A 51,967-nucleotide genomic window follows, 5' to 3' on the forward strand; every position below is an offset into this window, starting at 1 on the left:
GCGGACTTCGCCGCGCGCCCCTGCTGCACCGCGGCCGCCGCCTCCAGCTGGCGTGAAGCCCGCCTGACCGCGAGCACCGCCGGCTCCCGCTACGACGCTCGTGCCGCCAGCTTCGGATGCTGATCCACTCGCGCGCGCGCCACCGCCGCCGCCGCCGCCCCAGTAGCTATTCCCCCCTGCTACAGCCCCCCCGCCTGTGGAGCCGTTGTACCCGCCGCCCCCACCCCCGCCCTGGTAGCTGGCATTGCCAACAGTGCCAAAGTCGGATGCAACGGTAGCGCTGGTGTAGCCGCCACCTCGGGCGCCCGTGAAATCTTCCGTAGCCCCAACAACGCCGCCGCCGTTCCCTCCGACACGAACAAGGTTCGATGTACTGTCACTGCCGGTCCAACCGGCGGGGAAGACGAGCAGCGACCCAAACGACGAATTGGTCCCGTTGCTGTTCACAGCGCCGCCAGCACCAACGACGACGGATACGCTGCTGGGGATCTGCGAGGCTCGGAACATACGCGAGATGTAGCCACCTCCACCGCCACCGCCACCATTCGTGCCGGAGTTGCTGCGACCGCCTCCGCCACCGCCCCACCCCTCAACGAAGACCCAGGCATTGCCCGGCGTCCCAACTGGCTTGTTCCATGTGCCCGAGGCGGTGAAGGCTTGATAGTCGAGGGTGTTCGTGATGATCCGGGAATCGCCGATCGCGATGAATGCGCCATCGGAATAGGTCAGCAGCTGGCGCGAGCCGGCCGGGAAGCGGCCTGCCGTGAGTGCGGAGCCCAACAGGTCCACCACGTTCGCCGCGGCGCCACCGTTGATCGCGAGCGTCACGGCGCCGGTGTTCGAGACGCTGACCGGCAGGACGAACAGCATGCCATTCGCAAGGCCGGAGATCGGCGCCGGGTCCAGGGTGGCGGTGATGGCGTTTGCCGTCCCGCCAACCCCGGAGAGCTGGATGTTCATCCCCTGGCTGAGCCGCGCGACCTTCGCCTGGACAGCGTCCATGTAGGCATCACCAGTGACCACTCCAGGCGTGCTGGAGTTGGGCAGGATCCAATCGGCCATCGAAACCTCAGATGAAGAGCGCCGGGCAGCGCGACTTGGTCGCTCGGATGCCGGGCCATGAGCGCTGGGAATAGTTCCAGCTCGAAAGCGTTCCCGTCACCTCCATGACGTTCACGTCGACATTGGTCAGGTAGAGGTGCTTGGCGGAGTACTCGACGATGGCGGGGGCATCGATCTCGATCCGCGGCACCACCGTCTGGTCGAACTGCGAGGCCGCCACGACGTCGATCTGCACCCGGCACGGCTTCGTCACCGCCTGCAGGGCATGGCCGATCGTCTCATCGACGTTCTGGACCCTGATCTGCGCCTGGGGCGGGGCGTCGTCATCGCTCAGGAGCGAGGCGTCGAACCAGAAACCGATGTAGCGGTTGCCGTTCCAGACGTAGTCCACCGAGTCGGAGACCACCCGAATGATGTCATTCACGTCGGGATTGGTGATGGTCATGAAGACCAGCACCGCCTCGCCGCTCTCCTGGCTATCGAGCTCGCGGCGGAGGCCGGTTGAGACACTGCGCTGCTTCGCCATCAGGGGAACCGGAGAAGCTGGAACGACAGGTCATGGTACTCGGCGCCCGGGTGGGGCTGCAGCTTGTATGTATCTTTCGTGAACCGGAAAGAGGCTGCGGTTCCGCGAATTGGGTCAATCCAAGCGAACGGGAGAACGCCATCGTAGAGTGTGCTGCGGTACCAGTCCTCGAACGTCTCTCGCTCCGCATCCGTCAGACCGGTGAACTGAACGCTCAGCATCGTTCCGGCTGCCGTGCCCCGGCGGCGGTCAATCGTCGGGCCGATTTCTGGCTCAAACGAAATGCGGTTGGACTGCGGAGCCTCCGTATAAGAGGCCGCGTCGGGGCTCTTCCTGCTTGTCAGCGGCCATATCGCAACCATCAGGACCTCCTGGGCCGGCTGCCGAAGCGCGTCCGCTGCGGAGCGTCCATCCGGCCGCTGGCGATGTTCTTGGACTGCTCGTCACGAATGAAGAGCTTGAGCAGTTGCTCGCCGTTGGGGCCTGTGGAGCGCTCTTGCTCTACCTGGGGCGAGCCTGCGGACCTCTGGTCGACAACCTGCACGACCATGCTGTTGCCACCGCCGCCCGCACTTTCCACCCCCAGCCTGCCATTCGATAGGCGCCGGAGCGGCATCACCGCTTCAGGGCCCGCCTCACCCATGAGGCCGGCTCCCTTTGCCATCGGGAAGACTGTGGGGGTATTGACGACACCGCCCTTGGCAAAGGCAGTCACTCGTCCGTTGGAGAATGCGGCACCGTTGGCAAATAGCCCGCCGGTGCCGTTCACCTGCATGATGCCACCCCCGCCTCCCGAAATGACGCTAGACAGGTTGCTCCAAAGGCCGTTGAACAATTGATCGGTGGCCATATCGACCAGCTTCTGTGAGATCCGGTCGAGGGCATTCGTGGCGGCGTCGGCGAGCGAACCCCATAGGCCTTTACCGTCGGCGATACCGGATCGAATATCCTGAAAGAACCCTTGGAATGTGCCCTTGGCGAAGTCGTAGGCATCGCGAAGACGGCTTGTCTCCGCTTCCAGGGAGGCCATCGCAGCCGCCTTCTCCTTCAATGTCGAGATTTGATCCGGGTCTAGATCCAGCCCGGCCTTAGTGGCTCGATTGAGGAGCTCCTGTTCGTATCTCAGGCGAGATGCGGCCCACGCCGTCTGCCCCAGGCCAGCCTGCTCGGCGCGAAGCGATGCGATACGAGCGTCGGCGTCCCGGACGATGTCGTCGAACTTCTCGCCATCCGTCTTGCCGCCCCGGGCCTTCTTCTTGGTCTTCTCGTCGACTGCCGTCATGGCTGCCGCGAGTTCCCTTACCTTTTCGGCGCCGGCCGATGCAGTCTTGGCAATGACGGAATACCCAGCACCAACATAGTCGGTGTCGAGGGCTGCCTTGTTGAAGGTGGCCGAGGCCCCGCTCATGGCGGACTGTTCCGCCTTCGAAAGCTGGCTTTTCATCCCCGACAGATCGAAGCCAGGGATAATGGTCATGCCATTGACGGTCAGGGCCGGCTTCTCGAACTCCGATACGAGATTGTTCCACGCCATCTTGCCGAGCCCGGCAAAGAAGGTTGGGAGATTGCTCCAGGCCTCGACGACCGCATTGTACCCGCCGACGAAAGCCCCGATGACGAAGTTCGCGGCCTTCTTGGCGTCGCCAACAACATCTCGCCCGAAGATCTCGGCCAACTCATCGCGGAAGATATTGGCTGCGGCAACGGCCGCCACAATTCCAAGCACGAACGCTGCGCCGGGGTTGGCTGCAGCCATTGCAGCGGCGGCGGTAACAGCCGTCACGGCCAGGCGCCCCATCAGTGCGATCAGGTTGACTATGCCGCCGATCATGGCCGGCGAGTAGAGCAGCGCCAGCCCGGCAGCAGCGGCCACGGCATAGGGCGCGATCGGCTGGATGGCGCCAGCCAGCGCGCGAAGCACCGAGGAACCCGCCTTGGCCCAATCGACCATCTGAAGACCAGCAGCCGCGAGCGCCGTAAGGCTGATCACCAGCAGGCTGACCGGTGAGAACACCGATGCGAATGCGGCCGCCAGACCATGCAGCGGCCTCTCCATGGTGGAGATCACGGCGGCGAGCTGCGTGCCCTGTTGCAGACCGATCTGCATGGCGCCCATGCCCGCCTGAGCAGAGACGGCGATATCCTGGAACTGGGCGGCGATGTTGGCCGTGTTCAGGTTCGAGGCCGCTTTCACGTTGGAGTTGGCAGCGACGGCGTGGCCGCTCAGCGCCTTGGTGGCCTTTGCCGCCGCGGCCGCCTCACTGGTGATGGCTCTTTCCAGGACTTCGGCCGATCCGGCAGCGCTAACCGCAGCGGCCCCTTCCCTCGTGATCGCTGTTGCTGCCTGCGTCACGGCGGCATCAAGCTTTCCAAAGGTGACGGAGACGTTGGCGCCGGTCACAATCATCTGCTGGAGCTGACCGGTGGCTCTACCGGTCGTTGTACCGAGATTGACGACACGGCTCTCTGCCGTCGAGACGCCCTTCCCCATCCCGAGGACTGCGGTCTCAACACCGCGCACCGCGCGCTCAATGCTTGCCAGAGACGCCTCTAGGCGGCTGAAGGCGTTCTTAAGGACCCCGGACGCACTTTCGGCCTTCTTCGCCGAGTTCGTCAGTTGGTCGAGATCCCGGGCACCTTGCGCAGCCTGAGAGCTGTCGACGTCGAACCCGAGGGAGGCAATATTCGCCATGTCATTTCCTGTTCGGGGAACGCTCTGCCGCCTCGGCGCGCTCCCTAGCCACCGCGGCTAGGTAGGCGTCGTCCATCGATCGGATGATCCGGATCTCTTCACGCCTCAAAATGTCGCCGGTGAGCGCCATCCAATGCGCCATCTCCGTCATGGAGAGCGGCTCGGCGCCATTGAGCCCTGCAGAGAGACCTGCCCGCATGCTCCAGAACCATTCGAACAGGTAGGAGAAGTCCGGGTCCAGAGGATCCGGCTCCTCCACCGGCAGTCCGAAACGGGCCAGCCGCTGCCGGCGGGTCTCGCCGCTGTCATCGGCGAAGTTCAGCCGAACGTGCGCCTCGATGTGGGAGACGAGCAGCGGCCCTAATTCGCGAAAAAAGCGGCTTCGTCTCCGAGTGCCGTGTCGATCTGCTTCGCCACCCAGCCGACCTGCAGCAGCCTGACGACGTTCACCTTCGTGAGCGGCGGGTTCTTGAGGTCGCCGAGCGAGAGGCCGTCATCCCATTTCCAGCCGACGATCGCGGCAGCGAGAAGATCGACGGTGTTGTCCTCGATCTTCTCCGCCGTCATCGAGTTGCGACCGCCGCGAAGAGCCTTGTTCTTGATTGCCCGCTCCACTGCCTTGACGGCATCCGCCTCGAGGGAGGTGCACTCGACCTGAAGGCCGATCGGCTCCCCAGACGCCGGGTGCTTGATGTCGATCGTGATCGTGGTCGGCTGGATTGCCAGGATATCCATGCTCTTCTCCGGTGGAATGGCTTAGGTGACGTTGGCCGTGGCGGCGGAGGTCGCCGTGGCATTGCCGGCGGCATTCGTACCGGTGACCGCGACGGAGATTGCCTTAGCGGCGTCGCCTGCGACGAGCGTGTAGGTCGAGTTCGTGGCGCCCGCGATGTTCGTACCGTCCCGCTTCCACTGGTAGGTGAACGAGGGCTCTCCCGACCAACGACCAGGCACGGCTGTCAGCACCGAGCCCTGCGTGAGAACGCCGGCGATCGACGGGAGGAGCGAGCTGACAGGCGCGACAAGCGACTGCGGGTTCACCACGATCTCGCGCTGCACGAGGCCGAGCGTGAAAACCTCGAGAATGAAGTCCTCATTCCGACCATTCGGGCGGGTGGGGCCAGCGATCAGACCGCGGTTGTAGTAGACCGTGTTCGTGTGGTTCGCGTCGGGAGCGTCGAGATCCTCGAACTTGAACGCGTAGAAGAACTTCGTGACGGCCGCCGCGCGGAGTGCCACCTGCCCGGCATCCGTCGGGTTACGAGCGCACTCGATCGTGGGGTCGCCGGCGTTGGAGATGCCCTTCTGCTTCTGCGTCATGTCCGTCGCGAGCTCGTCATAGCTCACCACGTTCGTGTTGACGCCAGACTCGCCGACCGAGCCGACATTGCCAACCTCGATCCAGGTCAGCGCCTCGAACTGGCTCTGATCCAGATTGGCCGGCTGGGGCGTCGTGCAGAAATAGACCTTCCGGCCCTTATTGGTATTCGCCATGGCGGGATCTCCTTCGATCGTAGTGGCGGGTGGATGGGCCGGCTGGCCGGTGGCTATGCGAAGACTTCGTAGGAGACGGTGACCGGCACCTGCCAATGCGTGTCGTCGGCGAGCGCCGGCCCGACGTCTGGCGCCCTTGTGACGCGGGTCGTGATGCCGCCCGACCGCATCGGCATGTCAGGCTGGAAGTGCGCCGCCACTTTGCCGGCGATTTCCGTGGCCGCTGAGGCGCCCGCGTTGAGCGGGGTGAAGACATCCACCTGAAGCAGCCCGAGCCGCTGGTGGGGCTCCGCTGAGCCGAGGAAGAGCCGTCGGCTGGTGTTGGGAATGTGCGAGACCCGGAGATAGCTGGCTGGCTTGGGCTCCATCGAGACGTTGGGCCAAGCGATCGGCAGGGCCGGTGAATGCGCGAAGGCAGCGAGCCGCGCGAACAGCGCCTGCTCGATGTTGCCCTCTACCGTGGCCACAACCATGCTGATAGATTCCTCGTATGAAGCCGCTCAGCGACAATCAGGCCCATGATCTTCTGACCGAGGCGCGCCGCGCGCTGGGCAACGCCCCGGGCTCGACCGTTCGCGCCGACACGGCCCTGAAAGCCGCCCGCCAGGCCCTTTCCGGCCTCGCCCTCGCCTTGCTGGTCGCTTCCGAAAGCGGATCCGACCAGGTGCCGGGCGTCACAAGCCCAGACGGCTCTTAAGTTCGGCCGCCTTGCCGTCCACGATTTCAGGCCACTGCTGCGCTGCGGTTCTGACGAATGCGTCTGGCGTCTGCCCGCGCGCGCCATACTCGCGGTGCGCCGCATAGGCTGCCGTGTAGCCGAGATAGATTGTGCCGCCGAGTTCTGAGCCGGCGATGACCGCCTCGATCACCCCCGCGTCAAAAGCGTAGGTCTGCCCCTCCACCGGCCCCTTCTTCGGGTCGATGAGAGGCATGGCGGACGTCGAGGCCATCAGCGACGCGCGGAGAAAGCCGGTATCGACGCGCATGCGGCCGCCGGCATTCCGGGTCGTCTGCACCCGCGTCGCGAGTTCTTGCACGCTGGCCTTGAACACGGCCTCCTCGGCGCCCTTCACCTTCCTCACCCAATCGGCGACCTGGGTAGCAAAGGAGAGGTTTGCCATCAGGCGGCCTCGGCTTTGAACCGTTCCACGACCGAGGCGAAGTAGTCGATGTCGTAGCTCACGACGCACCTGCAGCCGCTGATCTCGGAGATCGGGGCGCGCGGGTCGCACGGAAACCGAAGCATCGCGCCCGAGGGAGATTGGAACGAACCGTCCATCGGAACCTTCTGCCCATCCAGCACCCGATGGGTATGACGCACTCGGTTATCGCCGGCCGATCGCCAGATCTTCGTGACGTCCTCGACCCGGATCTTGCCGGCCGCGATCTGCTGCCGGATAGCGTCGTCCCTGCCCTTGCTCAGGGCCATCATGGTTTCGGTGCGGGCGAGGAATTCGCCGCGCAGTTCGAGCAGACGGTCGCTGTAGCGTCCGATGATGCGGGTGATCGTCTCGGCGTCCAGCGGCTTGCCCGATTTGATCGCAGCCAGGATCGTCCGGTCGAAGCGCTTGTCGCGACGCTCGCGCCCGAGATAGGCCCGCAGCTGCGCCGCGTCGCCGGACATCAACTCCTGCCTGGCATAGGCAACATACCGCTCTTGCGCCGACGTGATGCCGATGATCCCGCCCTCGCGCCGCCCGGTCACGCGGTTGACGCGACCGACGACGTTCAGGGCGGTTGCGCGCGGGTTCTGCCCCTCGGCAAGCCCCTCGCTGAGCGCGAGCCGGATGGCCACACGCTGGTCGTCCAAGATGGCCGTCACCAAGGCCGAGGAATGCTCTCGCAGCCACGCTTCGGCCTCAGGGTTGCGGACCCCGAACCGGAAGACCACGCGGCCGCCTTGCGGGTCACGCACCTTCGGCATGCTCCCGACCGTGGCCATGCCGCCGGAGTTGTAGGCGTCGGCCAGCCGCAGCTCGAGCTTGGAGAACGCAGCGGCGTCCAGTTGGAGAGCCTGCAGTGCCCCCTCGATATCGCCGCGCTCCAGCCGCTCGACGACGATCTTGAGCACAACCGTGTTCACGGTGTCGGCGATGGCCTCCATGAAGGCGGCGCGAATGGCTTCCTCCTGCGTGGCCAGTAGCACGTCGATGAGATCGCGGTCCGATCGTCGAGACATGAAGCATCCGTTTCGGTAGCAAGTTGCTGCACGGCTCACGCGATGGTAGCGATTCTCATGCTCACCTGGGGAGGCAAGCTTGAGATACTACCCTTACGGACCGTTTGAATTGCCGAGGTCAGACGACAACCTGATCTTTCTAGAAGACGGCGAACGTTCGCTGTTCTGGGAGGGGGTCGAGACGGAGGAGTGCTGGCTGTCCAATGCTTGCGGGTGCTATGTCTTCGCCTTGAGATCCGGCGGGGGCATCCTGCCTTGGTATGTTGGCAAGGCGGAGCGACAGAGCTTCAAAAACGAAGCTCTCACCCCCGACAAGATCCGAAAGTACAATCAGACCCTGGCCTCCGGAATAAGGGGAACGCCAGTGCTGTACCTTTACGCGCGAGCCACGCCTGGGAAACTTCAGTTTTCACGGCCGTCAACGGCTAAGCACCGCGACATAGGCTTCCTCGAGCGGTCGCTCATCTCTTTCGCCCTAGATCGAAACCCAGACCTGCTGAACAAGCAGGAGACCGCGTTACTCCGCACCCTAGTGGTTCCAGGCTGGCTCAACACCCCTCAGGGTAAGCTATCGAAGGCAGCAACCGAGCTAAAATCAGTGATGGGCTATTAGCCCGCGCACCACGCCTTCCACGCGACCGGATCGCCGGCAGCAGGGATAGGAGTGAGGTTGGTGATGGAACGAACGGCGCCATCAATCACGAGCTTGTCCGACAACACCGGCGTGATCTCGGGAACGGCGAACATCACCATGTCCCCCGTCTCCTCGATGAGCACGCCATTCTCGTACCGCTGATGCTCTCGGGTGACGGTGGCCTTCAGATCATAGGTCGTCTCGGTCGGTGCCCCCGGCTCCCATGGCGTGGCTGGATCCGGAGCGCCCGGGGTGACGCGGACGAGTTGGACCAAGCCCTGCTGGAAACGGTCGAGCAGCCGGGTCGCGGTCTGCTGCATGCGCGCGTAGTCGAAGCGGGCCATCAGACCACCAGGATGCCCGGGATGGGCTGACACAGCAGCCCGGCCAGCATTTCATCGATCACGGTCACCACGGGCCGGACGGCCTCGGCGCCGAGCGATGCCGCGCTGGCATAGGCCACTTCGATGTCGCCGACCTTCTCCTTCGTCACCTGCTGCGCGGCGACATAGTCCGGGGACAGCGAGTTCGGCGATGCCAGTTCACGCAGCGCCGCCTCATAGGTCGCATTGCCGATCACGTCGGGGATGACGCTGGGCGGGATAGCGAACCCTTCACGCGTCACCGCACCCGTTCTCGGCCAGGCCTGAGCCTGCGCATAGCCGCCGGTGCGGACGCCGACGAAGCGGGAACCGTACCGACCATCGATATAGGCGGAAGCACGCACCAAGGCCGGCAGCACCGCACCGGCCGGGACAGTTGCCCCGATCGATGCCGCATATGCCGCGAGCCCGGCCTCGGTGCCGTAGTTGGGCATGGTCAGACCTTCGCCTGCAGAGCCATAACGATGGCTTCCTTGGTGTCCGGGGTTTCATCACCGAGGATCTTGCGGGCCTCGGCTTTGAACGTCTGGAAGTGGAGCCCGTCGGCCTTGGCGAGAAGATCCGCCGGGCTCATGGCCGTGTCGGCAGGCTTCAGCGCAGGGGGCTCGACCTCCTCGATCGTGAACCAGTTGGTCCCCTTCGCAACCTTCAGCTCGGCGGCGGAGAGTTCGACGTCCACCGTCTCGCCCGGCTCGACAAGAAACGGGCCGCTGACGGCATTGAGGCCGCGCGGGCCCTTCTGCGTGTTGGTGATCTTCATTTGGCTCTCCTCAGATGCCATCCAGGTAGCGCACGGCCTTCGGGCGCTTGATGTCGACGCCGCCGAGGCGGAACACGCCCGGCACGTCGAAGCGCATCGGGCCGGTCTGCCAGGCCGGGAAGAAGCGGAAGGGCATCGGGACGTGCATCTTCAGGACGTCCGGCGAGCGGCGGTAAGCGACCATGCGCTTGGTGGACGACGCGCCCGCCGTGTCCAGGTAACCGAACAGACCGCGGATGGTGAGCGCCTGACCCGTGGTCCGGGTGTAGATGTTGTTGCGCTCGATCCACTCGAGGATCGTCGTCTGGTTCACCGAGTCGATGCGGCGGGTGGAGAGATCCAGCAGCACCGAATACGGCAGGAGAAGCGTGTCGGCGATTTCGCCGCCCAGAGTGCCGGTGAACATGCCGGTCAGCTGGCCGTTGATGTCGCGCAGCACCTGATCGGGTGTCTTGCTGGCGAAGGTCGTCGCCGAGCCCGTGCCATCCGCTGGCGCCGTGGTGGCGGTCGGCGTGGTGGCACTGACCAGGCCGGTAAAGCCCTTGGTGGAATCGCCGCCGAAGGCCACTTGGTCGATCTTCTCTTCCGACACGCGACGGGCCAGCGAGGCCTTGTCGTTGGTCAGGTTCATGCCGAGCAGCTGGGCCTTGCCCAGTTCCTCGAGATCGTAGCCGTAGCCGATGCCGGCCATGTGGACGCCGGTCTCGAACTTCTCGCGGCTCAGGTCGACATTGGGCATGTCGTGGGCCTTGCCCGAGAACCACTGGGCCTGGCCGACGCCATCCATCGAGAAGTAGGTGACCGAGTTGATCCATTCGGGCGCCGACGTGTCGACCGGGATCAGGTTCGGATACTGAATCTCCTGATACCGCATCTGGTAGACAGTCGGCTCGATGATCGACTGCTGCGAGATGAGGAAGTTCATCGAACGCTGCTGAGCGTCCTGGGTCATGAAGTTCATGGGACGCTCCTTACGGGGTGTTCAGGCGCAGGGCAGCGAGGCCGGCACCGGAGGTGCTGGTGTCCCACTGTGCGCCTGCGATGAGGGTGTTGGACGTGGCCGTCTTGCTGAGGACGCCGCTCGCCGGGGTGTAGTAGACCGGGTCGCCAACGGCGACGGCTTCAGAAGCTTGGACGACGATGACGCCGCGCTTCATCACAGCGACATTGGCGTACTGGGCATAGATGTCGGCCGGCTGGCCCGGATCCGCGACCGCGATGCCGACGAACTTGGCCGTGGCCTCGGAGTCGACGACCTGATTGTCCGCCGTGCCCTGCACCGCGACCTTGCCGAAGCCGATGCCTTCAGCATCCTCGGCGACGCGGGTGACGATATCCGCCGGCTCCTGGTTGAGGACCATGCCCTCGTACCAACGAGCGTGCGTGGCGTTATAGGTGCTCTGGATCGTGGGCATGTTACGCCGCCTTTCCGTTCGGGTTCTGCCAGGCCGAGGTCAGGCCGTCGGTCATGGCCTGGTAGGCCTTGCCGCTGGCGTCCGCGTCGTTGGTCGAGGTCAGGCCCTGCTGCACCACGGTGCGGAAGGGATCGGTGCAGGCGCCCTTGGCGGCGTCCTCGGCGAGGATGTCGAAGCGGGCATCGATGTAGGCGGCCGGCTTGTCCTTGATGGCAGCATCGCCGATCTTGGCCGCGACCACCGCGTGGCGGATCTCGGCGTCCGACTTGCCATCGGTTGCGACCGTCGGGACGATGGCCTTGGCCTTGGCGATCAGGTCGCCGCGGGCCTTCACGGCGGCGTCGAGCGCAGCAGCATCCATGACCTTGCCCTTGAGGGCGTCGATCTCGGCGTCCTTCTTGGCGAGCTCGGTATCCTTGGCCGCGACGACCGAGGCATGGTCTGCGATCAGCTTGTCCTTGCCGGCCGAGGCATCAGCCAGGCGCTGCTGCAGCGTCGAGATGACGGTGGCACCCTGATCGGTCACTTCGATAGGGATTCCGTCGACGGTAACCGTCTTCAGGGTCATGGTGGGTTCCTTCTGAGGGGAGTGGTCGAGGACCGGGGCAGCGCCCCAATGCGCCGCATCACCGATGCGGACCTGCGAGCCGGCCCTACCGCGCTGCACGATGGCAACGTGGTTGATCCGGATGTTCTTCTGAATGGCGTCGTAGGCTTCGCCGGAAGGCGTCTGGCCGGGCGTGAAGTCGAGGTCGCAGGTGTAGCCCGCGCTCAGCTCCTGCTTGCCGCTCTCGATCGCCTTGATCGTCTCTTCGTCGCTGACCATGAGCGGCACGCGGATGAAGATGCCCTCACCCGCGATTTCATCCCCGGTCTGGCCGACAGCGTACTGCTTCCAGTTCGAGGAGTTGACCTGCTCCGGCGGGTGGTCATTCGTGACCGGCCGGTGCGCGGCGCTCTTCAGCGTGTCCTCGTGAAAGACCTCGGCGCCGGGCCGGTAGACGCTCACCCGCGCCAGGTCAGGCTTTCCGACCTCGGAGCCGAGGTAGACCTGAACGCCGGTCCGCGCGATGCGGGCGTCAGCGACCAGATAGCCGTCATCACGCCGACGCGTTCCCGCGACGGTTACAGCGTCGGTGAATTGCATTTCTAGGAACACCCAGCTCTTATTGGGTCGGAGGGCCCAAATGTTCAGATTCGACGAGATGCCGGAGGCCATGTCGACAGGCATAGCCATGATGGTATGCCCAGCGTGCCGCCACGCTGGTGCCTTCTACCCAATTGCCAACAACACGGACGTCGGAAGGACCACCAGACGAATCGGCGCTATCAGGGATGGACGCCCTGTCGTAGACGTGCTGCACGCGGGGATTCGCCGTTGCCCAAATGACAAATGCAACGCCCTAGTCTTCGTCGAAATGAAAAACGACAAAGTGTTGGTGTCCTACCCACCACAAGTCATCGACTTCGACGCGACAAATCTGCCACCACAAGTTCTATCTTGCTTGGAGGAGGCGGTTATGTGCCATGCGTCTGCCTGCTATCGCGCCTCGGCTCTGATGGTTCGCCGAAGCTTGGAGGAAATGTGCGTTGAGCGCGGGGCGAGAGGGGACAACTTGAAGGCCCGAATTGCTGAACTCAGATCAACGATCGTGATTTCGGCAGACCTTCTCGACGCCGCAGATGAACTCCGTTTGCTGGGAAACGACGCCGCGCATATCGAGGCCAAGACGTATGATGCCATCGAGGCCGAAGAGGTCGAGGTCGCCATCGAACTCACCAAAGAGCTTTTGAAAGCGGTCTACCAGCATACCTCTCTTGTCGCTCGATTGCGGGCTTTGAAGAAACCTAGCGCGGCACCATCGGGTTAGGGCCCGGCCACCGTCGCCGCGGCCTCGATGTCCTGCGGGTCGACTTCCTGCTCGGAGAGGCGGCCGTATTCCTCCATCGCAGCCTCGAGGCCGGGCAGCGAGCCGTCCTCGATGAAGGTGTTCACCAGAGCATCCGAAAGGGCGTCGATCGGCATCAGAGGCGGGCTGGTGCCCGTGCCAGCCAGTGCGCGCGCGCCATCGGCCTTGGTCTTGAAGACGTCAGCCTTTTCCTTCTCCGACATGCCCCAGAGCGGCGCCCAGGTGTAGTGGATGGCGCTGTCCCGCGCGCCGGTGGCGGAGCGAATAATGCACTCGTCCAGCCGGGACATGGCCGGCCCCATCTCAAGCTCCTGCATTGAGCTGAGGCGGTCGTAGTAGTTCCGCAGATCGGACTCGCCGGTGGCGCTCATGCCGGCCGGGGACTGGCCAAACAGCCGCGTCATTGGGATATCGGCCGCGCCCGAGGCGATCTGCATGAAGCGGTCGAGCACATCGGGCAGCGTGGCGAATGAGGCCGTCTTGGTCTCGTATTCCTCTTCCTTGTCGAGCATCAGCGTGCCGTTGATGCCCTTGGCCGTGGCCGCGAGGGTGTAGCGCTCGATCAGCTTGGCCCGATAATTGGCATCGGCCAGGTTGGCCATGAAGTTCGGCACCCGGATGACGTCGATCTTGGCCTCGAACACCAAGGAGGCGATGTTCGCCGCGGTCGCGTCGGCCTGCTTGATGGCGTCCAGCGTGGACTGCAGCACGCTGTCACCCCATCCGAGCTGGGCGTTGCCGAACTCCTCGTCGGGCTGCGCGGCACCATGGAAGATCACGAGGCGCGACGGGTGAATGTCGATCTGCGCCTGGTTGCCGGCTGTGAGGTGGTACACGCTCGGCCGGCCGTAGGTCTCGGATTGCGGGTCTCGGTCCGTCTCGCCTGCGGAGATCTGCCGGCGGGTGAGCACGGTCAGATACCGCAGCCCGGCCTTGCCTACTCGCTCCAGGTCCAGAGGCGCCGCGAGGTTAGCGTCGCCCGTGCCCAACATGATCGCGGCACCACCCCACAGGCGGGCCTTGGTACGGGCATCGAGCACCTTGCCCTTGACGTTCAGGCGCTTCTCTTCGGCCTCGATCGCCTCGATCTGGGGGGCCTTGGCCTGCCAGTCGCGCCATGCCCGCACGCTGTCGAATGCCGGGATGTCGACGATCTTCCGCGGTAGCCAGGCGGTGCGGTAGGCGGCGAGCAATTCACTATCGGGCAGAACCGTCAGCACGTAGCCCGACGACGCCGCCTTGTCCCGGCCGGTGCCGAGGTTCGCCACCAGGTTGGTGAGGCTGTCGCCGACGCTTCGGGCGAACTGAACGACGCTCATGTCCGCTCCTAGATGTTGGCCAATGTGAAGGTCGAGCCCAGCGCCAGTTCATTCAAAGCATCGGCGAAAGCATCGACCTGGTCGTCGTGTTGTGCGTTCGGGAACGAGCACACTTCGTCGAGGAAGGTGTCGTTCCATGGACCTCGCACCAGTTTCACGTTGCCGGCTTCAGCTTGGGCCGATGCGGGTTTGGCCCGAACCGACTTCTCACCGGTCGGTCGCACGGTCTGCACATCATAGCCGGCGAGGATCTTGACCTTCGTGGCCGCATCGGACTTGCCGGCGGCGCCTGGGTCTTCCGGCATCCGAATGCGGACCGATAGACCGTCCTGGCTCGCGGTGGCCTTCAGGTTCTTCTCCACATCTGCCGGCGACCACCGATCGCGGCGGACGTCCTGCACGTAGAAGATGCCCCCGACATGCTTCATCTTGAGCCCGACCGTCCAGTCGGGTTGCTTGCCCGGCTTGGGCTGCGTTGCCGCGAAATCCCAAGCTCTGCATTCCTGGCCGCCTGCGGGCACGGCGTCGACAACCTCGAAGTCGCCCCGCTGGAACATGCCGCCGGAGCGCGGGGCCGGGCGCTGCTGGAACTGGCCAGCGACGGCATAGGAGCCCATCGGCACCTTGTCGCGATCGACCACAGAGCGCGGGAACCGCTCGGGGAAGAGCAGTTCTCCCTCATAGGTGCGCGGATCCTCGAAACCGATGGAAGTCTTGCACCGGCGGTCCGGCTCGAACTCCATCGGCAGCATCAGGTGCTCATACCCGAGCCCCAGCTTTTGGATCTGGCCGGAGACGTCGTCCTCGTGCAAGCGCTGCATGATGACGATGATGGCCGAGGTCTTGGGGTCATTCAGACGGGTCGGCACGGACTCGCGGAAGATGCGGGTCGTGTTCAGCCGCTCGGCCTCGCTCTCGGCCGTCTCCGTCGAGTGCGGATCGTCGATGATCACGCGATCGCCGCGGCCACCGGTCAGCGATGCGAATGGCACGCCCTCGCGAAACCCGGTCTTCGTGTTGGCGAACGATGCTTCACCCGCCCGGACGAGCTCGACCTCGGGCCAGAGCGAGCGATACCACTCCGACTGCACCAGGTCGCGCATCCGACGGCTGTCGCGCTTGACGTATTTCTCCGTGTAGCTGCTGGTCAGATAGCGGAGCGACGGGCGACCCATCGGCCCCCATTCCCATGCCGGCCACAGAACCGAGGTCAGGAGCGATTTCATCGTGCCGGGCGGCACGTTGATCAGCAGGCGATTGATCCGGCCGTCGGTGACCGCCTGCAGGTGGGTGCAGATAGCATCCAGATGCCAGCCGTGGATGTATTCCGAGCTGGGCTCGACCACATGCCAGGCCTCGCGAATGAACCCCGCCAGCGACTGGCACCGGGCCCGGATGGCCTCGGCGTCCCGCTGGACCCGTTCCCGCTCCCTGACCGCCTCTCTACGTCTCCGCTCCGCCCGGATCTCCGCCAGCGTCGGCAAGCGGGCCGAGGATGGCCTCAAGGCGGTCGAGGTCTGCATCGGATACCTTGGTCAGATCGTAGGAGCCGATGGCGCCGGAGTGTTGGACGGACTGGCTGGGCTTGCCGTAGGCGCGATCGAGCAATGCGTTCGCGGCGGCGACGCGGGCGCTCTCGCTTTCCCCGTCCGTGGCTACCTTCACCAAGGCGCCCAGCGCCACAGAGGTATGGTTGCGGGCAAGTTCTTGAAGGGACGCCTTCTGTTCGCGCGTCGCCTTGTTCTGCTGGCCCTTTGGTCGGCCAGCGCCGGCTCGCTTGCCGCCTCTTCGGTTTTCCGCCATCGTTTGATTTCGGTTTGATTTCCAGGGGGAAGCAAATTGAAAGAAAACGTTAGGGCTGCGGTCGCCGCGATTGGGCTAGCTCATTCCACCGGGCGGGACTTGCTCTCGGTGTACGACCACGGAGCGGGCCAACACCGACGGATATCGGCTGGGGTCAATGGCAACTCAGTGAACGCCTACGACTACGACAATTCATGTCGCATCACCGGGAATTTGCCGGGTCTCTACCACTACGGTGTGGGCAAGCATCTCACCGTGACGGCGGAGGGCGGCGGAAAGTTCAGCGGCTACGACTATGACGAAGGCTGCCTCTTCAACATGACCGTGAGTGGCACGTCGGCTCTAATCTACGACTATGGTGACGGCAACTACTTCCGCTACTCTACCTAGGCCGTAAGCCCATTCGCCGTCGTCAGCTGGCCGGCCGCAATCTGCGCGCGGCGGCGGGCGCATTCCCGCTTGCCGTTCGCCGCATATCGGGCGCCGGACTTGGGCAGCCAGCGGCGGCGGGTGGGCGTAACCTGCGCGACCGACGGCAGACCTCTAACCATTTGCGGCGGCGTGACCACCGATGCGGCGGCACCGCCGGCGAACGCCAGCGCGAGCGCAGACAGGCCGAGACTCATGAATGAGCGGCGGAACATGCAGTTCACCAATTGGGGGGCTGGTTGGTTCGCGCGCTGGACATTCGCGCCACAATCGCCGATTGGTGCACGTCGACGGTGGCACTCACGCGGGGAATGGAATGGGTGATTGGTGGCGGGACAGACTATCGCCAGCGCAGCGCTGGATGGTTGTCGGCGCGGTAGTTGGAATAGTCGTTGGTATCTTGTTTGGCGGCATCGGCATTGCGGCGAGAGGCGGGGCCGTTGGCATTCCCGGCCCTCTCCTGTTCGGTCTAGTCGGCGCCTTCATTGGCTACCGGCTCCAGAAGCGAGGCATTGGGCGCGAGCCCAAAAACAGCTGACCGGCACTCTGAATAGTTGGCCGGGAGGCTGCCCTCACCGGCCGGCGCCCCAAGCGGGGGCTTGAACTGTCACGTCGCAGGCTGCTCGTATCGGGCGAGGATCTTGCGGCGCCGCTCTGCTTGCTGCTCGGCCCAGGCCATATCCCGGGCCTCGGGAACATCGATCGGCCTGGCGTCGTCTTCCATGAAGGATCGTGGCGACGCAGAAATCGACAGGCTATCGATTTGCCCCCCCTCTATGCCCTCATGTTGTGCCACCCGTCCATAGTCGGGGTATCGCAAGTTTATCTCAGCCTTACAGAGACTTAGCGCAACCCGCTCATGGATAAGGTCGGTCAGGCGATAGGCCGACCTGCGAGCGATGCGGTTTTTGCGGCACCAGCCGGCGAAGGAGCGCTTCCCCGCCTCGCAGGATGCCCGCGCCCAGACGATCTGGCGGCCCTTGTCATCGTCGACGAGGGCGGAGAGCCATGCCTGCGCTTCCTCGGCCCGCGAGATGGCTGCAGCGTTCGGGATGTAGCGCACCTGCACCTGGCCATAGCCATAGGCGTCGTTTCGATCCTGGGCGAACACCGGCCAGAGGCTCTTGATGCGGCCCGGCCCTACCCGATCGACAATCATGTGCGCCTGCGTGTCGGCCGCCTCGACCAGGCGTTCGCGGACGAGCAATGCGGTCCATGTCATAGCAGGCTCCCTTGTTGTTCCGGGGTCAGGGCGTCACGGAGAGCCATGACGAGGAGGATATAGATCCGACTACGCTTGGAGAACCGTCGGCCGGTCATGGCCTCACGGCGGATCTGGGCAAGCTCGATCGTGTCGAATGCGGCCATAAAGTCGCCGGCGCGCGCGTCCGCCCATTCGGGGAAGTCGAGGACGATGTCGGAGACCGCGAGGATCGTCTCAGACCAGAGCTCGGCGGTGTTGTTGCGCGACCAGAGGATGGCCTTCAGCACGAACAGGAGATGCCCGTCGCCGTGCTTCACGACGATCCGGCGCATGACCTGGCGGGCATGAGTCTGCCGAGGCCGCCGCCGCTTCCGGTACGGGACGATCTTGATGCCGAGCTGATCGCAGAGACGATCGATCTTCGACAATCAGCGCGCCCCCAGCTTCTCGATGGCCAGGGCGATTTCGTCCGCGGCGCTGACCTTGGCAGCGGCGGCTCTGTTGGCACGCCCGGACTGGTTGCGCCGGTGGCCGTAGTCACGAGCTACCTTGGCGCAATCGGCGATCGCCTGCTTCCTGGCCGCATCCATGGCGGCGTGAATCGTCTCGGAGCTGGTCGTCACCTTCACAGCATGCTCCCCTGATCGCGCCAGTCCTCGACGAGCGAAGAGAAGCGGGTGAACCGGGCCTCGCGCTTGATGACCTTGCGGATGCCACCCTCAGCGAAGCGAGCCTTGAGCCCGACCAACTCGGCCTTGCCGGCGACGAGCTCCCGACGGCCCTCTACTTCGGTCTTCCGCTTGTCGGTTCGAGCCGTCGACAGCATGTGGTCGATCCACTGCTCCTCGACATAGAGAGCGATCAGGCCGTCCAGGTTCTCCAGCGTGCCGGCTCCGCCATAGGCGTCCCCTCGAACCGGCCGGGGGTTCTCCCTGCCCTGCCCGTCGCTGTTCCGCTGCATGAGCAAGATGCCGGCGTTGTCCGTCTCCTGCATGAGGGCCTTCAGGTCGCCGTAGACCTGGTTGACGCCCTCGGCCAGCATGGCGCGGCGATCGGTGAAGCTGATGCGCTTCGCGTGGTCGATGATCACCAAGCCTTTCCCGAACTTCCGATTGAAGGCCCGGACCCACATGGAGATCTCGGCCGTTGTCGGTCGGCCCATCTTGCGGACCTCGAACGGCTTGTCCCGCATCTGGTTGAGCAGGTTGATGACGGATTCGAGCTCGGCATCGCTCGCCCTGCCCTTGCGGAGATCGTTGGACTGCACCGAGGCCCGCTGCGAGGCGATCTGCTTGTAGACCTCGGTCGGCTTCTGATCGCCCGACAGGAAGAGGACTGGATAGCCAGCCTCCATCGCATGATAGGCTTGCTGAAGCGCGAAGCTGGTCTTGCCGCCGCCTGAATCCGCCAGAAGCCCAATCAGCCAGCCGAACTCCAGATCATCGCCAAGCACCTGCTGGGCCTCGCCGATAAACCATGGCACCGCCTCGCTCTTCTGACGCTGATGCGCGAGGCTGATCTCCTCGATCGCGCCGTCGGCGGCGTCCCCGTCCTCGGATGACCGCCCCTTACCGATCGCTTCCGAGAAGGTCTTCTCGCACTCGGCGATCAGTTCCTCCGTCTTGGCGCCCGGCTGGGTCAGCGAAGCCCATTCATGGATCCGCTCGGCCGCCAGAACGAGCTCGCGCCGGATGGCGGCGTCCTTCACCGCCATCGCGAGATCGACGACGGCGTACGTCATGGGGTACTCGGCGAACAGCCGGACGACATAGCGCATGCCGGAGAGATCGCCGACCTGCAGGTCGTCAGAGACGACGCCCTTGAGTGTGACAGGATTTGCCACCGCGCCAGCGCCGATCATGTCGGCGATGGTCTGGTAGAGGTGACGGTGCACCGGCTCGTGGAAGTCCTCGGCCCTCAAGATCGAGGACACCCGGTCGAAGCACGCGTTGCTCGAGAGGATCGAACCGAGGACGTGCTGCTCGGCTTCGATGTTCTGCGGGAGGCCGTTCACGCCGCGACCCTCCGACTGGCGAGCATCTTCCGAACGTCCATCGAGTTGCCCTCGACGGCGGTGTAGACGGCGATGCCGACGGAATCGGACTGGTCACTGTTTTTCACGATGAAGCCGTAGCGCAGACCGAGATCAGCGGCCCATTTCCGAACCTCCCGCTTGGCCCAGCCGTTCTTCTCCTTCTCCGGCGTGCCGCGCGGGGCGTAGGCCCGGCCGATGCAGAGCATCCGCCACTTGGCGACGTTCACCAGCATCGCGCGGATCTTGAACCGGTGCAGCATCACCAGGGCGCCGCCGGACATCGCCGGCAGCACGAGCATGGTGTGCGGGTTCGAGGCGAGTTCCTCGACTGTGCGGCTGGCGAAGAGATCATCGTTCACCACCCGCTTGCGCTTTGGCAACGCGCGGAGCGGCTCCTCGACACCCGCGAGATCAATCCGCACGCCCCGCTCCCGGAAGCCGATGAGCAGGTCGTAGAGATGGTCCGAGAGAGCGCGGACGTTGTCGTCGTAATCCTCCCCCCGGCAGGTGAACGAACCGCAGGTGATCCGCGGCGGCCGGCCGTCGCCCATCTCTTCGATGAGCGTCCAGCCGGTGTTGGCGGAGGAGAGATCCAGGCCGAGGAAGTTCATGCCGCGGTGGCCCCCACAAGCTGGAGCTGTGGCGACAGGATGCGAGCGAGTGCCGTCAGACCCTTTGCCGTCACGCGGACCTGCGTGGCGATCTTCTCGGTGCCGTCGGCACGGTAGATACCGGTCTCCTTGTGGACCAAGAGCCCGGCGATCAGCTTCGGCTGATACGCCAGATCATGGCCGGCGCCCGGGCGGCGATACGTCCAGCCGTTGTTGCGGAGATAGGCCCAGAGCGCCTTCTCGCTGACCTGGATCGTCTTTGCCGCGTCGCGCACGCAGAGCGAGCCTTCGCGATTGGAAATCCGGTCGAGCGCGCCGCCGATCTCGCGGTTGGTCGTCTCGAGCTGGACGTTCTTCGCCTCCAGGGTCTCGACCCGCTCGGAATAGACGAGCAGCAGGCCGCGCAGTTGGGCCGGGTCCCCCAGGACCGACATCGGGTCGACCGGCCGGGCCCGGAGCTCGTCCTCCATGGTCTTGAAGGCGCGGATATAGGCGCGCTTCCACTTCAGGGCCTTGGTGCCGGTGAAGCCCATGGCCAGAAGCTCGAAACCTTCCCGGTCCATATCGAAGGACCGATAGGTCTGGCCGTTCTGTGGCTCGACGTAGGGGGTCTGCCGAAAATTCCGCAGACCCAAATCCGGCTCCTGAGAGATCAGATTGTCCACCGCATCCAACACATGGCGGTGCTGCTTGCCGAAGAACGCAGCCACGTCACGGCTGTTCGCGAAGACCTCGCCCGAGCGGGCAAACACCACAGGATTGCGCTCCGCCTCGAACGGCAGCATCTCGGTGCTCTGCATGATCAGCCCTCCACCGCGCGAGGAGTTTCGGGCACGTCCTCACCGAACGGCGCATCGTCCTCGATATCGCCCTGGTCGCCCTCGACCTCATCGGGTTCGAGCACTTCGGTCTCGCTCTCCTCCTCCGCCTGCATGGCGATGACGCGCTGACGTTCTTCGGAGCCCTGATAGTGCCCCTTGATCCACTGCTGGCCGGCTGCCGTCGTCAGGTCATGGGGATTGTCGGCAGCCTCGCCCAGGCGACCGGCGCGCAGGCCATCATCGAATGCCTTCTCGTCGATCGGCGCGAGCGTGGTGGCCGTCTCGAACAGATCGAGCTGAGCTTTTTTGATGCCGACGCCGAGGATGTTCAGGTAGCGCAGCAATTCCTGCATCTCGACGACGAAGTCTTCGGCCTTGCCGGTCTTCACGATCTTCAGGGCGCGCTTGGCCGCCGGCAGGTTGATTCCCTTCCCTTCAGCCTTGGACAGCGCCGCGCGCGCCGTGCCCGACGCCGACGCTGCCTCCTCCTGCGCGCGCCGGATCTGGGAAAGCTGGACGGCAACGATCGCCTCGGGCGGAATCGTCGTCTGGTTGTGCTCTTTCGGGGCTGAGACGGCAGTCATCGGGGGCGTCCTTTCGTGGATGGATGCAAGGCGGGTTTTGATGCGACGGCGGTCGCGGAGGTAGGCTTCGGCGCGGTTGAGCATCACGGGTCATCCCGGCCGCGGCGCAGAATGAGGGATATGGGCTCGCTCACAGCACGGCTCCGGTCAGGGTGGAGCGCTTGCGGGCTGCATTGAATTCGGGAGCGTCGTCTTCCAACGGATCGGCAGAGACCGGCGCTGGGAAGCGCTCAGAACAGGCGGCGCAGAACCAACGGCGGGAGCCGGGCTCGATTGGGTTGGCGCACACGAGCCGGTCCGGCGCCGGCTTTTGATCCTGATCCGGGAGGAACTGTCGGCACTTGAACGGGCCGACCGCAAGGAACGTCTCCGGTGCGCGCGCCGCCGGCATATACTCGACCACGAGCTCGACCGGCGGGAGGAACGGCACGTCATCCGCCATGATCGAGGGAGCGACGACCTTGGGCCGCTTCTTCGCAGCGCCCCTATGCGCCTTCAGTTTGATGCGCTCGGCACGGCACTTGACCCGGATCGCCTTGGCCGTCCAGAACTTGAGCTCCCGAGCGATATCAGCCGCGCTGACGCCCTGGCTGGCCAGCACGCGCAGCTTATTAAGCCGGGCCTCGGTCCATTCGAGGTTCGGCTTCCGCGCATTGGCCGACACGATCTCGGCCCGCATCATCTTGCCGATGATCGAATTGCGCGTGAAAACCACGTCGAATTCGCGGGTCATGATGACCGCAATCTCTGATGCGGAGTCACCCTTGGTGGCCAGCCACCGGAGACGATCGGTCATCTCATCAGTCCACACCTGCTTCATGCTGCAGCCCTCTGCTGAACGATGCTGATCGACCGGGCCCGCCCGGGGTGAAAGTTGATGAAGCCGCGCTCATGAAGGGCGCAGACAACGCGGTTGATACTGCTGCGGGAGGGCATGCCGGCCGCTGCGCAGATCTCGGCGTAGGAGGGCGAGAAGCCGCGCTTGGCGATGAGATCCTTGATGACCCGAAGGACTCTCGCCTGAACCCGCGTCAGGCCGACTGGCGGCTCTGGGTCTGCGAACTCGTGCTGGCAGCACGGGCAGCGGTGCATCATCGCTTCGCTCCATCGATGGCTTGGTCGAGGGCGGCGCCGAGCGAGGCCATCTGGGTCATCGCTTCGAGCACCTTTGCGCGGAGGGCTTTTGCCTCGTTGACGTCGATCCGACCGTCGGCGAGCGCGTCAGACAGCGCGACCTCGACTTGCGAGCCGCCGGTCAGAACGCCGGACAGGTGGCCGAACCAGTTGGCCGCGGACTGGCTAGTCGGCATCGGCACGAGCAAGTGCCCGGAGAGCTCGGCCAGGAGCTTGGTCACGATCGGCTCGCCGGCGTCCTTCTCCAGGTCGGCGATGACGTCGATGGGCGCGAAGACCTCCTCCTGCCGGGCCCCGTAGCGGGACAGGAGCGATTCCGTGCCGCGGGTGATGCCCTGGCAACGGCGAGGGCCACCGGCGGCGCCGATCAAATCCCGGGCCGCACCCTTCAGGCGCTCATAGGTCTCGTTCGAGAAGATGCGAGCAATGGTCATGAAAGTCTGGCCCGGTTCTTTTCATGGACGCTCGGCCTTGCCGGGCGCAGGCTCCGTGCAATGACGGATCAGGAGGCTGGGATGACCGACGCTGAAATCGACGCGCGGATTGAAGTGCTGGACCGAGCAATCGCAGAGCTGCTGGCCCGGATACCGCCCATCGATCGCGAGTCAGTGTTCGACCGGCTACGCTGCGAGTTCGACGGGCACGACCGCGCGGCCGAGGCCGTCGAGCGATTGGTCGAGGATGCTTCAGAGACCAGTGGCCACCCGATCGACGTCGCGATCCGGCAGCTGAGGCGCCGGCATGAGGCCGCGCGGCGCCTGACGGCGTGAACGGGCGTCATGCGGCTGCCTCGGCTTTTTCCGCCGTCTCAGCCCGGTCGCCCATGATGGGCGGGAAGAAGTCCAACGGGGTGAGAGCGATGTCATTTGCCTTGGCGTGCTCAAGCATCTTGCGAGCTTCCAGGTGAGGAATGATCCCGTCCGTCCCTCCCCGACTGGCGGGGTACATCCATCGATAAATGCGCGTGAGGCTTTTGCCGGTGATCGTCCGGACAACCTCGGGACCGCCGAGCTTGGCGATGACGGAACGGGCTGGGTCGAGGTGCTTTTCCATGACGACCATATTTGCGACAATCGCAATTTATCGTCAAGGCAAATTTGCGATCTTCGCGATGGAAAAAATTGCGCGATCCGCAACAATCCCGGGATGACGAGCGAACACGATCGAATCCGCGAATGGCTGCGCCGAAAGCTCGAGGAGCGAGGGCATGGGGCTAAAGGCAAACTCGCGAGCCATCTCAAAATCCAAGCGTCGGCAGTATCTCGGATGCTGGCGAAGCCCGGAAAGCAGGACCGCGGCATCGAAGCCACGACCCTACGGGAGATGGAACGCTATTTCGGGGAGAGAATCCCACTGAATGGCAGCGATGACGGCGGCGACGAGAGTGCTTCAGACGGCCTCTTGCCAATCGTCCGGTTTGCTGCCGTTGCGGGCGAAGTCGCAGCTGGAGTCTGGCAGGAGGAGGAAATTTGGGACGTCGAAAAATATGACCCCATTCCTGTCGTCCCCGGCCGATACGCGAACCTGGAGCAGCGCGCCTACCTCGTGAGGGGGCCGTCCGTCGACCAGATGAGGATATTCGACGGCGATTTCGCTATCGCTGTCAAATACTGGATGGTTCGCGAGGCCCCTGTTGACGGCGATCTGGTCATCGTCACCCGCCGTAAAGGCGACTTGGCCGAGCGGACAATCAAAGAGATCCAGGTATTCCCCGATAGGGTCGAGCTGTGGCCGCGCTCATCTGACCCGCGTTTTCAGGCCCCCATAGTGATTTTGAAAGACAGTGATGCGCCGGATGATGTTTCCGTTGAGATCACCGATCTTGTTATAGGGTCATTCCGAAGATTTTAGCAGCGCGACAGTCGAGGGGGAGGGGAAATGAATAGAAGGCCGATCGTTTGGCTGTGGTTCGTTTTCGCATTGGCCGGTTGCCAAAGCGCCGATTACATGACCCAAAACTACAAAGATGTGCCGGCTGTCGACTATACCGTTCTGCCGGAGGGGCAACGGTACGTCCAGAACGCTACGACCGGAACGACAGAGGATCGCGCACGTTCTTACAAAATCTATGACGCTCCGGCGCAGTCAAAACTACTGATTTCGTCGCCGACCTCCACGGCTGTCATGTCCGGGGTTGCCGCTGGCCTAATAGGATACGGAATTTCCACGGACCCCGCCCCTGTTGTCTACCGTGACGCTGCAGAGAAATGGCTTGCAGCGCAAGGGAGGCCTTGCAAGGCGGACAGCACCACAGCGGTGGCGAAAGCCGCCTATGAGGTTCGTTACCAGTGCCCTTCCCCCTCGGCAACTTGAACAATGCTCGCGCGTTTCCGCTGTAGAAGCAGCCGCCGGAGCGCGGCCTGTCGGGTGCTAAATGCATGGGCCCTTACGCTAGTTGGCGGGACGGTCTTAGGTTCGGGCATTGCAGCCCCTGCTCTGGCTCAGACACTCCCCGAAAAGCTTGCCATTTGCGCTCGTTTGGTCGACGACGGGCAGCGGTTGGCATGCTTCGATCGGGCCGCCGATGCAGACCCTGGCGTCAACAGCGCCAACCAGAAGCTCTCGGTCGAAGCAGGCACATCCAAGCCTACAATCGTACCACCACCGAGCAAGACCGACACCAAAGCAGGGGTTTGGGAGATCGGTCGACAACGTTCTGAGATTGCGGGGACGGACGACGTCTTCCTGTCGGTTTGGGGCACGCCTTATCGGGGCCGCTACGGAAAGAATGTCGTGCCGGTGCTGTGGGTGCGCTGCCACGAAAAAAAGACCGGCGTCATGGTGGTGTGGGGCTCATACCTCGGACTGGACGAGACCCGTGTGGAGTGGCGCATCGACGAAGGCGGCCGATCGACTGGCTCTTGGCGCATTTCGAGCGATAGGGAGGCGGTCGGCCTTTGGACTGGTGCCAGTGCAATCCCGTTCATCCGAACACTGCTCGGCAAGAACCGGATCGCGATGAGGGTCATCCCCTACGGCGAAGACCCTGCGGAGACTGTCTTCCCTATCACCGGGCTCGACAAGCAGATCGGCGAGGTCAAATCGGCATGCGGGTGGAAATAGGATGACCCAGCCCCTCACCATCCACGTCGTCGTGGCCTTCAAGCGCCTCGAGGATGACGAAGACACAATCGCCGCGGAGCCGCCGCAGCAGCTGCCGTCGGCCGGCCAGGCGACGCAGCGGGCGAAGATCCTGGCGGCCACGCACGCCGGCGCCATTGCCTGGTCGCGGACGTTCGATCCCGACACCGGGGACTATGGCGAGCCGGTCATTCTGGTGCGCTTGGGGACGATACCGGACTGGTTCGATGAGACTGGGGATGCGGGCGGTTGAGGAGCTGAGATGGCCGAAGTCGACGACCTGAACAGGAACGAGCAGCGACTGCTCCGAAAGACAGCGTTCAAAGGGACCGACCACAACCAGAAGATCTGGGCGCTCCAATGCGAGCGGACGGACTGCGGACACGTCTACGGCGCCAACGGGTCGGACTTTCATCGTCGCCGCTGCCCGAGTTGCGACGGCGGCGCGCCAGGCATCTAGGGCTGGCATGGCGGTGCATCGCGTCGCTATGGTTCGGGGGGACCTCAGAAATGCGCAGATCCATCATGGCGGCGCTCGCCGCATACGCGATCTTCACCGGCGTGGCTCTTGCGGCCGAGGTGCACGTCATCGACGGCGATACACTGAGGGTCGACGGCAAGACGATCCGCATCTTCGGCATCGATGCGCCCGAGGCCGGCCAGAGCTGCAGGAAGCCCGGCGGGGGCACATGGCAATGCGGCCAGGCTGCAATCAGCCAGATGGAGAAGGCCGTCGCCGAGGGCGATGTCACCTGCGACGACCGAGGGCTGGACGTCTACGGCCGCACGCTCGGCGTCTGCAAGATCGCCGGCCTCGACCTCGGCCGCCTCATGGTCAAGGAGGGGCTGGCCTGGGCCTTCCGCCGCTATTCCGAGGACTACGTCGACGCCGAGGACGAAGCGCGCGCCGCGGCGGTAGGCATCTGGGAGCAGGAGAGCGAGGCCCCGTGGGAGTTCCGCCAGCATCGCTGGGATGTCGCCGCTCAGAAGGCGCCGGAGGGCTGTCCGATCAAGGGCAACATCAACAAGAAGGGCGAGCACATTTACCATGCGCCCTGGTCGCCCTGGTACAGCCGGACCAAGGTCAGCGTTGAGAACGGCGAGCGGTGGTTCTGCGACGAGGGTGAGGCAATCAAGGCCGGCTGGCGGGCGCCGTACTGGGGCCGATGACGGCGGCCGAAGAAGGAGACAGGGCCGAATGAGCGGCGACGAAATGTTGGGCAAGGTGAGCAAGGCCGAGTGGCAGGCGGCCTATGCGGACGACGTCAAGGAAGTATTCTCGGATCGGGTCGTCGTCTACTCCGACGGCAACCACGTCCGGTTCGCATTCGGCCGCAAGGGCGCACCAACGAGCCCGGACCTGCTGCAGCGCGAGACCGCCAAGTTCCACGTCGGGGTGACTGTCGGATTGAACGCCCTGCTCCCGCTGATCGATGACCTGGTCGAGTGGCGCCGCCTTTATCTCCAGGGTTCGCGCACAAGCCCGCCAGACGAACACGGTCCGATCTCCTGACTTTCTCGACTTCGGGTTGAAGGTGCCGGAAGCTGATCGCGCAGCCTGATTCGGGGGGACGGGGGATGGCAGATGCGACGACGCTGGCCGTACAGCATGAGTTCGGCAGTCAGCACACAGAGTTGAAGCTTTCGATCGTCGAGGGCTACCTGCAGCTCTACACCAAGGCCCTCAGATCCAGATGGCCGGCACTTTGGTACATCGACGCTTTCGCGGGAACGGGGTCTCGGACCGTCAGAGTTGCCGCGCGGGATGGCACTCTGTTCGAAGAGCCGGTCGCGGAGATGATCGAAGAACGACGCGGGTCTGCGCGCATCGCGCTCGAGGTTCAGCCGCACTTCGACAGGCTGGTTTTCATGGAGCAGAACCCCCTCCACTGCCAGGCTCTTGAGGCGCTGAAGGCTGACTTCCCCGGCAGACAGATCGATATCCTACAGGGCGATGCCAATGAGCTGATCCGCAGCGAAATCGACTGGGACGGCTGGCGGAAAACCCGCGCGGTCATGTTCATTGACCCTTACGGGATGGAGGTCGATTGGACGACACTCAAAGCCATCGCCGACACCCGCGCCATAGACGTCTGGTATCTTTTTTCTCTGTCCGGGCTGTTCCGGCAAGCAGCACGAAAAGTGTCATCGATCGATGCGTCTAAGCGTGCAGCCATCACGCGCATGCTAGGAACTGACGAATGGGAGAAGGAGCTATACGCTCCGCCGCCGCAGCGTGATCTTCTCTCCATCCTGGATGAACCGGAGGTCGCACAGAGGCTTGCGGATGTGAAATCGCTCGAAGCCTACGTCAAGCGACGTTTGGAGACGCTGTTCCCGCTTGTTTTGGAGCCCTTCCCTTTACCTCTGGACAGAGGCCCCCAGCGCTTCTCTCTGTTCATGGCCGTCGCCAACAAGGAGCCAAAGGCAATCGCCCTCGCTCGCCGCTTGGGCAATCACGTCCTCAACTCAGGCAAGAAATCCCAGGTACGGCCCTGATAGAGCCGTCCAGTAGCCTTCTTGTTGCGCCCGCCCCACTGTTTGAAGAAGAAGGCGACGTCACCCTCCGAGCACATGTCGGCGATCTCGTCGACCCATGCCGGATCCATCGGCCGGGCCTTCGGGCCGCTTTCGCCTCCGACGATCGCCCAGTGGATCCCAGACAAGTTCGCGTCCGCGACGGAGCCGATCAGCGGCTCGAACGACACGAAGCGAATTGCCGCCGGTACGCGCCGCAAGTCATCCAACCGGTGAACGACCCGCCCATCCTCAACGCTCGTGCCGAGCCAGACGTTCGGCAAAACAGGGAATTGAGAATTGCTCAGCACCTCAAGCATCCGATCCGGACGCTTGGTCAGGATCTGATAGGTGTGGCGCGGCGTGTCTTCCATCACCCCCCAGACCCGGCGGATGAATTCGACCGGCACATCCTCATGGAACAGGTCCGACATGGAGTTCACGAAGACCCGGCGCGCTTTCGCCCATTTGGCCGGCGCCGACAGCGACGACTCGTCAAGAGCAATCTTGCCGGTCCACTTCGCGCGGCCGCCGGTTTTTCGCGTCAGGCCTTCGTACTTCTCAACGCCCATCGCCTCGAGCCGGGCGGCCATCCGCATCGCGTAGCAGTTGGTGCAGCCTGCCGAGAGGATCGTGCACCCGGCAACGGGATTCCATGTCGCGTCTGTCCATTCGATCGATGTGTCGGCCATGAGAAATCTCCTGAACCGCTATGGTGAATCATAACCTATGAACGGGAAGTTCATAGGAATTTCTTCTCTTCAAGAACCCGATCTGAGGGAGGGAGCAGGCAAAGACCCCCTACCCCCATGGCCGAAGCCACGCGGGAGGGAATCGATGCCAGCGACAAGAACCGTCACTTCGGTCGGTCGCTTACGGCAGGACAGCCTCTCGGCCTGCCCGTCCTCAGTTTCCTCAGCCGCACCGTAGGACTTTCGACCCCCGCACGATCCGCCCTCGCTGAGTGAGCCCCGTCGATTCCTCGACACGGCAATGGCGGCGGATGCGTCATGTCTCGCCCAAATCTAAATTTGCGTCAATCGCAATTTTCCGTTTGACATAGATTTGCGATTGCCGCAATTATTGGTCATCAACACCGGTGAGGGCACCCACCATGACGACCCCGACCAACCAGCTCTACATGCTGATCTGCGAGAACGAAGCGACGCCGCGGCTTTGCGAAGGCCGGTCGGTCGAGGGTTCCGAGCAGGATGGGATGACGACGCCGGAGCGCGTCGCCGAGGTGATCATGCGCGGAGTCTACAACGGCGAGCGCATCATCGGCTGCTCCAAGATGGACCTGGACACGTTCACGTCGGTTCCGGCCACGATCGAGATCGCGGTTGCCGTACAGGCCCGGCTCGGGGACTTTCTCCCGGACGAGAGCGATGACCACGAGGCGGCGATCGACTTCGTAGAGCGCGCCCTCGGACTCGTCTTGGACGGAGATCGGTGGATCCCCGAGTTCGTCGCCGGCGACTGGACCCGCCCCTACGGCGCCGAAAGCCAGCTGGTGGCCGCGTGATGGCCCGCTTCTCTGAACCGTCAATCCACGACGTGACCGAGATCACGGCCAGCGTCTTCCGCCACAAGCCCGGCGCTCTCCAGGCTGGCGTCACGCTGATGCTGCAGTTCGCCAGCGGACCGGACGATTCCGTGATGGTCCCGGTCTACATGCCGGCCGACTGCGCCGAGTACGCCGATCGCATCGCTGCCGGGATCAAGGCCGCGTTCACCGACCCGGTCGACGAGCCGATGCTGGAGGCCGCGGAATGAAGCGCCCCCTTCCCGGCACCAAAACTCTGCTCGCCGCGCTCTCCCGCGACGCATTTGTCCCACACCCGGTACTCCGCTCCCGGACCAAGCCGCCCGTCGGCGACACCGGAGACGAGACCGCTGACGCCTACCTGGCCGGCATCTTCGGGATGATCTGCGTCATGGAAGGCGAGGCCGGCGACCGCGCCAAGCAGGCCCGGTTCGTCGAGAGGGCGATCGAGATCCAGGAGGACTGGATCGAAAAGCTGCACCAGGAGGCCAAGGGCGGACTCGTCAACCTGCCGGCGCAGCGGACCAGTTCCCTGACGCTCGGCCGGCTCCAGGCATGGCGAGAGGAGCTTCGCGCGACCGATCTCGACCTCGCCGGCCAAGACCACGTCGAAGGAAGGCGCGCCACCGCATGACGTTCTCCAAGGGCGACATCGCCCTCTACCTGATCGGCGGTCTCGCCCTCTTCACCCTGCTCACTGCTGTCGTCTTCGAATGGCTGAACCACGAGCCGGACGAAGACCCTTCGGAGTTCAACGCGCTCTGGCGCGACGAACCTTAAACGCACCGAGGCATCCCATGTTGGTTCAAGCCATCCCGGCGCCCGACGGCGTCATCACGTCCAAGGGCTGCTATGTCGACCTCGACATCGAGCGCTACCACGGCCAGTGCACCGACGGCCCGAGCATCAGCTCGAGCGGACTGCGGACCATATTCATCGACAGCCCGGCACACTACTGGAAGTCGTCGGCCATCAATCCCAACCGCATACCCTATGTGCCGACCGAGCCCATGGTTCTGGGCAAGGCAGCCCACCACCTTCTCTTGGGAGAGCGCGACTTCGGGCGCCTGTTCACTGTGCGCCTGGCGAAAGCCCCAGATGGTCGGGATTGGAACGGCAACAACGCGTCTTGCCGGGCATGGCTCGCGGAACAGGCACATGCTGGACTGACCGTGCTCACGTCCGGCCAGATCGAAGCCATCCGAGGCATGCACGCCTCTCTTCAGGCTCATCCCTTGATCACCGCCGGCATCCTCGACGGCGCGATTGAGCACAGCATGATCTGGCAGGACGAAGAGACCGGGATCTGGCTCAAGGCCCGGCCGGACGCGATCCCGACGGCCTCTGGCGACTTCGCGGACCTCAAAACCGCCGCCGGCGTCGCGCCGGAAGATCTGTCCCGCGCTGTCTCCGACGGCCGGCTCGACATGCAGGCCGCTCTCGTGAAGTGGGGCGCCAAGGCTGTCCTTGGCATCGAGATGAACGACTTCGCCCTCGTCTTCGTGGAGAAGACGCCGCCGCATTGTGTCGAAGTGCGGGTCATCCGGCCAGACCACATTGAGGAGGCCGAGGGCGACCTGCGCGCGGCGATCCGCCTGTTCGCCAAGTGTTTGAAGACGAATACCTGGCCGGGTCCCGGCGGCACCAGCGTGGACCCCGCCCCGATTGGCCTTTCCGACTTCGCCCGCCGCCGCGCCGCCGACCGCCGCGCCTTCATCCAGCAAGAGATCGCAGCATGAGCAACGTCGCAGTTATTCCCGAGCAGCCGCGGCCCCCGCGGCAATCGATCGAGGTCATCGACCCGATCCCGGTTCTCGACACTTCGCGGTTCGAGCACATGCAGCGCATTGCGTCCGTGATGGCGAAGTCCAGCCTGCTCCCCGACTCGTTGACGATGATTGGCAAGAAGGAGGCCAAGGAGCCGCTGCCGTTCGAGCAGGTCCTGGCCAACACATTTCTCGTTGTGAACCAAGCCGTTCGATGGGGCCTCGATCCTTTCGCCGTCGCCCAGTGCGTCTCGGTCGTCCACGGCAAGCTTTGCTACGAAGGCAAGCTCGTGGCGGCTGTGATCGAGGCCAAGGCCGGCATCCGGCTCAAGCACTTCTTCGTGGGCGAAGGGGAAAGCCGGCGCATCTATGTGTCGGATGTCGAATTCACCGCCGAGATCGTCAGCCAGCTCAAACCAGGCGTGCGCCCGCTCGGCACTCGCATGTTCGATGGATCGGTCGCCGAGTGGAAAACGACCGGCGCCGGCACGCCCTGGTCTCCGAAAAACTCGGATCGGATGCTCATCTACCGAGGCACGCGCGACTGGACCCGGATTTATGAGCCTGCGCTCATGCTCGGCGTCTACACCGAAGACGAGATGATGGATCTCTCAGACAATGCCCGGGCGACTCGTGCCCGACCGGCGTCGTCTATGGCAGAGCGGCTTGCCGTCGCGCGCCAAGCCGACGCTGGCTTCTCATCCGCCAACGTCGAGGCGGAGATCTCCAAGGCAATCACCAAGGCTCCTACGTCGCCCGGAGCGGACCAGGCCACAGCCACCGCAGTAGAAAACCCTGCGACCGCAAAGACCTTGGAGCAGGCGTCACCTGAAGCAGGAGACGCCGGGGCGGTGCAGGACCGAGATAACGTGTCCACCGCCCCAACCCAATCCGAACCTGCCGAGCTGGTGCCCCCTGAAGGCTCGGCTGGCGTGGAAGAGAGGCCGGCGGAATCCCCCTCGGTCGGCCTCTCTTCCGACGATCGCGAACTGCTCCGCTTCTATGTCGAAGAGCTCGAAGCCGAGCGCGCGGACTATGCGATCGAGGAGGTTCGCACTCGGTTCTGGAAGGGCAAGGGGCTCGAGAAGGGCTCGGCTCTGGCCACCGCCGCTGGCGCCATCACCGACGCGCACCGTAAGCGGGTGACGGCCGAGATCACCATCGACGAATGCGACAAGCGCTGCCGGGAGGCAACACGATGATGGCCTTCAAGATCCAGCGGCCCGACACAGCTTTCGCCAATGCCCCCGCGCGCGGCGTCAAGCGGAAGCGCGTGACCGACGAACAGCATCTGCGCTGGCTGCGCGCCCTGCCCTGCGTGATAAGCGGCAAGCGACCGGTCGAGGCTGCGCATATACGGTTCAGCGACCCGGCATATGGCAAGCGCGAGACCGGGATGGCCGAGAAGCCAGACGACCGCTGGGCCCTCCCGCTCTCGCCGATGCTCCATCGCGAGCAGCACGCTGGCAGCGAGCGCCTGTTCTGGGCCAAATACGGGATCGACCCGTGCAAGGTCGCGGCCGCGCTCTATGGCGTCTCCGGCGATGACGAACAGGCCGAGATCATCATTCGGACGGCCCAGGAAACCGCCCGAAAGATGGTGCCCTCCCCCTACGCCTCCGAGCGCCTCACTCCCCGCAGCCAGGGGCTGGAGGTGGGGCGTGTGTGAGAAGCTGACAGAAACTGAATTCGAACTTCTCCTATTTGGAGACCCTTGGGTTTACTGCGGCTACGACACCGAACTTCTTGAGGTCGCGGCCTCTCTCGACGAAAGGGGGCTTGGTACACTCGGAGAGAATAGCCTAGGGCCGATTTTCTCGGTCAACGACGCCGGCCGAGCCGCCCTCTCCAGCCCCACAGGTGAAGCATGAGCGGGAGCCCTATCCGGGTGCAGCTCTCCCGGCGCAAAGGCTGGCGCATGCCGTTCAATACGGTGAAGGTCGACCGGGCTACCGGCTACGGCAATCCGTTCGTGGTCGGAGAATGGCCCGGTCAGGCGTTCGCCGACTATATGGCGGGCGATCCCACGGTGCGCGATGCAGAGCACGCTGTCGCGCTATACCGAAAGCTTCTCATCAAACATGCGGCCAAGTCAGATGACACGGTCGATGCACTACTGAAACTGCGCGGCAAGAACCTCGCCTGCTGGTGCCGGCTGGATCAGCCTTGCCACGCCGATGTTCTGCTGGAGCTTGCAAACAGAGAGGTGGCAGCATGACCCGCTCCACCCTCCGTTCCAACCTCGCCGAGATCCCTGCTGCGTCCGTGTATCTGGCGGTGATCTGCATCGCTATCGCAGCCGCATGGGGGTGGGGGTCACAGCCAAGCTTCTTCGCATTCGATGCACCCGCCCTCGAACAGGAGGGGCGGGACCATGTGTAACGCCTGTGGCTTCCTGTGCTGCGCCTGGGATCTTTTCTCGGGCTGCGGCTGCGATTGGTGCGACGAGCCCGATTGCCGGGCCGAAGAAGAGTTCGATGACGATGACGACGGCTATGAATGCCGGCACATCGCGCCGCGCGTCTTCATCTGCGATGCGCCCGCCCTCGAACAGGAGGGGCGCTGAGCATGGCGAGGCAGACTGACGCCAGCCGCATCGTGCGCGAAACACTCCTCGCCTGCTTGCCGCCAGGCGTACCGCCGTCGTTCAAGAGCATCGACGGCGCCACCTACGAAGGTCGCGGACGGTCACGAACCATCACAGCGCGCCTCACGATGCTCGATGGCTACCCGGCAACTGTCCGATTGACGCCTTGGGCTTTCGGCTGGTCGCACAGGTTCACGGACCTGCCGGGCGGCGATCTCTCCTTCGAGGATGGCCATTGGCAGCGCGTCCTCGCCATCCCAATCCTCACCCCGGAGCCCAACCGAAATGACGACCGCAATTGAGCCGAGCGCCGACGAGATCGAGCGGGTGGCCGACGAGCTTGAAGCACTGGCGGATGTGATTGTCACCGCATCCAGCAAGGCCGCGAAGATTGAAGCCAGCGCGGCAATGACGCGCGCTGCCAAGCACCTCCGCGCCGCGATCCTCGCCATGGACCGCCGCGTCGAGGCTGCGGAGTGCCCCCACTGCCTCGGAACCCGGCACCTGTACGAGGTCGGCCGGGTCGCGGAGCCCTGCCCCTACTGCGCCGCTGTGCCGGTGCTTTGGCAGGCGTGGCGGTCCAATGATTGGGAGGATACCGGCAAGCCGTCGTGGGAGGAGTTCGACGACGAGGAAGCAGCAAGGGGATGGGCGAGCAAGTGCCGTTACAACGGCGTGCGCCCGCTCTACGCCTCCCCGCCCGCGCCAGCCGTGGCGGTGCCGGAGGGGTGGAAGATCGTTCCTATCAAATGCGATCGATTCATAGGCCAAGCGATTTGGGCAGTACGGCATGTTAAAGCCGTCGCTGGCGTTGTCGAGATGCAACCGCTTTGGGATGCCATACTCGCCGCCGCGCCCGAGCCTCCCGCCACCCGGAGCGAAGAGCCGGCGGCGTGGACGACACAGGGTTGGCTCGACGCCCTCGCGCGGCGTGGAGGTACGGCCTCGATCTGGGCGATGAAGCCTGGCACGCCGACGGATGTCGCGCTCTACCTCGGCCCTCCCGCCACCCGCCCCGAAGCCGACGGCTGGATGCCGATCGAGACAGCACCGACCGACAGCCACTTCATCGCGGCCATCAAGGTTCGCCACACTGATGGACGGAGTTGGTGGGAGCAGCACATCATTTGGCTGGATGACGAAGACGGGGATGTTCACCCCGATTGCGAACAAGGCTGGAACATCAGCGATTATGATGCTTGGAGGCATCTGTCGCCTCCGCCATCCGCCACCGCCATCCGCGCGCTGAAGGAGCCCGGCGATGAGCACTGAAGCATGGGAGAGGGCCCCCCTGAAGCGAGACCCGGGTCCGTACGAGACACGCGCCCTGTGGGGCATCATGAACCCGTATGGATCGCTGTGGACTGACCAGACGTTCGAATCGCCGGCAGAAGCAGAGAGTTACCTCCGCAACTTCTGGAAGGACATCTCGAAGGCCAGCCTCTCGAAGTTCCGCATTGTCCTCGTCCGCCGCTCGATCACGCTGGAGGTCGAGGACGGTCACATCACCGTAGCCCCGCCCCGCGCCCGCATCGAGCAGATGAAGGAGATCACGGAATGAGCTGGCAGCCGATCGAGACTGCGCCGAAGGATGGGACACAATTCCTCGCCCTGCTTTCCAACGGCTGGTACGAGCTTCTTCGCTGTCGTGCGGATCTGTCTTGGCGACATCAGTGGTGGACAGGGCTTAGCACCTCGCCGCCGATCGTAGAGACGCACCCCGCCGGCTACGACTGGTCGAAGCACAGCACAATCTTGGCCACCCACTGGATGCCCCTCCCCGCCCCTCCGGCTGCGGCACAGGGGGATGAGGGATGAGCGAAGACGCGAAGCCTTGGGCAATCCAAGATTTTGATGATGACAGCGACGATGGCGGGCTGACCGTCGCCCACCTATGCCAATCCGTCGCGACGTGGTCATGCATGCAACAGCGCAGCGTCTCGGTCGCGGAGGCAGCGCTGGCCTTCAACACCACGCCGGATGTGATCCAGCACGCGATCAATGAGCATGGAGGGTTCTACCTCTACCTCATTGGCGAGGACGATGATCCGACCGAGCAGTTCATCGAGCACGACGGAGAATGACCATGGCGGCAAACAACGTTGGCAAGGGTCATCTCCGCGCCAATCCCGCCGGCATTCCAGTGCAGGAGGGATGATGCGCGTTCTCGTTTGTGGTGGCAGGGACTTTCGCGACCGGGCCGCGATGGCCCGCGCCCTAGATCCCTTGCGCAACAAGATGTCGGCTCTGATGAGTGGCGGAGCGCCGGGAGCGGACACGATGGCTTGGGATTGGGGTTGGACGAACCACTTCCCTTGCGAGCGCTACATGGCCGACTGGAAGACACACGGCCGCGCCGCAGGCCCTATCCGCAATCAGCGCATGATCGATGAGGGTAAGCCTGATCTGGTGATTGCCTTCCCCGGCGGCCGCGGAACGGCTGACATGATCCGCCGCGCCAAAGCGGCCGGCATCGAAGTGAGAGAGGGATGATGGGGGACCGTTCCGCCGCAATCCGTCGCGAGGATATCGCCGACACCACTCCGATCCGGCTGGACATCGCCGCTCGCTTGGCATTTCCTGACGGCTCAATCGGAATATCAAGCCTTCGAAGAGAGGCCGCGCGTGGCCGCCTTCGTGTATGGAGAATCGCTGGGAAGGATATGACCACCCTTTCCGAGATCGAGAAGATGGTGGAACTTTGCCTCGTCCCTCACTCCCTGCCCGCCTCTGGCTCCGACCCGCAGCCGGCGACCGAGAAGCGACCTGGATCATCATCGACAGGCGACGCCAGTATAGCACTGGCTGCAGCGAAGATGCGCGTGCAGAAGCTGAGCGGCGCCTCGCCGAACACATCGCAGCAAAGCACAACCCGGTCGCGTCAGGCCGACGTCATCCCACTGAAGTCCTGATAGCCGACGTCCTGTCGGTCTATCTGGACGATGTGGTGCCAAAGCAGGCGCGGCCGAAACAGGCCAGCGATAGGGTCGGTCGGCTGCTCGAATGGTGGGGCGAAAAGCGGCTCTCCGAAGTCACGCAACAGTCCTGCGACCAATATGCCGCCCACCGGAGAGAGGCGGAACGGAAGCGCCGCGCTGATGCCCGAAAGGCCGCCTTGGCGGCCGGCCGTAAGTCAAAGGCCAAGGAGCCCCGCGGCAACACGACGGGCGGGTCCCGCCGCGACCTCGAAGACCTCCGATCCGCTATCAATCATCACGCCAAACGGAATCTTCATAGCGGGGTGATCGAAGTCGCGTTGCCAGCGAAGGGAAGCCCGCGCCCGACTTGGCTGACCCGGAGCGAGGTGGCGCGGTTGATCTGGGTGTGCTGGCGCCATGGCCGCGCGGTCAAGCTGCCCAAGGGATCCCGCAAAGGCGAAACCGTCGAGTCCAAATTCCACGACCTTCGCCACATCGCGCGGTTCATCCTGATGGGCGTCTATACCGGCTCTCGTTCCGGAGCAATTTTCTCGTCGTCGATCTACGCCGGGTCCAACCGGAGTTTCGTTGACCTAGATAGCGGCATCTTCTACCGCCTGGCTGACGGCGCCGCGGAGACGAACAAGCGCCAACCGCCGGCCCCGATCCCCGATCGGCTGCTCACCCACCTGCGTCGCTGGAAGCGCCTTGGGGTCATCAGCCAGTACGTGGTCGAGTGGGACGGGCTACCGGTCAAGTCGATCAAGGTTGGGTGGGCTAGCGCTCTGGCGCTCGCGGGCATCGACAAGGGGGCAACACCCCACACCCTACGCCACACGGCGGCGACTTGGCTGATGCAGAATGGTGTGGATACCTGGGAGGCGGCAGGCTACCTCGGCATGAGCGAGGAGGTGCTTCGGCGTGTCTACGGCCACCATCATCCAGCGTTTATGCGCAATGCGGCGAGCGCGATTACGGGCAAACGGAAGGCGCGCTAACGCGGCAATGATTGCCGTAATGATTGCCGCAAAATAGAATAGATCTAAGAATTTCCTATAAATATCTGAAAAGATTGGTGGGCCCACCAGGACTCGAACCTGGAACCAGACCGTTATGAGCGGTCGGCTCTAACCATTGAGCTATAGGCCCCCGTGGCCTTCCGTATCGCCTTTGAAGGGGCTTGTCGACCCGGATGACGCGCGAAGCCGAAGGGGTTGTGCGAGACGACCAAGCTCGCGGAAAAAGCGTCCGCTCCGGCCGGGAACCTTGCTGTGCATCCGCGTGAACGCCCTCCCTCCAGGCCCCATCGGATCCGGGGCTTCACAGCGAGGCGGCGGATAGTGGCAAGAAACCGTCGTCAGCGCCCCACCGCCTCAGGCGATCCCGATAGGCAGGAGCATTTTCCGTCCACGGCGCATTCTTTAGTCTATCAAGTCTGTAGAGATAGTCGTCTATCTCTATTCTCTCCGTAATGAAGCTCCCCTCCCCGGGGCCGCGCCGATTTCGCCGGAGACATCAAAATGAAAAAGGTCCTGTTTGTCACGCCCGCAGGCGCGCGCTACGGCGTGGCGCTGGCGGCCCTGCTGGCTTTCCCGCCCCTGGCATCGGCTGCCGGCCAGGAACAGCGCGTGCTTACCATCGGCCTGGCCGAGCAGTCGCAGTGCATCGATCCGCAGCAGGACAACTACGGCTACGCCGCGATCGAAGGCCGAGGCCTTGTCGATTCCCTGACGGACCAGAGCTACGAAGACCCGTCGAGGATCGTGCCCTGGCTGGCCCAGTCCTGGGACATCAGCGATGACGCGACGAGCTACACGTTCCATCTGCGCCAGGATGTGACCTTCAGCGACGGCAGCAAGCTCGACGCGAATGTGGTGAAGGCGAATTTCGATACGGTCTCGAAGATCCCCGGCGCGGCCGGCGCCTCGTATTTCAAGGGAACGAAGGCGATCAACGTCGTCGACGACCACACGATCCGGATCGATTTCGACCAGCCGAACGTGCCCTTTCTCGCCGCCACCTCGACGGGCGAACTCGGCATCGTCTCGCCCGCGACGCTGGCCAAGACGCCCGAGCAGCGGTGCCATGAAGGCGTCGTCGGCTCCGGCCCGTTCGTGCTCGACGACGTCAAGCTGAACGAGAAGACCGAACTCGTGAAGCGCGCCGGCTACAACTGGCCGTCGGCGCTGCGCAAGCATGGCGGCGAGGCGCATCTCGACCGCATCGTCTATCGCATCATCCCGGAAGCGACGGTCCGCACCGGCGCGCTCCGCAGTGGCCAGGTCGATATCATCCAGGCCACCGGCTATGACGATGCGGCGACGCTCGAGCAGGAAGGTTTCCCGCTCAGCAAGATCGAGTCGCTCGGCACGGCCGTCAACCTGCTCATCAATACGTCGCGCGGCATCCTCGCCGACCAGCCGGTGCGGCTCGCCTTCAGCAAGGCCATCAATCGCCAGGAGGTCGTCGACCTCGCCTTCTCCGGCTACAAGATCCCCGCTTCGGGTGTCCTGACCCGCAAGACCCCGGGCTATCTCGACCAGAGCGAACTCCTCGCCTTTGACCTCGACGGCGCGAAGAAGCTGCTCGACGAAGCCGGATGGGTCCCGGGCGGCGACGGCATCCGCGTCAAGGACGGCAAGCCGCTCAGCATCACGATCTCGTTCTATGCCGCGCCGATCAATCAGGCCTTCCTCGAGGTGGTGCAGCAGCAGGTCCGCGACGCGGGCTTCGAACTCAAGCTGCGTCCGCTGACCGGCGGCGCCTATGACGAAGCGCTGCTGGCCGGCGACTACGACCTGCATCGCTGGGAATGGTCACTGGGCGACCCGGACGTGCTGCGCCAGCTCTATTCGACCAAGGCCTTGAACCGCTTCCGCCTGCCGGCCGAGAACGCGATCGACGCGCCGCTCGAGGCGCAGCGCGCGACCAAGGATCCGTCCGAGCGCAGGAAGCTGACCGACGCCGTGCAGAAGACGATCCTGGAACAGGCCTTCGCCGTTCCGGTGTTCTTCACCCAGGAACTCTGGTCCGAGAACGGCAAGGTGAAGGGCGTCGACTGGGGCGGTCCGGGCGCCGGTTCGACCAGCCAGATCCTCTATGACGCGACCGTCGATACGGCCGCCTCCAACTGACGCGCGCATGACGGGCGGGAGCCTTTGTCCCGCCCGCCTTCTTTTCCTGCAATGCGGATACCGAAACGATGGGAAGCTTCGTTCTGAAACGAGCGCTTCATGCCTTGGGCGTCCTCTGGGCGACCTTCACCGCGGCATTCCTTCTTCTCTACGTGCTTCCCGGCGATGCGGCGCTCAGCAAGATGAACCTGGGCGCAGGCGGCAGCGGGTTCTCGGCCGAGGCGCTGGAAAGGATGCGCGCCGAGATGGGACTGGACCGATCGGTCCTGGTTCAATATCTGCGCGCCCTCGCAGCGGCGCTGCATGGAGATTTCGGCGTCTCGGTGCAGACGGGGCAAGGCGCGCTGCCGATGTTCGCGCAAGCCGTGCCCGAAACGCTAAAGCTCGCGGCGCTGGCACTCGTCTTCGCGCTCCTGCTCGGCACCGGCCTGTCGCTGTTGACGGCCTATGTCCGCTCCCAAAAGCTTCGCCATGCACTGCAGGCGCTTCCGGTGATCGGGGTTTCGATGCCCTCCTTCTGGATCGGCCTCGTCCTGCTGCAGATCTTCTCGTTCAAGCTGAGACTGCTGCCCGGCATGGGCAATGAAGGCCTGGCCAATCTCATCCTGCCGGCCTTCGTCCTCGCCATTCCGACCACCGCGCTGATCGCGCAGATCCTGTCGCGCGGCCTGCGTTCGGCGCTGGGCTCCGCCTATGTCGCGACCGCGCAGGGACGCGGCGCGAGCCGGGCCCGGCTCATCTTTGGACATGCGTTCCGGAACTCGGTCATCCCGGTCGTCACCGCCCTTGGCATGGCGAGCGGCCAGCTCATCGCCGGCTCGGTCGTTGTCGAGACCGTGTTCTCCCGCTCGGGGATCGGCCTGCTGACGGTCAAGGCGGTCCTCTTCCAGGATACGCCTATCGTGCTGGTCGCGGTCCTCTTCGCCGCCTCGGTCTTCGTCACGGTCAATCTCATCGTCGACATCCTTTATCCGCTGATCGATCCGCGCATCGAAATCGGCGTGCGACGCACGGCAGGCGCGGGAGGCCGCTCATGAGCAGCATCGGCGTCACCGAGCCACGCGACGGCGATCTCGCCGACCGGCCATCGCGCGGACCAGCCGCCGTCAGGGCCGCCGGGGACCTCGCCAGCCGCCTCGCGCGGGCCGCCCTCCGGCAACCGGGGCTGTCGCTCGCCGTCATCGTCCTCGCCGTCATCGCGCTCGCTGCGCTGTTTCCAGAACTCCTCACCTCCTACAACCCGATTCGCGGCCAGGGCGGCGCACGGCTGAAGCCGCCCAGCGCGGAACACCGGTTCGGCACCGACCAGATGGGCCGCGATCTGTTCACGCGCGTCGTCTACGGCACCCGTCAGTCCCTGAAGGCGGTCGTGCTGGCCGTCGGCATCGGCATGTTGGTCGGATGCGGCATCGGGCTCGCGGCCGGCTATGTCGGGCGTTGGGTCGACGACATCCTGATGCGGCTGATGGACGTGCTCCTGTCCGTACCGATGCTGCTGATCTCGCTTGCAATCATCAATGCGCTCGGCTTCGGCATGGTCAACATCGCGATTGCCGTCGGCATCGGCAGCGTCGCCGGCTTCGCCCGCGTGACGCGGGCGCAGGTGCTGAAGATCCGGTCCGGCGCCTTCGTGGAAGCGACGCTATTCGCCGGAATTAGCCGTCTCACAGTGCTGCGCCGACACATCATCCCAAATGCGCTAGGCCCTGTCGTCGTCCTCGCGACCCTGGAACTGGGCTGGGCCATCCTGAGCGTGTCGGCGCTGTCCTTCCTCGGCTTCGGCCCTCCGCCACCCACGCCCGAATGGGGCCTGCTGGTAGCAGGCGGCAGGGACTACATGACCGCCGCATGGTGGCTCACCACCATGCCAGGGCTCGTCATTCTCGCCACAGTACTTGCCGCCAACCGCGTGGCGCAGTCGCTCTCCGGCCGCGAGATGAGCGCGTCATGACGCCCGCACCATTCCGGCGCGCCGCAGCGGCTGATGCTCCGCCGTCGCAACCGGACACCGACGGCAGCCCGCTGCTGCGGATCCGCGACCTCGCGGTCGAATACGCCGCTCGCGGCCGCCGCTTCGCCGCGTTGCGCGGCGCCAGCCTCGACGTCAGGCAGGGCGAGGTCGTCGCGCTGGTCGGCGAGTCCGGTTCCGGCAAGAGCACGATCGCCCTGGCGGCCATGGGCATGCTGCCGGAGGCAGCCCGCATTGTCGGCGGCTCGATCGAGCTCGCAGGGCGCGAACTCCTCGCGCTCGGCGAAAGGGAGCTCAACCGGATTCGCGGCCTCGAGGTCGGATGGATCCCGCAGGATCCGATGGTGGCGCTGAACCCACTTCACCGGGTGGGACGGCAGGTGGCGGAGCCGCTTCGGATCCACAAGCTGGTCGCATCCGGAGCGCTCGACGAAGCCGTCGTCGCCCTGCTCCACAGGGTGCGCATCGCGGACCCGGAGATCCGGGCGCATCAGTTCCCGCACGAGCTATCCGGCGGCATGCGGCAACGCGTTCTGATCGCCGGAGCGATCGGCCCGCAACCCGGCCTGATCATCGCCGACGAGCCGACGACCGCTCTCGACGTGACCGTCCAGAAGACGATCCTCGACGACATCGGCGCCCTCGTCGCCTCGTCCGGCATGGCGATGTTGCTGATCACGCACGACCTCGCCATGGCAGCCGATCGAGCCGACCGCGTGATCGTGCTGAAGGAAGGGCGCATCGTCGAGGAAGGCAACGCAGCCGATGTGCTGCGCGCGCCCAAGGCCGACTATACGCGGATGCTGATCGCCAGCGCTCCCAACGTCGCGGCGGGGCGCCGCAGATCTTCCGCCGCAGCCGGGGATGCGTCCGCCGCGACGGCGACGGAGCCGATCCTGGCGCTCCGCAACGTCTCGCGCAGCTTCACGGTGGCGACGGGCCGCAGCGAAGGTCATGTCGTCCAGGCCGTCGCCGAGGTCAGCCTCCATATCGGACGCGGCGAGACGCTGGCGCTGGTTGGCGAATCCGGTTCCGGCAAGTCGACGGCGGCGCGGCTCGCGCTAGGCCTGACCCGGCCGGATAGCGGCAGCGTCCTCTTCGAAGGCAATGATATCGGCAGCTTCGATCGCAAGGGGCTGCGCGGCATGCGGCGCCTGGTGCAGCCGATCTACCAGAATCCATACGCCTCGCTGTCCCCGCGCCTGACGGTGGCGGAGATCGTCGAGGAGCCCTTGCAGGGCTTCCGGCTCGGCGATCGGGCATGGCGACGGCGCCGCGTCTGGGAACTGATCGATCAGGTCGGCCTCGCATCCCCGTTGCTGCATCGTTACCCGGCTGAGTTGTCGGGCGGCCAGCGCCAGCGCGTGGCGATCGCGCGAGCGCTCGCGCCGGAACCGGCGCTGCTGGTATGCGACGAGCCCGTCTCCGCGCTCGATGTCTCGATCCAGGCGCAGATCCTCGAACTCCTTGAAAGGCTGCAGGCTACGCACGGCCTCAGCTACCTGTTCATCTCGCACGACCTCGCCGTGGTACGGCAGATCGCCGATCGCGTCGCCGTCATGAAGGACGGCCGGATCGTCGAGGTGGGGCCCGCCGATGCCGTCTTCGAAGCGCCGGAGCACGACTACACGCGGCTCCTGCTCGCTTCCATTCCCGGAAATCTCTCAAGGAACGCCTCATGACAGCCGAACTCTCGTCCGCGGTCATCGATCCACCGTCGGTCGTTGGCGAACCCGTTGCCGCGGAGTTCGAGCCGGGGGCAACCGCGGCTGCCGTCCGGGAGACGGCACGGCGCGATCCGGCGGCGGCGCTCACGCTCCTGAACGGAACAACGCTCCGATACGCGCTCAAGCTTCTCGATGCGACGCCACCGGAGGGCTCTCTCGCAGGCTGGTCGCGGCCGAACCCGTCTGGCGACCCCGCCCAGGACGAGCGAACCCTGGCCGTCGAGCCACCTGGCAAAAAACTCTCCGGCTGCCAGCCCGTCGCTGCAATCGGATCGGCCGAGGGCGCGATCCTGCTGATTGCCCCGGACAAGGGCGGCGATGGCTACCTGCTTCGGCTCGACGCCGGTCCGCATCTCCGCGTCGACGAAGCCATCTTCGACCGGCCTGGCTTCCGTCAGCGCTGGATCGAGCTCGCCGAGCCACAGTTCTTCGCGCCGATCTCGATATTCCCTGCCGCGACGCTGCAACCAGCCTTGCGGAGGATCGTGCTGGCCGAAGAGTTGCTTCATGCGGCGCTCGACCTTGGCATTCTCGAAGGCTTCTGGGACGCCGCGCGCGCGCATATCACCACCCGCACCCGTCCCTGGCAGGGTCAGTCGCTCGCCAAGGCCACCGACGACCCGCACCTGCTGCGCCGCTACGGCAAATACACCGCGACGGTCCACGCGGCACAGGGCCTGTTCAAGGAGGCCGTCGACGCCGTAACGAGCATCCCGGCGCTGCCCGGCACGATCGACGCCGTCAGCGCCGCGCGGGCCTACCTGCTTCTCGCCGGTCGGACCCTGATCGGCGGAACGATCGAGCTTCTCGGCGCCGGCGCCACGAGCAGCCGCTACGGCTTCGACCTCTACTGGCGCGACTTTACCGCCCACGCGGTCGCCCACCCGCCGCACTGGCCCCTTGAAAGCATCGGCCGGCGCCTCGCCCATCCCAGCCTCGAGGAGCCTTTCGCATGAGCGCGCGGTCCATTCACCTAAACGTCAACGTGCTGAGTTCCGGCTCGCATGGCGCCAGCTGGCGCGCGGCCGATGGCAATCCGCTCGGCTATGTCCAGATCGAGCATTACCAGGAGATCGCGCGCATCGCCGAGCGCGGCCGGCTCGACGCGGTCTTCCTGGCGGACGCCCTCGCCATCGCCTTCGATCCGCGCACGAATCCGAGCTGGGCGCTGGACCCGGCGGTGATCGTGGCCGGCATGGCGGCGGTGACAAGCCGGATCGGCTTCATCGCCAGCGCCTCGACCACCTATTCGCACCCCTACAACATCGCCCGCACCTTCGCGTCGCTGGACCACGCCAGCCATGGCCGGGTCGGCTGGAACGTCGTCACCACCTATGACGAACGGGCCGCTCCCAATTTCGGCGACAAGAACCTGCCCGTGCACGCGGATCGCTACGGACGGGCGGTCGAATTCGTCGATGTCGTGCAATCGCTGTGGGACAGCTGGGAGGACGACGCGCTGGTACTCGACCGCGAAGCCGGCCGCTTCGCCGACGCCGCCAAGATCCACGCGATCAACCACCAGGGTCCGCACTTCTCCGTCGCCGGTCCCTTGCAGATCCCCCGCTCGCCGCAGGGACGACCACTGCTGGTTCAGGCCGGCAGCTCGGAGCAGGGGCGCGATCTCGCCGCCCGCTATGCGGAAGCGATCTTCTCCGTGCAGCAGGATCTCGGCGAGGCGAAGGCCTACTATGCCGACGTCAAGGGCCGCGCCGCCCGCTACGGACGCGATCCCGACAAGATCGCCATCCTTCCGGGCCTGTTCGTCATCGTCGGCTCGACCGAGGAAGAGGCCCACAGCCGACGCAAGCAGCTCGACGAGATCGCGGGCGAGGCGACAGTCCTGAGACGCTTCGCCGGCCAGCTCGGGCTCGATCCCGCGCAACTGGACCTCGACAGGCCGGTGCCGGAGCACCTGCTGGAAAAGATCAACGGCTACATGGGGACACGCGGCTTCGTCGAGGCGACGCTGTCGCTTGCCCGCAACCGTTCACTGACGGTGCGCGACATCATCGCTCGCGGCGGCGGGGCCCATCGCCTGGTCGTCGGCGGGCCCGAGCAGATCGCCGACACCATCCAACACTGGGTGCAGGAGCGCGCAGCCGACGGCTTCAACATCATGTGCGATGTCTTCCCGTCCGGCCTGGCCGCCTTCGTCGAGCATGTGGTGCCGGAACTTCAGAAGCGCGGGCTGTTCCGGCGCGAGTATGAGGGAACCACGCTGCGCGATCACTACGGGCTACCGCGTCCGCCAAGCCGCTTCGCGCAACAGAAGGCGCCATCCGAATCCGAAGCCAGGCAGCATTGGGAGGTCGCACTGTGACCGCGCCGACGCCAACCGCGATTGCCCCGACCCGCATTCTGACCACCGCCGCCGAGGCGATCACCGCTGCCCGCGAGCTCGCGCGGCTCTGGTCCCAGACTGCCGCAAGCGTCGATGCCGAGCGTCGGATTCCGCGCGCCGAACTCGCGGCGCTGTCGCGCTCCGGGCTGCTCGCAGTCACGGTGCCGCGCGAATTCGGCGGACCTGGCCTCACGACGGAGACGCTGATCGAGATCTTCCTGATCCTCGCCGCGACCGACACGTCGCTGGCGCAGGTGCCGCAGAACCATTTCGACTTCGTCGACACGCTGCTGGTCGCCGCGCCGGAGACGCGCGCCCTCCTCTATGGCGAAGTGCTGCGCGGCGCCCGCTTCGGCAATGCCATCGCCGAGCCCGGCCGCCCGTCGCGCCGCGAGATCGCCACGACCATCGTCGAGGACGGCGAAGGGTATCGGCTGAACGGCAGGAAGTTCTTCTCGACCGGTGCCTTGACGGCGCAATGGGTGCCCGTCTTCGGCAAGCATGCGGACGGCCGCATCCTGACCGCCTACGTGCGCCGCGATACGCCGGGACTCGACGTCCGGGCCGACTGGGATGCCTTCGGCCAGCGGGGCACCTTCAGCGGCACGACCATCCTCGACAATGCCTGGGTGCCGTCCTCGCAGGTTGTGGACCGGTCGGTGGGCGATCGTGCCCTGCTCGTCGCGCAGTTCGCCGGCAACCAGCTCATCCACGCAGCGATCGAGGCAGGCGCCGCGGCAGGCGCGATCGAAACAGCCGCCCGCATCCTGTCGCGCGCCGCAACCCGCCGGGAAAGCGATCTCGCCCGCCTCGGCGAATTTTCCGTGCGGACCCGCGCGGCGCGGACGTTGACGCTCCGGGCCGCGCGCCTGGTGGACGGCGTGCTTTCCAGCCCGCAGGCGACGGTCGAAGCGGCCGTCGAGGCCTTCATCGCGACCGACGAGGCCAAGAGCATCGCCTATGAACTCTCCCCTGCCCTCACCGCGGAAATCGCGCATTTCAGGGCCCGGGCCGGCGATCCCGAACGACGCAGGCTCGATCGCCTGTGGCGCAATTCTCGGACCCATTCGCTGCATGACCCTGTGCGGTGGCGCCAATCCTATGTCGGCGATTTCGCACTGAACGGCGCCCTCTCGCCCGACCTGGCCTCGCTCGCCGGCCTCGCCCGTGTCGCCGTCTGAACTACCCAATGGTGAAGGAATGATCGTGACCCAAGACGCGTCCAACGGCCCGCTGACCGTCATCGACTTCCACGTCCACATCCGGCCGCCATGGTGGCGCGCGCCGCGGCCCATCGCCACCAACACCCGGGACGCCGCCTGGCAGGCGGCGTGGGTGTCGAAGCTGACCGCGCCAGAAGCCCTCCTGCGCGAGAGCGCCGAGGCCGGCGTGGCGCTCAATCTGCTCAGTTCGACGATCGAGGGCATCAGCGGCATTCGCGGCCCGGTCGATCATGAGGAGGTCCGCCGGCACAACGACTATCTGGCCGAGCTGGCGACGGCGCATCCCGGCCGGCTCGCGGCCCTGGCCGCCGTCGATGCCTTTTCCGGCGAGGCCGCTGCCCTTGAGGCGGAGCGCGCCATCCGCGAACTCGGCCATGTCGGCATCGTCATCGATTCCGCCCGCGACGGCGTCTATGCGGGACATCCCTCGACGTGGCCGGTCTTCGAGGCGGCGGACCGGCTCGGTGTGCCGATCCTCGTCCACCCGGTCGCCGCCGAAACGACGGAAGCATTGACGCGCTCGGCCGGCCGGCCCGGCAATTCGTTCGGTCGCGGCCATGTCAACGGCACGGCGTTCCTCACCGTGCTGGAGAACGGCATCGTCGAGCAATACCCGGATCTCGACCTCGTCTTCACCGGCATCGGGCTGGGCGCGCTGGTGATCGCGGCAGCCGAACTGCCCCAGTACAGCCTGACGGCGCGCGAACGGGGCATCGCACGACCACGCATCCATTTCGATTTCATGGGGCTCGATCCAGCCGTCCTCGCCTTCGCCGTTTCCGTGCTCGGCGTCGATCGCGTGCTGGTCGGCAGCGACTGGCCGATCTGGGAGCCTGTGACGCACGCCAGGCTCTCGGCCGTCTTCGACGCCGCCGGCGTTGCTGGCGCCGACCGCCGGAAGATCGCCTCCGGCAATGCCCAGCGAATTCTCGCAAGACGGACGGACGTCGCCAGGCGCGAGCGAGAGCTGACTTCAGATGGCTGACGCGTCTCTCGACTCCGCCGGCAGTCTCCGTTCGCCGCTCGAGCGGCTGCGCGAATTGCCAGCGCGCCCGCCACTTCCCCATTCGCAGAGGTAACAGGCATGACCCGATCGTTCCGATATGGCGCCGTCACGAAGCACGCCGCGGTCCTCGCCCGCTTTGGCGCCGAGGCCGGCTTCTTCGCCCGCGAAGGCATCACCCTCACCATCGAGAATGTCTATGGCGGCCCGGAAATGTCGGCCGCCGTCGAGCGCGGCGAGGTGGACGTCGGCGAGGTCGGCACACCGCCCGGCCTGACGGCGATCGGCCAAGGCAGAAGGATCCGGATCGTCGGCAGCGCCCTCGATCGCGGACTCGCCTTCTTCCTCATCGCCCATCCGGAAATCCGCGACTGGCCTGACTTTCGAGGCAAGACCGTCGCGGCGCTTTCCAAGGGCAGCTGCGGCTACTGGTATCTGCGCGACATCCTCGCCCAGCACGGCGTCGATCCGGACAGGGACGTCACCTTCCGCCATCTCGGCGCGGAGTTCGATCGCCAGCTCGACCTCATTGCCGCCGGCGAGATCGTCGCGCTGCTGGCGGGCGGAACCTATGTCGCCCTCGGCGAACAGCAGGGAATCGTCCGGAACTGGGGCGGACCGCAGACGCTCGCGGATGTGCCTTCGATCCAGTGGAGCATCCAGATCGCCAGCGAGGCTTTCATCGCTCGCGAGCCCGAACTGCTCCGCGACGTACTCGAGATCGTGCGGCGCACCGGCCACTATGTGCGCGATAACCCAGACGAATGGCGGGCTTTCGTCGCCCGGCTGTTCGACGTCAGCGACGAGATCGCGGCGCGATCGATCGGCTATGAGCTGCCTTACCTGCATTTTGACGGGCAGATCGACGGCCCGGGTCTCGAGCGTGCGCTCGACCTGCAGTATCGGATCGGCTCCACCGAACGCCGGCTGAGCGTCGACGAGGTGGTCGATCTTCGCTACCAGCCAGCGCCAACTCCGGCCCCGGCCCTGCGCGCCATCGCCTGACGGTTGCCGGCGCGAATGAATCCGCTTCGGCGGTTCGGTCGCCGATCGGCAGGAAGCCGCGACGCTTCAACCACGGCTGGCGACCTAGCCCAGCGCCGCCTGTTCGCGGCAGATCCGGTCGACGAGCGCGTCGAACTCACCGCGTGGCGGGCGCTGGACGGCGAGGCGCTGCTTCAGGTGCCGGATCGGCTCGGCCAGGATCTCGTCGAGGCTCTCGGCGCACTGGAAATCGCCCGCCACGCTCTTGACCTTGGAATTGTCGAAGATCGCCGTCCACGCCTTGTCGCCGGTCAGCGGACCGATCCACTCCGGATTGTAACGAACCAGCGTGTCGGTCGGGACATGCACGATCTTCGCCTCGACGCCAAGCAGCCGGCCAATCGCCTTCTGGATGTCGTCCCAGATATGGGCCCGGTCGCCGGTGATGTGGAAGACGTCGTTCAGCGCCGCCTTCTTACCGAACAGGCCGACGAACGGCACGGCGAAATCGACCGAGCGGGTCAGCGTCCAGGGCGTGTGGCCGTCGCCGGCGACGATGGTGGGCTCGCCGTCGAGCATGCGGCGCGCCATGACATCGCTGTCGCCGATCATGATCGGCAGGCCGGTGCGGACCGTATGGCTCGGACGCACGATGGTCCAGTCCAGCCCCTTGGCCGCCTCCAGCAGCTTCTCGCAGGCGATCTTGGCCTGGCTATAAGGCCAATACGGATTGATCGCCGGCGTCTTCTCGGTGATCACGTAATGACGCGCCGGCTTTTCATAGACCGATGCCGACGAGATGAAGATGTATTGGCCGCAATGGCCGGTGAAGATCTCGATGTCCCGCGCCACCTGGTCGGGCGTGAAGGCGATGAACTGGCAGACGACGTCGAAATTCTTCCTGGCCAGCTCGGCATATTCCGGCCCGGCGAGGTCGCCGACGATGGAGGTGACGCCCGCCGGCAGCGCGCTCTCCCGCTTGCCGCGGTTGAAGACGCTGACGTCGTGCCCCTCGGCCACCGCGCGCTCGACGCAGGGATAGGAGATCTGACCGGTGCCGCCGACGAAGAGAATGCTCAGAGCCATCTGAAGGACCTTTTCCGGAGAGGATCAACACCGTAGCGCAGAACTCGCCGCCATGGCGAGACGGCCCGACGATCGCGATCATGCTGCCTGATGATGATCAGAGCGGGCCACTCATAACGGTCCGCTTCCAGGTTCGTAAGCCGGCAAACAGGGACCGAACGGCTGCGGGCACCGGCGGCCGGCTTCTTGCCAGGACCGCCTCCCGCGCCTACTACGCGGATCACGTCATCGCCTCTGCGCGTCCACTGCCCGCTCCCTTGCCACGGTCTGCCCATGAACGATCCAGCCAAGCCCGCCCCGGTGACCCTGAACGCGTGCGAGATGGCGAACCTGCTTCCCGACGAGCGGCTGCGGTCGCAGTTCCTGTTCATCCTGGAGGTCGAGGCGCTCAAGCAGGTGCTCCGCCGCACGCCGCTCCTCGACGGATCCCGGCGCGAAAACGACGCCGAGCACAGCTGGCAGCTCGCGCTGATGGCCATGGTGCTTGCGGAGCATGCCGACGAGGCCGTCGACCTGCCGCGCGTGCTGAAGATGCTGCTGATCCACGACATCGTCGAGATCGATGCCGGCGACACGTTCATCTATGACGCAGCCGCGCTGACCGATCAGGAAGCCCGCGAGAAGATCGCCGCCGATCGGATATTCGGGCTTCTGCCGGCGGACCAGGCGGAGGAACTCCGGGCACTCTGGGACGAATTCGAGGCGCGGGAGACGGCCGAGGCCAGGTTCGCGCGGGCCATCGACCGGCTGCAGCCCCTGCTGCACAATTTCTTCACCGGCGGTGGCACCTGGCACACGCCCGGCGTCACCAGCGTCGACGTCACGGCACGCAAGAGCCCGATCGGCGCGTCGTCGGCAAGTCTCTGGGAAGCGGCGCAGGCGATCATCGCCGAGGGCGTCGCGCGCGGCTACCTGAAGCCGGGCGAATAGGCCGGCGCCGGCCGCCGGCCCCGTCCCTATTCGCCGCGTTCCCAGTCGCTGACCACGGGCGCGTGGACGCGGCAGACGACGCCATCCGCCTCGTAGATCACCTGCACCTCGCCGCGCAGCTCGGCGGCGAGCGCCTGCTGGATCAGCCGCGTGCCGA

Annotated in this window: 73 protein-coding genes and 1 tRNA gene (2 of these 74 cut by a window edge); 39 read left to right on the forward strand and 35 right to left on the reverse strand. The window is 65.0% G+C overall.

Features of this window, described 5'->3' with window-relative positions; translation table 11 throughout:
* The 8 genes from OSH07_RS10365 to OSH07_RS10400 all read right to left on the reverse strand — a co-directional run.
* Positions 1-1,062 carry the 5' portion of a glycine-rich domain-containing protein gene (locus tag OSH07_RS10365; protein WP_266338555.1) on the reverse strand. 18 nt of this gene lie to the left of the window's left edge, so the window shows 1,062 of its 1,080 coding nt (coding positions 1-1,062); its start codon is at positions 1,060-1,062; its stop codon lies off the left edge, out of view.
* Between the two features lie 7 nt (positions 1,063-1,069).
* Positions 1,070-1,588 (reverse strand): DUF1833 family protein, encoded by a 519-nt coding sequence (locus OSH07_RS10370; protein WP_266338556.1) that lies wholly within the window; start codon positions 1,586-1,588, stop codon positions 1,070-1,072.
* The gene (locus OSH07_RS10375; RefSeq protein WP_266338557.1) at positions 1,588-1,950 is read right to left on the reverse strand and encodes a hypothetical protein; all 363 of its coding nucleotides are present in this window, start codon (positions 1,948-1,950) and stop codon (positions 1,588-1,590) included. Before OSH07_RS10375 ends, OSH07_RS10370 begins: the two co-directional genes overlap by 1 nt.
* Positions 1,950-4,280, reverse strand: a complete 2,331-nt coding sequence (locus OSH07_RS10380) for a phage tail length tape measure family protein (RefSeq protein WP_266338558.1) — start codon at positions 4,278-4,280, stop codon at positions 1,950-1,952. Before OSH07_RS10380 ends, OSH07_RS10375 begins: the two co-directional genes overlap by 1 nt.
* A gap of 1 nt (position 4,281) precedes the next feature.
* Positions 4,282-4,539: a phage tail assembly chaperone gene (locus OSH07_RS10385; RefSeq protein ID WP_266338559.1), complete on the reverse strand. Its 258-nt coding sequence runs from the start codon at positions 4,537-4,539 to the stop codon at positions 4,282-4,284.
* Positions 4,540-4,640: 101 nt separating this feature from the next.
* Entirely contained in the window at positions 4,641-5,015 is a 375-nt protein-coding gene (locus tag OSH07_RS10390; protein ID WP_266338560.1) for a hypothetical protein, read from the reverse strand.
* A gap of 21 nt (positions 5,016-5,036) precedes the next feature.
* Complete coding sequence (locus tag OSH07_RS10395) at positions 5,037-5,774, reverse strand: hypothetical protein (protein WP_266338561.1); 738 nt, start codon at positions 5,772-5,774, stop codon at positions 5,037-5,039.
* Positions 5,775-5,827: 53 nt separating this feature from the next.
* Positions 5,828-6,247, reverse strand: a complete 420-nt coding sequence (locus OSH07_RS10400) for a DUF4128 domain-containing protein (RefSeq protein WP_266338562.1) — start codon at positions 6,245-6,247, stop codon at positions 5,828-5,830.
* 17 nt (positions 6,248-6,264) lie between these two features.
* On the opposite strand from OSH07_RS10400, the gene OSH07_RS10405 reads away from it, so the two are divergent.
* Positions 6,265-6,471, forward strand: a complete 207-nt coding sequence (locus OSH07_RS10405) for a hypothetical protein (protein WP_266338563.1) — start codon at positions 6,265-6,267, stop codon at positions 6,469-6,471.
* Here OSH07_RS10405 and OSH07_RS10410 read toward each other — a convergent pair.
* Both OSH07_RS10410 and OSH07_RS10415 read right to left on the reverse strand, forming a co-directional pair.
* Positions 6,449-6,895, reverse strand: coding sequence for an HK97 gp10 family phage protein (locus OSH07_RS10410; RefSeq protein ID WP_266338564.1), 447 nt, complete (start codon positions 6,893-6,895; stop codon positions 6,449-6,451). The two genes, OSH07_RS10405 and OSH07_RS10410, sit on opposite strands and share 23 nt — an antisense overlap.
* Positions 6,895-7,953 carry a phage minor head protein gene (locus OSH07_RS10415; RefSeq protein WP_266338565.1) on the reverse strand — a complete coding sequence of 353 codons (1,059 nt, stop codon included), beginning with the start codon at positions 7,951-7,953 and terminating at the stop codon, positions 6,895-6,897. The genes OSH07_RS10410 and OSH07_RS10415 overlap by 1 nt, the downstream gene beginning before the upstream one ends.
* Before the next feature lie 79 nt (positions 7,954-8,032).
* Here OSH07_RS10415 and OSH07_RS10420 point away from each other — a divergent pair, with 79 nt between their 5' ends.
* Positions 8,033-8,566: a hypothetical protein gene (locus OSH07_RS10420; RefSeq protein WP_266338566.1), complete on the forward strand. Its 534-nt coding sequence runs from the start codon at positions 8,033-8,035 to the stop codon at positions 8,564-8,566.
* Here OSH07_RS10420 and OSH07_RS10425 read toward each other — a convergent pair.
* Genes OSH07_RS10425 through OSH07_RS10450 form a run of 6 tightly spaced genes read right to left on the reverse strand, consistent with a single transcriptional unit; the run spans position 8,563 to position 12,292 of the window.
* On the reverse strand, positions 8,563-8,931 hold the full coding sequence (locus tag OSH07_RS10425; protein ID WP_266338567.1) for a hypothetical protein: 369 nt from the start codon (positions 8,929-8,931) through the stop codon (positions 8,563-8,565). The genes OSH07_RS10420 and OSH07_RS10425 overlap by 4 nt on opposite strands.
* The gene (locus tag OSH07_RS10430) at positions 8,931-9,404 is read right to left on the reverse strand and encodes a DnaT-like ssDNA-binding protein (protein ID WP_266338568.1); all 474 of its coding nucleotides are present in this window, start codon (positions 9,402-9,404) and stop codon (positions 8,931-8,933) included. Before OSH07_RS10430 ends, OSH07_RS10425 begins: the two co-directional genes overlap by 1 nt.
* Before the next feature lie 2 nt (positions 9,405-9,406).
* Complete coding sequence (locus OSH07_RS10435; protein WP_266338569.1) at positions 9,407-9,730, reverse strand: hypothetical protein; 324 nt, start codon at positions 9,728-9,730, stop codon at positions 9,407-9,409.
* A gap of 10 nt (positions 9,731-9,740) precedes the next feature.
* Positions 9,741-10,691, reverse strand: a complete 951-nt coding sequence (locus tag OSH07_RS10440; RefSeq protein ID WP_266338570.1) for a DUF2184 domain-containing protein — start codon at positions 10,689-10,691, stop codon at positions 9,741-9,743.
* A 10-nt stretch (positions 10,692-10,701) separates the two neighbouring features.
* Entirely contained in the window at positions 10,702-11,145 is a 444-nt protein-coding gene (locus OSH07_RS10445) for a DUF2190 family protein (RefSeq protein ID WP_266338571.1), read from the reverse strand.
* Position 11,146: 1 nt separating this feature from the next.
* Positions 11,147-12,292, reverse strand: a complete 1,146-nt coding sequence (locus OSH07_RS10450) for a DUF2213 domain-containing protein (protein ID WP_266338572.1) — start codon at positions 12,290-12,292, stop codon at positions 11,147-11,149.
* A gap of 40 nt (positions 12,293-12,332) precedes the next feature.
* On the opposite strand from OSH07_RS10450, the gene OSH07_RS10455 reads away from it, so the two are divergent.
* Complete coding sequence (locus OSH07_RS10455) at positions 12,333-13,016, forward strand: DUF4145 domain-containing protein (RefSeq protein WP_266338573.1); 684 nt, start codon at positions 12,333-12,335, stop codon at positions 13,014-13,016.
* On the opposite strand, the gene OSH07_RS10460 is transcribed toward OSH07_RS10455, so the two are convergent.
* The 3 genes from OSH07_RS10460 to OSH07_RS10470 are packed head-to-tail and all read right to left on the reverse strand — an operon-like array spanning position 13,013 to position 16,177.
* Positions 13,013-14,374, reverse strand: coding sequence for a DUF1073 domain-containing protein (locus OSH07_RS10460; protein ID WP_266338574.1), 1,362 nt, complete (start codon positions 14,372-14,374; stop codon positions 13,013-13,015). The two genes, OSH07_RS10455 and OSH07_RS10460, sit on opposite strands and share 4 nt — an antisense overlap.
* A gap of 8 nt (positions 14,375-14,382) precedes the next feature.
* Positions 14,383-15,897 carry a phage terminase large subunit gene (gene terL, locus OSH07_RS10465; protein WP_266338575.1) on the reverse strand — a complete coding sequence of 505 codons (1,515 nt, stop codon included), beginning with the start codon at positions 15,895-15,897 and terminating at the stop codon, positions 14,383-14,385.
* Positions 15,818-16,177, reverse strand: a complete 360-nt coding sequence (locus tag OSH07_RS10470; protein ID WP_266338576.1) for a hypothetical protein — start codon at positions 16,175-16,177, stop codon at positions 15,818-15,820. The genes terL and OSH07_RS10470 overlap by 80 nt, the downstream gene beginning before the upstream one ends.
* Before the next feature lie 168 nt (positions 16,178-16,345).
* On the opposite strand from OSH07_RS10470, the gene OSH07_RS10475 reads away from it, so the two are divergent.
* Positions 16,346-16,567, forward strand: coding sequence for a hypothetical protein (locus tag OSH07_RS10475; protein ID WP_266338577.1), 222 nt, complete (start codon positions 16,346-16,348; stop codon positions 16,565-16,567).
* Here OSH07_RS10475 and OSH07_RS10480 read toward each other — a convergent pair.
* The 11 genes from OSH07_RS10480 to OSH07_RS10525 all read right to left on the reverse strand — a co-directional run bounded on the left by OSH07_RS10480 (position 16,564) and on the right by OSH07_RS10525 (position 23,429).
* Positions 16,564-16,821, reverse strand: coding sequence for a hypothetical protein (locus OSH07_RS10480; RefSeq protein ID WP_266338578.1), 258 nt, complete (start codon positions 16,819-16,821; stop codon positions 16,564-16,566). The two genes, OSH07_RS10475 and OSH07_RS10480, sit on opposite strands and share 4 nt — an antisense overlap.
* A 392-nt stretch (positions 16,822-17,213) precedes the next feature.
* The gene (locus OSH07_RS10485) at positions 17,214-17,828 is read right to left on the reverse strand and encodes a DUF6362 family protein (protein WP_266338579.1); all 615 of its coding nucleotides are present in this window, start codon (positions 17,826-17,828) and stop codon (positions 17,214-17,216) included.
* Complete coding sequence (locus OSH07_RS10490; protein WP_266338580.1) at positions 17,825-18,238, reverse strand: hypothetical protein; 414 nt, start codon at positions 18,236-18,238, stop codon at positions 17,825-17,827. The genes OSH07_RS10485 and OSH07_RS10490 overlap by 4 nt, the downstream gene beginning before the upstream one ends.
* A complete protein-coding gene (locus OSH07_RS10495) occupies positions 18,239-18,439 on the reverse strand; it encodes a hypothetical protein (RefSeq protein ID WP_266338581.1) in 201 nt (66 codons plus the stop codon). It lies immediately after the preceding gene.
* Entirely contained in the window at positions 18,436-19,824 is a 1,389-nt protein-coding gene (locus OSH07_RS10500; protein ID WP_266338582.1) for a replicative DNA helicase, read from the reverse strand. The genes OSH07_RS10495 and OSH07_RS10500 overlap by 4 nt, the downstream gene beginning before the upstream one ends.
* Positions 19,821-20,456, reverse strand: a complete 636-nt coding sequence (locus tag OSH07_RS10505) for a hypothetical protein (protein WP_266338583.1) — start codon at positions 20,454-20,456, stop codon at positions 19,821-19,823. The genes OSH07_RS10500 and OSH07_RS10505 overlap by 4 nt, the downstream gene beginning before the upstream one ends.
* Positions 20,453-21,256, reverse strand: a complete 804-nt coding sequence (locus OSH07_RS10510; RefSeq protein ID WP_266338584.1) for a Rha family transcriptional regulator — start codon at positions 21,254-21,256, stop codon at positions 20,453-20,455. Before OSH07_RS10510 ends, OSH07_RS10505 begins: the two co-directional genes overlap by 4 nt.
* 2 nt (positions 21,257-21,258) lie before the next feature.
* On the reverse strand, positions 21,259-21,945 hold the full coding sequence (locus OSH07_RS10515; protein WP_266338585.1) for a hypothetical protein: 687 nt from the start codon (positions 21,943-21,945) through the stop codon (positions 21,259-21,261).
* Positions 21,946-21,991: 46 nt separating this feature from the next.
* A complete protein-coding gene (locus OSH07_RS10520; protein ID WP_266338586.1) occupies positions 21,992-22,657 on the reverse strand; it encodes a hypothetical protein in 666 nt (221 codons plus the stop codon).
* Between the two features lie 20 nt (positions 22,658-22,677).
* On the reverse strand, positions 22,678-22,956 hold the full coding sequence (locus OSH07_RS24515) for a LexA family protein (RefSeq protein WP_420909614.1): 279 nt from the start codon (positions 22,954-22,956) through the stop codon (positions 22,678-22,680).
* Positions 22,953-23,429, reverse strand: a complete 477-nt coding sequence (locus OSH07_RS10525; RefSeq protein WP_266338587.1) for a phage regulatory CII family protein — start codon at positions 23,427-23,429, stop codon at positions 22,953-22,955. Before OSH07_RS10525 ends, OSH07_RS24515 begins: the two co-directional genes overlap by 4 nt.
* Before the next feature lie 81 nt (positions 23,430-23,510).
* Between OSH07_RS10525 and OSH07_RS10530 the strand changes: the two genes are divergently transcribed.
* Complete coding sequence (locus tag OSH07_RS10530; RefSeq protein WP_266338588.1) at positions 23,511-23,765, forward strand: hypothetical protein; 255 nt, start codon at positions 23,511-23,513, stop codon at positions 23,763-23,765.
* A 7-nt stretch (positions 23,766-23,772) separates the two neighbouring features.
* Here the strand turns inward: OSH07_RS10530 and OSH07_RS10535 are convergent, their stop codons facing one another.
* Entirely contained in the window at positions 23,773-24,048 is a 276-nt protein-coding gene (locus OSH07_RS10535; RefSeq protein WP_266338589.1) for a hypothetical protein, read from the reverse strand.
* Here OSH07_RS10535 and OSH07_RS10540 point away from each other — a divergent pair.
* The 7 genes from OSH07_RS10540 to tcmP all read left to right on the forward strand — a co-directional run bounded on the left by OSH07_RS10540 (position 24,037) and on the right by tcmP (position 28,575).
* Positions 24,037-24,846 (forward strand): LexA family transcriptional regulator, encoded by an 810-nt coding sequence (locus OSH07_RS10540; protein ID WP_266338590.1) that lies wholly within the window; start codon positions 24,037-24,039, stop codon positions 24,844-24,846. The genes OSH07_RS10535 and OSH07_RS10540 overlap by 12 nt on opposite strands.
* 627 nt (positions 24,847-25,473) lie before the next feature.
* Positions 25,474-26,058 (forward strand): type VI secretion system-associated protein TagO, encoded by a 585-nt coding sequence (locus OSH07_RS10545; protein ID WP_266338591.1) that lies wholly within the window; start codon positions 25,474-25,476, stop codon positions 26,056-26,058.
* Position 26,059: 1 nt separating this feature from the next.
* The gene (locus tag OSH07_RS10550; RefSeq protein WP_266338592.1) at positions 26,060-26,329 is read left to right on the forward strand and encodes a hypothetical protein; all 270 of its coding nucleotides are present in this window, start codon (positions 26,060-26,062) and stop codon (positions 26,327-26,329) included.
* A 9-nt stretch (positions 26,330-26,338) separates the two neighbouring features.
* Complete coding sequence (locus OSH07_RS10555; RefSeq protein WP_266338593.1) at positions 26,339-26,536, forward strand: hypothetical protein; 198 nt, start codon at positions 26,339-26,341, stop codon at positions 26,534-26,536.
* Between the two features lie 65 nt (positions 26,537-26,601).
* A complete protein-coding gene (locus OSH07_RS10560; protein WP_266338594.1) occupies positions 26,602-27,246 on the forward strand; it encodes a thermonuclease family protein in 645 nt (214 codons plus the stop codon).
* Positions 27,247-27,274: 28 nt separating this feature from the next.
* Positions 27,275-27,589, forward strand: a complete 315-nt coding sequence (locus OSH07_RS10565; protein ID WP_266338595.1) for a hypothetical protein — start codon at positions 27,275-27,277, stop codon at positions 27,587-27,589.
* 65 nt (positions 27,590-27,654) lie between these two features.
* Positions 27,655-28,575, forward strand: coding sequence for a three-Cys-motif partner protein TcmP (gene tcmP / locus OSH07_RS10570; protein ID WP_266338596.1), 921 nt, complete (start codon positions 27,655-27,657; stop codon positions 28,573-28,575).
* On the opposite strand, the gene OSH07_RS10575 is transcribed toward tcmP, so the two are convergent.
* Entirely contained in the window at positions 28,533-29,285 is a 753-nt protein-coding gene (locus tag OSH07_RS10575; RefSeq protein WP_266338597.1) for a DUF5131 family protein, read from the reverse strand. The genes tcmP and OSH07_RS10575 overlap by 43 nt on opposite strands.
* Positions 29,286-29,707: 422 nt before the next feature.
* On the opposite strand from OSH07_RS10575, the gene OSH07_RS10580 reads away from it, so the two are divergent.
* From OSH07_RS10580 to OSH07_RS10660, 17 genes are all read left to right on the forward strand, one after another.
* A complete protein-coding gene (locus OSH07_RS10580; protein WP_266338598.1) occupies positions 29,708-30,118 on the forward strand; it encodes a hypothetical protein in 411 nt (136 codons plus the stop codon).
* A complete protein-coding gene (locus OSH07_RS10585; protein WP_266338599.1) occupies positions 30,118-30,369 on the forward strand; it encodes a hypothetical protein in 252 nt (83 codons plus the stop codon). Before OSH07_RS10580 ends, OSH07_RS10585 begins: the two co-directional genes overlap by 1 nt.
* Entirely contained in the window at positions 30,366-30,773 is a 408-nt protein-coding gene (locus OSH07_RS10590) for a hypothetical protein (protein WP_266338600.1), read from the forward strand. The genes OSH07_RS10585 and OSH07_RS10590 overlap by 4 nt, the downstream gene beginning before the upstream one ends.
* Entirely contained in the window at positions 30,770-30,919 is a 150-nt protein-coding gene (locus OSH07_RS10595) for a hypothetical protein (RefSeq protein WP_266338601.1), read from the forward strand. Before OSH07_RS10590 ends, OSH07_RS10595 begins: the two co-directional genes overlap by 4 nt.
* Positions 30,920-30,936: 17 nt before the next feature.
* A complete protein-coding gene (locus tag OSH07_RS10600) occupies positions 30,937-31,878 on the forward strand; it encodes a PD-(D/E)XK nuclease-like domain-containing protein (protein WP_266338602.1) in 942 nt (313 codons plus the stop codon).
* On the forward strand, positions 31,875-33,107 hold the full coding sequence (locus OSH07_RS10605) for a recombinase family protein (protein WP_266338603.1): 1,233 nt from the start codon (positions 31,875-31,877) through the stop codon (positions 33,105-33,107). Before OSH07_RS10600 ends, OSH07_RS10605 begins: the two co-directional genes overlap by 4 nt.
* Positions 33,104-33,574 carry a DUF968 domain-containing protein gene (locus tag OSH07_RS10610; protein ID WP_266338604.1) on the forward strand — a complete coding sequence of 157 codons (471 nt, stop codon included), beginning with the start codon at positions 33,104-33,106 and terminating at the stop codon, positions 33,572-33,574. Before OSH07_RS10605 ends, OSH07_RS10610 begins: the two co-directional genes overlap by 4 nt.
* Positions 33,567-33,776: a hypothetical protein gene (locus OSH07_RS10615; protein ID WP_266338605.1), complete on the forward strand. Its 210-nt coding sequence runs from the start codon at positions 33,567-33,569 to the stop codon at positions 33,774-33,776. Before OSH07_RS10610 ends, OSH07_RS10615 begins: the two co-directional genes overlap by 8 nt.
* The gene (locus tag OSH07_RS10620; RefSeq protein WP_266338606.1) at positions 33,773-34,123 is read left to right on the forward strand and encodes a DUF4326 domain-containing protein; all 351 of its coding nucleotides are present in this window, start codon (positions 33,773-33,775) and stop codon (positions 34,121-34,123) included. Before OSH07_RS10615 ends, OSH07_RS10620 begins: the two co-directional genes overlap by 4 nt.
* A 156-nt stretch (positions 34,124-34,279) precedes the next feature.
* Positions 34,280-34,471: a hypothetical protein gene (locus OSH07_RS10625; RefSeq protein WP_266338607.1), complete on the forward strand. Its 192-nt coding sequence runs from the start codon at positions 34,280-34,282 to the stop codon at positions 34,469-34,471.
* A 2-nt stretch (positions 34,472-34,473) separates the two neighbouring features.
* Entirely contained in the window at positions 34,474-34,794 is a 321-nt protein-coding gene (locus OSH07_RS10630; RefSeq protein ID WP_266338608.1) for a hypothetical protein, read from the forward strand.
* Complete coding sequence (locus tag OSH07_RS10635; protein ID WP_266338609.1) at positions 34,778-35,764, forward strand: hypothetical protein; 987 nt, start codon at positions 34,778-34,780, stop codon at positions 35,762-35,764. The genes OSH07_RS10630 and OSH07_RS10635 overlap by 17 nt, the downstream gene beginning before the upstream one ends.
* Positions 35,754-36,053 (forward strand): hypothetical protein, encoded by a 300-nt coding sequence (locus OSH07_RS10640; protein ID WP_266338610.1) that lies wholly within the window; start codon positions 35,754-35,756, stop codon positions 36,051-36,053. Before OSH07_RS10635 ends, OSH07_RS10640 begins: the two co-directional genes overlap by 11 nt.
* 253 nt (positions 36,054-36,306) lie before the next feature.
* Positions 36,307-36,576 carry a hypothetical protein gene (locus tag OSH07_RS10645; RefSeq protein WP_266338611.1) on the forward strand — a complete coding sequence of 90 codons (270 nt, stop codon included), beginning with the start codon at positions 36,307-36,309 and terminating at the stop codon, positions 36,574-36,576.
* Positions 36,577-36,649: 73 nt separating this feature from the next.
* Positions 36,650-36,985 carry a DUF2493 domain-containing protein gene (locus tag OSH07_RS10650; RefSeq protein ID WP_266338612.1) on the forward strand — a complete coding sequence of 112 codons (336 nt, stop codon included), beginning with the start codon at positions 36,650-36,652 and terminating at the stop codon, positions 36,983-36,985.
* A 170-nt stretch (positions 36,986-37,155) separates the two neighbouring features.
* A complete protein-coding gene (locus OSH07_RS10655; RefSeq protein WP_266338613.1) occupies positions 37,156-37,404 on the forward strand; it encodes a hypothetical protein in 249 nt (82 codons plus the stop codon).
* A gap of 35 nt (positions 37,405-37,439) precedes the next feature.
* Positions 37,440-38,408 (forward strand): tyrosine-type recombinase/integrase, encoded by a 969-nt coding sequence (locus OSH07_RS10660; protein ID WP_266338614.1) that lies wholly within the window; start codon positions 37,440-37,442, stop codon positions 38,406-38,408.
* A gap of 75 nt (positions 38,409-38,483) precedes the next feature.
* Here the strand turns inward: OSH07_RS10660 and OSH07_RS10665 are convergent.
* Positions 38,484-38,559: transfer RNA gene (locus OSH07_RS10665), tRNA-Ile, on the reverse strand.
* Positions 38,560-38,930: 371 nt separating this feature from the next.
* On the opposite strand from OSH07_RS10665, the gene OSH07_RS10670 reads away from it, so the two are divergent.
* From OSH07_RS10670 to OSH07_RS10710, 9 genes are all read left to right on the forward strand, one after another.
* On the forward strand, positions 38,931-40,544 hold the full coding sequence (locus OSH07_RS10670; protein WP_266338615.1) for an ABC transporter substrate-binding protein: 1,614 nt from the start codon (positions 38,931-38,933) through the stop codon (positions 40,542-40,544).
* A gap of 68 nt (positions 40,545-40,612) precedes the next feature.
* Positions 40,613-41,581 (forward strand): ABC transporter permease, encoded by a 969-nt coding sequence (locus OSH07_RS10675; protein ID WP_266338616.1) that lies wholly within the window; start codon positions 40,613-40,615, stop codon positions 41,579-41,581.
* Entirely contained in the window at positions 41,578-42,495 is a 918-nt protein-coding gene (locus OSH07_RS10680; RefSeq protein WP_266338617.1) for an ABC transporter permease, read from the forward strand. Before OSH07_RS10675 ends, OSH07_RS10680 begins: the two co-directional genes overlap by 4 nt.
* Positions 42,492-44,195, forward strand: a complete 1,704-nt coding sequence (locus tag OSH07_RS10685; protein WP_266338618.1) for a dipeptide ABC transporter ATP-binding protein — start codon at positions 42,492-42,494, stop codon at positions 44,193-44,195. Before OSH07_RS10680 ends, OSH07_RS10685 begins: the two co-directional genes overlap by 4 nt.
* Positions 44,192-45,196, forward strand: coding sequence for an acyl-CoA dehydrogenase family protein (locus OSH07_RS10690; protein WP_266338619.1), 1,005 nt, complete (start codon positions 44,192-44,194; stop codon positions 45,194-45,196). Before OSH07_RS10685 ends, OSH07_RS10690 begins: the two co-directional genes overlap by 4 nt.
* Positions 45,193-46,563, forward strand: coding sequence for an LLM class flavin-dependent oxidoreductase (locus OSH07_RS10695; RefSeq protein ID WP_266338620.1), 1,371 nt, complete (start codon positions 45,193-45,195; stop codon positions 46,561-46,563). The genes OSH07_RS10690 and OSH07_RS10695 overlap by 4 nt, the downstream gene beginning before the upstream one ends.
* The gene (locus tag OSH07_RS10700; RefSeq protein ID WP_266338621.1) at positions 46,560-47,765 is read left to right on the forward strand and encodes an acyl-CoA dehydrogenase family protein; all 1,206 of its coding nucleotides are present in this window, start codon (positions 46,560-46,562) and stop codon (positions 47,763-47,765) included. Before OSH07_RS10695 ends, OSH07_RS10700 begins: the two co-directional genes overlap by 4 nt.
* A 25-nt stretch (positions 47,766-47,790) precedes the next feature.
* On the forward strand, positions 47,791-48,792 hold the full coding sequence (locus tag OSH07_RS10705) for an amidohydrolase family protein (protein WP_266338622.1): 1,002 nt from the start codon (positions 47,791-47,793) through the stop codon (positions 48,790-48,792).
* Positions 48,793-48,891: 99 nt separating this feature from the next.
* Positions 48,892-49,815, forward strand: coding sequence for an ABC transporter substrate-binding protein (locus OSH07_RS10710; protein WP_266338623.1), 924 nt, complete (start codon positions 48,892-48,894; stop codon positions 49,813-49,815).
* Between the two features lie 84 nt (positions 49,816-49,899).
* Here OSH07_RS10710 and OSH07_RS10715 read toward each other — a convergent pair whose 3' ends face one another.
* Entirely contained in the window at positions 49,900-50,880 is a 981-nt protein-coding gene (locus tag OSH07_RS10715; protein WP_266338624.1) for an SDR family oxidoreductase, read from the reverse strand.
* Positions 50,881-51,153: 273 nt separating this feature from the next.
* Between OSH07_RS10715 and OSH07_RS10720 the strand changes: the two genes are divergently transcribed.
* Positions 51,154-51,810 (forward strand): HD domain-containing protein, encoded by a 657-nt coding sequence (locus OSH07_RS10720; protein ID WP_266338625.1) that lies wholly within the window; start codon positions 51,154-51,156, stop codon positions 51,808-51,810.
* A 26-nt stretch (positions 51,811-51,836) separates the two neighbouring features.
* On the opposite strand, the gene OSH07_RS10725 is transcribed toward OSH07_RS10720, so the two are convergent.
* On the reverse strand, positions 51,837-51,967 hold the 3' end of the coding sequence (locus tag OSH07_RS10725; protein WP_266338626.1) for a PAS domain S-box protein. It continues 1,672 nt past the right edge of the window; only the last 131 of its 1,803 coding nucleotides appear in the window; the start codon falls outside the window, past its right edge — the gene reads right to left on this strand; the stop codon is at positions 51,837-51,839.

The sequence above is a fragment of the Kaistia nematophila genome (assembly GCF_026343855.1).
GTDB lineage: Bacteria > Pseudomonadota > Alphaproteobacteria > Rhizobiales > Kaistiaceae > Kaistia > Kaistia nematophila.

Coding starts and splice junctions, on each gene's coding strand:
- OSH07_RS10370 (WP_266338556.1), bottom strand. CDS start 1,588: ATGGCGAAGCAGCGCAGTGTCTCAACCGGCCTCCGCCGCGAGCTCGAT.
- OSH07_RS10375 (WP_266338557.1), bottom strand. CDS start 1,950: ATGGTTGCGATATGGCCGCTGACAAGCAGGAAGAGCCCCGACGCGGCC.
- OSH07_RS10380 (WP_266338558.1), bottom strand. CDS start 4,280: ATGGCGAATATTGCCTCCCTCGGGTTCGACGTCGACAGCTCTCAGGCT.
- OSH07_RS10390 (WP_266338560.1), bottom strand. CDS start 5,015: ATGGATATCCTGGCAATCCAGCCGACCACGATCACGATCGACATCAAG.
- OSH07_RS10395 (WP_266338561.1), bottom strand. CDS start 5,774: ATGGCGAATACCAATAAGGGCCGGAAGGTCTATTTCTGCACGACGCCC.
- OSH07_RS10400 (WP_266338562.1), bottom strand. CDS start 6,247: ATGGTTGTGGCCACGGTAGAGGGCAACATCGAGCAGGCGCTGTTCGCG.
- OSH07_RS10405 (WP_266338563.1), top strand. CDS start 6,265: ATGAAGCCGCTCAGCGACAATCAGGCCCATGATCTTCTGACCGAGGCG.
- OSH07_RS10410 (WP_266338564.1), bottom strand. CDS start 6,895: ATGGCAAACCTCTCCTTTGCTACCCAGGTCGCCGATTGGGTGAGGAAG.
- OSH07_RS10415 (WP_266338565.1), bottom strand. CDS start 7,953: ATGTCTCGACGATCGGACCGCGATCTCATCGACGTGCTACTGGCCACG.
- OSH07_RS10425 (WP_266338567.1), bottom strand. CDS start 8,931: ATGGCCCGCTTCGACTACGCGCGCATGCAGCAGACCGCGACCCGGCTG.
- OSH07_RS10430 (WP_266338568.1), bottom strand. CDS start 9,404: ATGCCCAACTACGGCACCGAGGCCGGGCTCGCGGCATATGCGGCATCG.
- OSH07_RS10435 (WP_266338569.1), bottom strand. CDS start 9,730: ATGAAGATCACCAACACGCAGAAGGGCCCGCGCGGCCTCAATGCCGTC.
- OSH07_RS10440 (WP_266338570.1), bottom strand. CDS start 10,691: ATGAACTTCATGACCCAGGACGCTCAGCAGCGTTCGATGAACTTCCTC.
- OSH07_RS10445 (WP_266338571.1), bottom strand. CDS start 11,145: ATGCCCACGATCCAGAGCACCTATAACGCCACGCACGCTCGTTGGTAC.
- OSH07_RS10450 (WP_266338572.1), bottom strand. CDS start 12,292: ATGCAATTCACCGACGCTGTAACCGTCGCGGGAACGCGTCGGCGTGAT.
- OSH07_RS10455 (WP_266338573.1), top strand. CDS start 12,333: ATGTTCAGATTCGACGAGATGCCGGAGGCCATGTCGACAGGCATAGCC.
- OSH07_RS10460 (WP_266338574.1), bottom strand. CDS start 14,374: ATGAGCGTCGTTCAGTTCGCCCGAAGCGTCGGCGACAGCCTCACCAAC.
- terL (WP_266338575.1), bottom strand. CDS start 15,897: ATGCAGACCTCGACCGCCTTGAGGCCATCCTCGGCCCGCTTGCCGACG.
- OSH07_RS10470 (WP_266338576.1), bottom strand. CDS start 16,177: ATGGCGGAAAACCGAAGAGGCGGCAAGCGAGCCGGCGCTGGCCGACCA.
- OSH07_RS10480 (WP_266338578.1), bottom strand. CDS start 16,821: ATGTTCCGCCGCTCATTCATGAGTCTCGGCCTGTCTGCGCTCGCGCTG.
- OSH07_RS10485 (WP_266338579.1), bottom strand. CDS start 17,828: ATGACATGGACCGCATTGCTCGTCCGCGAACGCCTGGTCGAGGCGGCC.
- OSH07_RS10505 (WP_266338583.1), bottom strand. CDS start 20,456: ATGAACTTCCTCGGCCTGGATCTCTCCTCCGCCAACACCGGCTGGACG.
- OSH07_RS10510 (WP_266338584.1), bottom strand. CDS start 21,256: ATGCAGAGCACCGAGATGCTGCCGTTCGAGGCGGAGCGCAATCCTGTG.
- OSH07_RS10515 (WP_266338585.1), bottom strand. CDS start 21,945: ATGCTCAACCGCGCCGAAGCCTACCTCCGCGACCGCCGTCGCATCAAA.
- OSH07_RS10520 (WP_266338586.1), bottom strand. CDS start 22,657: ATGACCGATCGTCTCCGGTGGCTGGCCACCAAGGGTGACTCCGCATCA.
- OSH07_RS24515 (WP_420909614.1), bottom strand. CDS start 22,956: ATGATGCACCGCTGCCCGTGCTGCCAGCACGAGTTCGCAGACCCAGAG.
- OSH07_RS10525 (WP_266338587.1), bottom strand. CDS start 23,429: ATGACCATTGCTCGCATCTTCTCGAACGAGACCTATGAGCGCCTGAAG.
- OSH07_RS10530 (WP_266338588.1), top strand. CDS start 23,511: ATGACCGACGCTGAAATCGACGCGCGGATTGAAGTGCTGGACCGAGCA.
- OSH07_RS10535 (WP_266338589.1), bottom strand. CDS start 24,048: ATGGAAAAGCACCTCGACCCAGCCCGTTCCGTCATCGCCAAGCTCGGC.
- OSH07_RS10550 (WP_266338592.1), top strand. CDS start 26,060: ATGACCCAGCCCCTCACCATCCACGTCGTCGTGGCCTTCAAGCGCCTC.
- OSH07_RS10555 (WP_266338593.1), top strand. CDS start 26,339: ATGGCCGAAGTCGACGACCTGAACAGGAACGAGCAGCGACTGCTCCGA.
- OSH07_RS10560 (WP_266338594.1), top strand. CDS start 26,602: ATGGCGGCGCTCGCCGCATACGCGATCTTCACCGGCGTGGCTCTTGCG.
- OSH07_RS10565 (WP_266338595.1), top strand. CDS start 27,275: ATGAGCGGCGACGAAATGTTGGGCAAGGTGAGCAAGGCCGAGTGGCAG.
- tcmP (WP_266338596.1), top strand. CDS start 27,655: ATGGCAGATGCGACGACGCTGGCCGTACAGCATGAGTTCGGCAGTCAG.
- OSH07_RS10575 (WP_266338597.1), bottom strand. CDS start 29,285: ATGGCCGACACATCGATCGAATGGACAGACGCGACATGGAATCCCGTT.
- OSH07_RS10580 (WP_266338598.1), top strand. CDS start 29,708: ATGACGACCCCGACCAACCAGCTCTACATGCTGATCTGCGAGAACGAA.
- OSH07_RS10585 (WP_266338599.1), top strand. CDS start 30,118: ATGGCCCGCTTCTCTGAACCGTCAATCCACGACGTGACCGAGATCACG.
- OSH07_RS10590 (WP_266338600.1), top strand. CDS start 30,366: ATGAAGCGCCCCCTTCCCGGCACCAAAACTCTGCTCGCCGCGCTCTCC.
- OSH07_RS10595 (WP_266338601.1), top strand. CDS start 30,770: ATGACGTTCTCCAAGGGCGACATCGCCCTCTACCTGATCGGCGGTCTC.
- OSH07_RS10600 (WP_266338602.1), top strand. CDS start 30,937: ATGTTGGTTCAAGCCATCCCGGCGCCCGACGGCGTCATCACGTCCAAG.
- OSH07_RS10605 (WP_266338603.1), top strand. CDS start 31,875: ATGAGCAACGTCGCAGTTATTCCCGAGCAGCCGCGGCCCCCGCGGCAA.
- OSH07_RS10610 (WP_266338604.1), top strand. CDS start 33,104: ATGATGGCCTTCAAGATCCAGCGGCCCGACACAGCTTTCGCCAATGCC.
- OSH07_RS10620 (WP_266338606.1), top strand. CDS start 33,773: ATGAGCGGGAGCCCTATCCGGGTGCAGCTCTCCCGGCGCAAAGGCTGG.
- OSH07_RS10625 (WP_266338607.1), top strand. CDS start 34,280: ATGTGTAACGCCTGTGGCTTCCTGTGCTGCGCCTGGGATCTTTTCTCG.
- OSH07_RS10630 (WP_266338608.1), top strand. CDS start 34,474: ATGGCGAGGCAGACTGACGCCAGCCGCATCGTGCGCGAAACACTCCTC.
- OSH07_RS10635 (WP_266338609.1), top strand. CDS start 34,778: ATGACGACCGCAATTGAGCCGAGCGCCGACGAGATCGAGCGGGTGGCC.
- OSH07_RS10640 (WP_266338610.1), top strand. CDS start 35,754: ATGAGCACTGAAGCATGGGAGAGGGCCCCCCTGAAGCGAGACCCGGGT.
- OSH07_RS10645 (WP_266338611.1), top strand. CDS start 36,307: ATGAGCGAAGACGCGAAGCCTTGGGCAATCCAAGATTTTGATGATGAC.
- OSH07_RS10650 (WP_266338612.1), top strand. CDS start 36,650: ATGCGCGTTCTCGTTTGTGGTGGCAGGGACTTTCGCGACCGGGCCGCG.
- OSH07_RS10655 (WP_266338613.1), top strand. CDS start 37,156: ATGACCACCCTTTCCGAGATCGAGAAGATGGTGGAACTTTGCCTCGTC.
- OSH07_RS10670 (WP_266338615.1), top strand. CDS start 38,931: ATGAAAAAGGTCCTGTTTGTCACGCCCGCAGGCGCGCGCTACGGCGTG.
- OSH07_RS10675 (WP_266338616.1), top strand. CDS start 40,613: ATGGGAAGCTTCGTTCTGAAACGAGCGCTTCATGCCTTGGGCGTCCTC.
- OSH07_RS10680 (WP_266338617.1), top strand. CDS start 41,578: ATGAGCAGCATCGGCGTCACCGAGCCACGCGACGGCGATCTCGCCGAC.
- OSH07_RS10685 (WP_266338618.1), top strand. CDS start 42,492: ATGACGCCCGCACCATTCCGGCGCGCCGCAGCGGCTGATGCTCCGCCG.
- OSH07_RS10690 (WP_266338619.1), top strand. CDS start 44,192: ATGACAGCCGAACTCTCGTCCGCGGTCATCGATCCACCGTCGGTCGTT.
- OSH07_RS10695 (WP_266338620.1), top strand. CDS start 45,193: ATGAGCGCGCGGTCCATTCACCTAAACGTCAACGTGCTGAGTTCCGGC.
- OSH07_RS10710 (WP_266338623.1), top strand. CDS start 48,892: ATGACCCGATCGTTCCGATATGGCGCCGTCACGAAGCACGCCGCGGTC.
- OSH07_RS10715 (WP_266338624.1), bottom strand. CDS start 50,880: ATGGCTCTGAGCATTCTCTTCGTCGGCGGCACCGGTCAGATCTCCTAT.
- OSH07_RS10720 (WP_266338625.1), top strand. CDS start 51,154: ATGAACGATCCAGCCAAGCCCGCCCCGGTGACCCTGAACGCGTGCGAG.